The following is a 53,601-nucleotide window of genomic DNA, read 5'->3' as shown; positions in this document are numbered from 1 at the left end:
GCGACATATCGATCGTCGATGGCGCGGCCTTTGGTCCGCGGTAGAACGGTGTCCTGCCGGGATTCGGCCGCACGCCCGAGACGGCAAGCCAGCGATCGACCGTGTTCACGCTGACATCGAATTGATTGGCCAACTGAGCCCGGGTCATGCCGGCAGCCACGCTCGCAAAGTCGTCAGGCGCCGGCAGCCCAAGCGCGGTGCCGCGCAGCGGGAGCTTCGCAGTTATGATGCCCGTCTCGTTCGACCAGCTTCGCACGACCTGCTCGCGGCGGCCGTAATGGCGGGCGAAAGCGGTGAAGTTGAGCTTGGCGGCCATGACCGCGAGGTCAGCAGGGATGGCGTTGCGCGGCGCGCGCCGACGAGCGGGCTTGATTCCCTTCCGCCAGCGGACCTCGACCTCGCGCGAAATCCCATAGTGCGCGCGAATATCTTCACGGGTCAGCCGCGCCGCCATCTCGGCGAAGTCGGCCGGCGGATCCTTGCGCTTATTGCCCCAGAACTTCGGACGCAGGTCGTCCGCCGTGGAAGCGCATGCTCCCACGCCCGTCGTGTCGGTCATCTTCGTCATCCCTCTGCCGGGTCAGGGCCGGCGATGTTAAAACCTCAGTCGGTGCCGACCGCCTTTAGCGGAGCGGGCACGGTGCCGTCGTGCAGCGTGGCCAGGCGGCGCCGGAGCGCCATCAGGCCGCTGATGACCTCGTCGAGGATCGCGCCGCCGATGCCCTTGAGCTCGTCATCGTCGACGATCCCGTCGTCGAGCAGCGCGAGCGAGAGCAGGTGCGCGAGGTGCAGCAGCTTCGAGAGCCGCTCGTTGTCCGACATGTCCGCCGCGTCGAGCGGGCCGATCTGCTTGCCGATCATTGCCAGCACACGCGCGCCGAGGCGGCCGTTCCATTCGCGGAGGCCGAGCAGGAATGCCGAGACGGGCATCTCGCTGACTGCCTTGGAATAGTCGGCGGCACGGTCGTCGCTTTTGCCGAGCACCCGGCCGACGTCCTTCCAGCTCAGCTTGTCCTCTTCGCGGATGCGCGCGAGATCCTCGCCGATCGTTTCGAGGGCGTCAGAAACGGAGAACGACCGGCGCGTGCCGTGGATTTGCGGCGCGGTCATCGGGCATTGCTCCCGGCATGATGGTTCGGAACGAGATGACGAACGGGGCAGCCGACACGCTCGCAGGAGCGCGCGGCCGGATGCGTCATGTCGCAGGAGCAGCCCGGACAGCGGGCCAGGCGAGGGTGCACGCCGCGCATATGTCCAGTACCCGCGGCGCGCTGGAGCTTGGGCAAGGGGGCGTCGGCTGCTCCAATGGGGATGACCGGCAGGAAGGACGCGACGTTGCCGTCGGGGTCACGACCGAAGCCGGTGGGAATGGGGGAAACGGCAGAGGTCATCGGGCCTCCCGCGTCGATGCAACGCGTGCTATCTCAGCAACATGGCGGGCGAACTCGACGACATCCGGGCACGGGTGGACTGTCCCAAGTGCGGGACGGCCATCAACGTGGCGTACAAGCAGATCAGGCTGCACAAAGCAGCCGCGTGCAAGTGCGGAGCCCTCATCGTCCTTAAGGACGACACCCCGCTTGGGGCGGTCCAGCGGCTTATCAATGAAGCCAACCCGCCGCGCTCGGACAACGACGCTTAGCATCTATGCCGCCTCCTGCTGGGCGGGGAGCAGGAGGTCGGCTTCCGCAACGTCGCCGCGAGTCGCCGCGCTGATCTTCACGGCCAGCGCTAGAGATGGCTGGCGCTGGCCATATGCGATCTTGCGAATCGTGTTGGTGGCCTCGTCGATCTTGGCGGCGAAAGCCGCCACCGAGATTTGACGGGACTTGAGATGATCGAGAAGCGTCATGGAGCTTGATATGCCCCATGTGGGCACATCGGGCAATCGAAAATTGTGCCCTATACGTCCTCTATTCGGTTATGCCCGTGGCGGGCACAAGCGCGTTGTGGCAAGCGAGAATAACATTGCGGCGCTTCGCAAGGCGGCTGGGTTGTCGCAGACCCAACTCGCGGAGAAGATCGGCACCACTCTGAACATGCTCGGCAAGCTCGAGCGCGGCGGCCGCGATCTCAATTCGAAGTGGATCGGCAAAATCGCGGAAGCGCTCCACGTCGAGCAGCGTGATCTGCTCGCGGGGCCGACTAGCGACGCCCGGCCGCCCGCCAGCAAGGGGCCGGTAGTGGATGACGATTCCGAGATCGGAATGGTCGGCGTCCAGAACATCGATTTGCCGTGGGGCCTCGGCGCTACGTTCACCGATCAGGCCGTGCAGGTCGACGTGCTCCAGTTTCCCAAAGTGTGGATGGAGGCGATCTCGCCGACGCCGGCGGGGCTGCTCACCTGGGCGCGCGCTCGCGGCGATTCGATGGGGCCGACGATCGACGACGGAGACCTGATTCTGCTCGACCGCTCCAAGCGCCGCGTCGACGAGCAGGATGCGCTCTGGGCCTTCACCGTCGGCGACACCGCTTCGATTAAGCGGCTGAGGGTGAAGGGCGATCGGTTCGTGATCCTGTCGGACAACCCATCAGTGCCGGTCGACGAGGAGCCGATCGACTTCGTGAACATCGTCGGGCGGGTGGTGTTCGTGGGAAAAAGGAAGTGATCGCTGCCGGACGGTGCCATTAGCGTGCCGCATCGATACGGTGGAGCGTGGACCGAGTTAAAGCTCGATGTAGTCGAGGGCTATCTGCGATATTACACCGACGTTCTTAAGGCGGCTCCAAGCAAAGAGCGCCCATTTAAACTCTGGTACGTTGACGCCTTTGCCGGAAGCGGAAGCCGAACGACCGAGATAATCACCGGTGGGATTTTCGAGAACAGGCCTGCGAGCGTCGAAGAAGTGGAACTGGCCGGCTCGGCCCGCCGCGCGCTCAACGTCGAACCGCCCTTTCACAAGCTGGTGTTCATCGAGGGTGACGCCGGGCGCTTCGCCGACTTGGATCAACTAAGAATCGAGTATCCCGACCGCGACATCGAATGCCTGCATGGGGAAGCGAACAAGACCTTGAAGGCCATGTTTCAGGCGCCTCCATGGTCCAAGCAGCCGGGCGGCCGAGGGGGGCATAGAGCAGTCGTCTTCTTAGATCCGTACGGAATGAGCGTTCAATGGGATACGCTCGAGGAGTTGGCGAAAAGCGGGTCTGCAGACGTTTGGTATCTGTTCCCGGTCGAGGGAATCAACCGCCAACTATCGGATCGCCTGGAAAAGGTTGATAGGGCCAAGCAGCTAAAACTAGACGAGATTTTCGGCACGAAAGAATGGCGCGGAGACCTGTATAAGGAGGTGAGTTCCCCCGGCTTATTTGAAGAGGAAATTCGGTGGTCTGTTAAGACCATCACCAAATCGCAGGTCGAAACTTATGGTCTAAGGCAGTTCGGAAAGATATTCCGATACGTCGCACCGCCTACCCGGCTTTCCGCAAAGGGCCGAGGCCACGTCTTTTCGCTGATTTGCCTCAGCAACAGCGAAAGCAATGCTGCAATCGGTCTCATCAGCAAAGGGGTGGCATGGCTGCGAAAGAGCTTTGGCTAAGCCGCGGCAGGCGCAGGCATCTCATCGAATGTCCGCCCTCGAAACAATCGGCCCGCAGCCTTCTTATTGCGGCCGCCCCATTGCTTGAAGAAGAATGCTGTCCCGGTATCGCGACAGAGTTCTTCGATCTCCTCAACCCATTCTTCCGGCATGGCGCGAGATCGAGGCCCACTTTCGCCTCCAACAATCGCCCAATCTATTCCATCTAAATCTGCCTCAGCTACGCTGCCTATCAGAGGCTCGAACGAGATGAAGCGGACCGCCGCAGGCGTTGCCCGGAGATCGTCAATGCGATGGAGGACGGCGGCGTCTTCCACGCTAGTCCCGATCCAAACGTTTGGCAGCGGAGTGAATTCCGGCCCTGAGAGCACGACGCGCATCCGCTCCGGTCGTTTCGTTAGGATTTGGTAGGTGTGCTTCGGGGTGGCTCGCATCACGGCCCAGACCTTCGCGATGAAGGCAGTCGGCACCTCGTCATGAAACAGATCGGACATACTGTTGACGAATACGATGCGCGGAGCACGCCAGGCGAAAGGAGCGGCAAGCGCCTTCTCGTCTGTGATTACCTTGCCGGTCCAGACGTATCGATCGCCTGTCTTTCTTGTCAGTCCTTGGTACTTTGCCGTGCCCATCGCCTCAAGCCTAGCGGCCATCCGCATGGCATAGCAATTAGTGCAACCGGCGGTAGCGATCGTGCAACCCGCGACGGGGTTCCAAGTCACGTCGGTCCACTCGATTGACGTCTCGGCCATATTCAATAATATCCAGAACGAATCGGCAACGCCAGCCTTCAACCGTGTCTTGCTTAGCAAATGGGATGAACGGAGGGCGATGCCCATTGCCGCTCTATCGCTCGCCGTCGTGGGCGCAGCGCATTCGAACAAGAAGGGCGCGCCGACGCGCGCCTTCGCCATCCAGCTTTGTCGCCCCGGCGATACGGTCGAACTGGTGCCCGAGCCCAAGAACCCCGCCGACCCGCACGCCGTCATGGTCCTCAACCGAGAGGGTATGCAGATGGGCTATCTTACCGCTGAGCGTGCGCCATGGATCGGCGGCATGCTGGGGCAGGGGCGCGAGATCCGCGCGGTGTTTCAGGAGCCGACCAGCTACGGAGCCGTGATCCGCGTCGCGTTCGATGGCGAGGAGCCGGCGCTACCGGCGCCGCGCGAGCGAGAGACGGCGAATCGAGAGGTCGACTTCTACCCAGACGAGATATATCCCGACGAATGATGGTGCCCAATAGGGGCACATTTTGCGCTTGACGCAATATGCCCAGACAGGGCACATAAGCCCCATCAGCCGGTGAGCCGCAAGCGCAGACCCGGCCTCTTCGATGGGGTCTCGCCGTGGCATCTGCTGCCGACATCGCTGAACTTGACCGGCTAGGGCCGGTGCTCTGCCGCCTTGGTGGTCAGCGCGTGAGCCTGGAATACCAGCGGGGTCGCTCCGGCGATTTCTACTCGGTGAGCTGGAAGGACATCGACGGCCGCTACTTCTCGGGCACCGGTGATACGCCCGGCCAGGCTTATGCCGTTGCCCTGCGCTGGGACGCGGTACGCGCCGCCGGTGGGGTCCACGTCGATGCGTGAGACCCGGCTCATTCCCGCGACGCGCGTCATCCGGCTGCGCCCGATCGTCCTCTGGGCGCTTGTCCTCTGGCTTCCCCTGTTGGGGTTTTTCCTCGCGATCCTGTGGGTGACGCCGTGACCGACGCCATCTCGCTCCTGCTCGCGCGCGGTCGGCAGATCCCGATCGTCGCCCGCTCCTCCATTCCGCCTACCTCGGACGCGCCTTGCCCCTCCCGCGCGTCGGTCAACCGTGATCCCAGCTTCGAGGCTGCTGGGGTCACCAGGGCAGGGGAGGCGGCCGATGCTCGCCCGTAAGTCCACCCGCCCCCGCCGGCAGAACAGCCACCGCGCCGACGACATCAAGCGGTGCCCGCCGTTCCTGCAGTGGGTCCGGGGTCGCTCGTGCCTGCTGCTCGACAAGCGCGGCCACGAATGCCGCGGCAGGGTCCGCGCATGCCATGTGGATTATGCTGGGGATAAAGGCGTCGGCACGAAGGTCTCGGACCGCCACGCCGTCCCGATGTGCGACGGCGCGCACGCGGAGCAGACCGGCCAGCTGGGCTGGGGTCCGTTCGAAGCGAAGTGGGGAATCAACGCGCTCGAGAGCGCCGCCGATCTCTGGCGTTACTGGCTCGACGGCACCGTCATGGGTGCGAAGTGGAAGCGCGCGCGGGAAGGCGAGGGGGCATGAGCCGCCGCGCCATCACGCAAGCGGAGCTCAACGCCGCGCCACGGATCACGCCGACCGGGTACGCCGAGGAGGCGTATCAGGCGCGGCGCTCGCCGATGGCAGTCGGGCCGGCCGGCCTACCGATCCCCTCGGCGCGCGCGACCTATCGCACGACCGTCGATGGCCCGCTGCTCGTGCAGATCGCGCGCCGCGCCTATGCCGAGTGGCGCGCTGCGCAGCTGCCGCAGCTCTGGACCGATGCGGTGGCAGCGCGACTGCTGGCCGATCTGCGCGAGCGTTTCCCGGCGGCCGACATGGAAGTGCTGAAGCGCTACGGCCTCGCGGCGCCGCAGGATCGCGTCGTCGTCGACATGACCGAGGCCCTCTATGAGAAGCCGGTCTTCCTCACGCTGCCCGCGGTGATCGAGCTGCCCGCCGGCGCATTCCGGTATCGGTGGCGTGAGCAGGGGCAGGGCGCGCCGATCCCCGAGGCGGTCGAGCCCTATTTTGCCACCGGCGTCGCGGTCCGTCGCGCCGAGCAGCCCGACTTCATGAAGGTCGTCGGCTGGCCCAGCCAGTTCAAGCTGCAGAACAAGCGGTGGCCCACCTGGCGCGAGATCGAGGCGGCATGGCCGCGCATCGCCGAGTGGCTCGCCGAGCAGCGGGGGCGGTCATGCGCCCGCTGATGAGCATCACCTTGATCGGCGAGTCAGAGTTTGATCCGCGAGTGGACGAAATCGATGTCCGCCTTCTCGGCCGGTGTCTTTGGCGCGGGATTGTCTCTCTCCCACTCGTCGCAGAGCTCTCGCAGCTTTTTCGCCGCCCATTCCCCGTGAGGGAGGTGGTGCAGAAGTCCACCCTCCAGAAGGATCCCGAGAGCCCGAGCGCTGAAGACGGCCTCGGTCTTAAAGAAGCCGTCCCGTTTTCCATCTTGAAAGCCACTCATGCCTGACCGCCCCATCATCTTCTCGGCACCCATGGTGCGCGCGCTGCTCGACGGGCGCAAGACGCAGACGCGGAGGATATTGAACCCACAGCCAGAGCTGTTCCCGATCGATGAGAAGGGCACTCTCTGCACAGTATCCGCCATGCAAGTCGATGGCGACGATCATCACCGTGTGGCGCTCGGCAGCGAGAAAGCCGGCGTCCTTACGACGCAGCGCATCCGGTACGGGATCGGCGATCGGCTCTACGTGCGTGAGGCATGGTCGCATACCGGCGTCGGCGTTTGGTCGATCGGGCAGGCCCGCATGGCCGCGCACAGCAACGGCCATCCGATCTATCGCGCGACCGACAAGGCTGACGCGGGCACCAAGTTCTGGCCGTCGATCCACATGCCGCGCGAGTTTTCCCGCCTGACGCTGATCGTCGAGGGCGTGAAGGTCGAGCGGCTGCAGGGCATCAGCGAGGCGGACGCGCAGGCCGAGGGGGTCGCCAAGCTGTCGTGGGACGGCGAAGGCCATTGGTTCGAGGACGATGTGGCCGGCACCTTTCGCTGCGGCTTCGCCGGCATTTGGCAGCATCTTCACGGCCCCGACAGCTGGGACGCTAACCCCTTCGTCGTCGCGCTGACCTTCCGGGTCGTGCACGGCAATATCGATCGGATCCCAGCATGACCGACACCACCAGCCCGACCGCTGAGGCGCGGGAGTGCCAATACTGCGGCGGTGAATATGATGAATATCTGGGCTTCACTATGCACGCCAATGGGTGCGTCACCCTCTCCCGCCCGACCGCTGCGCCTGACGCAGAGACATGTGGGCACCATTGGAAGGTGGAACGGCGAGGAACTTCGTGCCTTAAGTGCGGCGCTAAGCTGATCGATGGGGACGCAGTGCCGACCGCTGCGCCTGACGGGGCGGAGGTGGAGCGCGTCGCAAAAATAATTCGGGGCTATTGCCGCGAGGGTGTCCAGCCTGAGCCGTTCGGGGGCTCGTTGGATACTGCCGACTTAGCCGCGATTGATATCCTCTCCACCCCGCCAGCCGTGTCGTGGGAAGCGTCAACCGCCGAAGGAGGTCGCCCATACCCGCAGTTGCTGACGAAGGACGAAACCAAGGATTTGCTCAAGCAAGCTGAGGAACTGTGGCGCGACCTGAAAGGTAACAATCTTGGCGGCTATTCAGGCATCAATCGGCCGTCTTGGATCGTTCATCAATTCCGGCAGGTAATTGAGCAGTTCGGCAATCGGGACACGGGGCTGCTTTGGTCCAAAAACCAACTCGACGCCGCTGCCCCGGCAGCCTCGCCTCCCATTGAGCGGGCGCGGGTTGAGCGGCTGATTAGCGCGGCTCGGCCGTTTGCTGAGTTGGCCAGCCCGATCAATGGAGAAGACGGGCGGCCGACATATCTTGAAGCGATCGAAGGCCGCGATGGCACCGGCGAGCTTTATCTCGGGTCTCACTTCGGAACTCAGAAACAGCACACGATGTGGACCGCCGATTTCATTGAGCTTGCCGCCGCCCTCCGAGCCCTCCCCGTGACGCGGGAGAGCGGAAAGTGAGCGGCTCGTTCCGTTGGGAAGCCGAATGCCTCGCCGATGATCCGTTCGCTGGTGATGACGGCGGCTCGGGCTACAGTGACCGCATCCTGTCCGACAAGATGGTCACCAACCGCAAGGGCGGCACCTGTCAGACCTGTGCTGGCGATTGTGAACCGGGCATCCGCAACCGCGTCCGTGCCGAGGTTTACGATGGTGACCTGATGCGCTTTCGCTGGTGCCAGCTTTGCTGTTTCGGAATGGCGATAGCAGGAATCGGACGCGACAGTCTGATAGAGAGGCAGATCGCTCTTGGGAACGAGCGGCGCGCCGCCCTCCCCGTGACGCCAGCGGGGGAGGAATAGATGGGCAGGCCCTATTCTGAGAAGGCGACCCCTGCCGCGTGGTGCCCGACGAGCGCCATGGTCGCGGCTACGATCAGCACCAGCAGCAGCACGAAGGCCGCCCCTCGCAGGTCTATTCGGTGCATCCGTGCCGTCTCATCCTTTCGCATAGGGGTGCAGGCCCCTGACCGTTGCCACGGCTCGCAAAAAGGCGGACCGATCAGCCGGCGATCCGCAAGCATCAATACGCCAATTGGTTTTTTGGCCAAGCTCCGGAACGGTTTGGACGGGGCCTACTATCGCGTGCCAGCCGTCATCGTTCGTGGTGCTTTCCAAGATCTCAACGATCAGCGCGCGCAGCTCGTCGGGGGAGGGGCGGTCGTCGGCGGCCATGGATCAATTCGGGTGTGGCGGCACGGTATCCGTCTGCCGTTCGTCGTCTTCGCGATCGGTGACATTGCCACGCGGCTTCGCTGCATCTTCGGGCTTCGCCGGCTTCATTTCGTCCGGCTTCTCTTGCTCATCGCTCATGGCCAGCTCCTGTTGCGGGTTGGAGGTTTAACGCGCGAGCGGGAAAGGAGGTGCCATGGGCGCGCTGGCTAAGCTCGATCACTCGCCTCGGGTCCGTTGGGGTCGGCTGCTGTCCGCTGACGATGCTGCCGAATATCTCGGCATCAGCCGAACGACGCTCGCGACCCTGACGATCCCGTCGAAGGGGATCGGCCGGCGCGTGCTGTATGACATTCGCGACCTCGACCGCTTCGTCGATCGTATGGGCGAGCAGGCGGAGGCCGCCGTGCCGGCCGAGCCGACGGATGCTGCAGCGATCGCAGCCGAGGAGCAGGCGTTCTTCGAGCGGAGGAAGAAGCGCAGTGGCCGGAACTGATCTGCGCTACACCTACATCGCCAAGGGCAAATATTGGCGGTTCCGGCACAAGCTGACCGGCGACGTCGCTCTGCCCCACGATCCGAAGCTGCATTCGAGCCTGCAGCCGCGGCAGCCGGCCTTTATCGCGCGCTATGCTGAGCTGGTCGCGGCCGTCGAGCGGCGCGGCCAGATCAAGGCGCCGAGCAACAAGAGCTTCGTGTGGCTCATCGGGCGCTACCAGAAGAGCGCGGAGTTCAAGGCGCTCGCCGACGACACGCAGCGCGACTACCAGCGCACGCTCATCCTGCTCGAGGAGGAACTGGGCGAGGTTCAGTTCGCGCTCGCGACGCGGGCCATCCTCAAGGCCGTGCGCGACGACCATTCCGCCACGATTCGGAAGGCGCACAAGATCAAGCAGATGATGTCGCGGCTCTACAGCTGGGCGGACGAGCAGGATCTGGTGCCGGCAGGCTTCAACCCGGCGAAGTCGATCAAGCGGCTGAAATCGAAGGGCGGCGCGCGCGAGATCGTCGTCGGTCCGACGCCGAGGTCGAGATGTTCCTGAGGGGCTGTGCTGCGCATCTGCGCACGCCCATCCTGATCGCGCTCTATACTGGCCAGCGCCGGAAGGACGTAGTCCACATGACGTGGAAGCAGTTTCAGGGGGATATCGTCCGCGTGCGCCAGTCGAAGACGAGCGCGCTGCTGGACATCGCCTGCCACACGGAGCTGCGGAAGCACCTCGACGGGCTGAAGCGGCGAGGCGTTGTGATCTGCACGACGGCGGCGGGGAAGGCGTTCACCGAGAACAGCCTGAGCCAGGCGTTGCGGACGGCGGTCGCGGCGACCGAGGGTATGCCGGCGAATCGCTCGATGCACGGGCTGCGCTATGCGGCAGGATCGCGGATGGAGGAGGCGGGCTGCACCGTCGCCGAGATCGAATCGGTGCTTGGACACCAGACCTTCAAGATGGCCTTGAAGTACGCGTCGCAGCGATTGCGCGCCAAGGCGGCCATGCAGAAGATGGAGGCGGTGGAGGCTTAGACGTCGCCGACATCAACAATCAGGGGGGACTCGAAAGCTCCATTCATCAGCCTCGCCTTATCGCAGGCGGCGATCCTGATCTCGGACGCAACCCGCTCGAAAGCGTCTGCGAGCGTGACCGACGGGGGGATCGCCCCATGCAGCTGCTCGATGGCCGCTCTGGTGGCACGGCCTTTGCCGTCTACGCGCCATGCCCAATCGGGAATGATAGTTGTATCGAACGATAGAACGAAATCGAAGTCGATGAAGCTCGCTTCAACGGCCACCTTGAGGACTCCCGCAGAGTTCGCACCCTGCCCCCTAACCCCCTGATATCTGGTGGCACGAACAGAGACCGAACCGAGCGAACCGCCGCAGTTTTCGGGTACAATGCGAGGATTTGCAGTCCTCTGCGTAACCACTCCGCCATCGGGCCAGCGGGGCCGGCGGCAATTGCGAGGCTTTGCGACCATTGTCAAACGATCGCTGCGATGATGTTCGTTTCCGGACGATCTAGCGGTGGCGCTGTTCGCTCGCGGACACGACCCACGGCCGGCCGGCTGTGGCGGCGGTGCCGCATCCGGCTGGCACGGATCATGCTGTTCACGTCATGCGACGATCCGCCTTGGCGCTGGGCGGGCCGCGCGATAGACGTTGCCAAGGCAGATGGTGTCTTGTATGTATAAGACACCGGGAAAGGGCGAGACGTGACCGAGCAGAATTTCGAGCAAATGCGCCGGGCGATGGTGGCGAGCCAGCTCCGGACCACCGCAGTGAACGATGTGCGCGTGGTGACCGCGATGGGCGCGGTCCCGCGTGAGGCGTTCGTCCCGGCCGCGCAGGCGCCGCTGGCCTATATCGATGCGAGCCTGCCGCTGGGGCATGGCCGCGCGCTGCCGACGCCGATGGTGCTCGGTCGGCTGCTGACCGAGGCGCGCGTGCGCCCGACCGACCGCGTGCTCGTGGTCGGCGCCGCCACCGGCTATGCCGCCGCGGTGCTGGCGCAGCTCGCCGCGGGCGTCGTCGCGCTGGAGGAAGAACCGGCGCTGATGGCATCCGCGCCGCTTCCCGCCACCGTCACGATCGCGCAGGGGCCGCTTGTCGCCGGCTGGCCGAACGCCGCGCCCTATGACGTGATCCTGTTCGACGGCGCGGTCGAGCATGTGCCCGACGCGATTGTCGCGCAGCTGGCCGAGGATGGCCGTATCGCCGCCGGCATCGTCGAGAACGGCGTCACCCGTCTCGCCATCGGCCGCAAGGCCGGGTCGTCGTTCGCGATGGCCTGCTTCGCCGATGCCGAGGTGCCGGTGCTGCCGGGCTTCGCGAGACCGCCCGGCTTCCGCTTCTAGCCATCGATCAAGGGGGAGGGGGGATGCGCTATCTTTTGACCGGAGCGGCGTTGATCGCCGCGCCGGCTGATGCGACGACGCTGCGCGACGCGTTCGTGCAGGCCTATGGCACCAATCCGACGCTCACCGCCGCGCGCGCGCAGCAGCAGGCGGTGGACGAATATGTGCCCATCGCCAAGGCGCAGTCGCGAGTGCAGGTGACGGGCACCGTCGGCGTGACGCAGAGCACCAACGGCATCACCACGCTCACCAATGGCGGCCGCGTCTTCACCGGCGGCGTCAACCTGTCCTATCCCCTGTTCCAGGGCGGTCGCGTCAAGAATGCGATCAATGCGGCCGAGGCGCGCGTCGTTTCCGGCCGGGCCGACCTGCAGACGGTCGAGGGCAACACCTTCACGCAGACCGTGCAGGCATACATGGACGTGATCCGCGACCAGTCGATCGTCCAGCTCAACGTCAAGCAGGTGCGCGTGCTGGAGACGAACCTGCAGGCGAGCCGCGACCGCTTCCAGGTGGGCGACCTCACCCGCACCGACGTGGCGCAAAGCGAGGCGCGGCTCAGCCTCGCGCGCAGCACGCTGGCGACGGCGCAGGGCAACCTCACCGCGAGCCGCGAGACCTATCGCCGCATCGTCGGCAGCTGGCCGGACAAGCTCGATCCGCCGCCGCCATTGCCCAAGCTGCCCGCATCGTCCGACGCCGCGGTCGAGATCGGCCTGCAGAAGAGCCCCTCGATCCAGTCGGCCGCCGCGCTGACCAAGGCGAGCGGCTATGACGTCCGCACGCAACGGGCGGCGCGCATGCCGATCTTCTCGGCGGTCGGTGGTACGTCGTACAACAATTATCTCGGCACGCGCGCGCAGGCGTCGGGCTTCAGCCCCTCGCAGAACAACCAGTTCGATCAGGTGGCGTCGGCCAATTCGGTCGGCGTGCAATTGTCGATCCCGCTTTATCAGGGCGGGCTGGTGGGCGCGCGCGTCCGCCAGGCGCAGGCCACGCAGAGCCAGGCGATCGAGCAGCAGGTCGATGTCGAGCGGCAGATGATCGCCAACGTCCGCGCCGCCTTCGCGGTGTTCAAGGCGGCAGGCGAATCGATCGTCGGCAACCAGCAGGCGGTGTCTGCCAACACGCTGGCGCTTGAGGGCGTCCGCGCGGAGAACAGCGTCGGCAACCGTACCGTGATCGAGGTGCTGAATGCCGAGCAGGAGCTGGTCAATGCGCAGGTCCAGCTCGTCATCGCGCAGCACGACCAATATGTCGCCGGCTTCGCATTGCTGAACGCGATGGGGGAGGCGCAGGCGCGCGACCTCGGGCTCGACGGCGGCACGCTCTACGATCCGGTGGTGAACTATCAGCAGGAGCGCAACCGCCTCAGCGAATGGAGCGAGCGGCCCGACTATTCCGCCAAGGCGACCTCGACGCGCGGGCCGACCCCGGACGACGCCGACGTCCAGCCGCTCGTGCCCGAGGCGACGACCGGCAGGATCCCCGTGACTCCGCCGCCGCGATAGGCAATATTCCCCGCTTATGAGCGACGGCACGCCCGATCAGTCGATGGAAGCGATCCTCGCCTCGATCAAGCGCGTCATCAATGCCGAGGTGCCCGCCGCCGGGCGACGGCCCGCCGCGATCGAGCCCACGCCCGACGAGGACGTGCTTGAACTGGGCGACGTGCCGGCATCCGAAGCAACAGCTGCCGAGCCGGGCGAAGACCTGCTGTCCGGCGCGAGCGTCGAGGCGAGCAAGGCGGCGCTGGCGCAACTCGCTGCGATCCGCGTCGATCCGCGCGCCGACGAGCATACGCTCGACGGGCTCGTGCGCGAGATGCTGCGGCCGATGCTCAAGGCGTGGCTCGACGCCAATCTGCCCGAACTGGTCGAGCGGATCGTCGCGCGCGAAGTGGCGCGCGTGGTCGGGCGCTAGCTTTCGCGAGCGATCTTGTAGCTTGCAGACAAAAGCAGACCGCCCGGATTACCCTGTTTTCTGCGGATTTCGGTGATAGGTAAGCCCGCATGAGCATCATCCTCTATGGCATCCCCAACTGCGATACCGTCAAAAAGTCACGCCTGTGGCTGGCGGATCGAGGCATCGAATATGCCTTCCACGACTACAAGAAGCAGGGCGCGGACGCCGCTCGGATAGCGGGTTGGGTAGAGCAGGCCGGATTGAGCCGAGTGCTGAACAAGGCAGGCACAACCTACAAGAAGCTGCCCGACGACGTTAAGGCTGCGCTGGAGGGGCAGAAGGCTGTCGAGCTGATGGCCGAGCAGCCAAGCACCATCAAGCGCCCAATTGTCGAATATGATGGCGGGCTACTCGTTGGGTTCAAACCTGAGGAGTGGGAGGCGGCGCTTGAAGCCTAGTGGGATGTGTGGACGCTGACGATGCTGCTTCAGAGCCAAGTTCAAGCAATGACCCTTTACCGAAAATCATGGTTGTTCATGGCTTGGACCATGCTTGTGTTCATAAGTTCACCGTTGTGGCTCTTCTGGCCGTTCATTCGTTGGGGGCTGTCCGGAGCGTTGCCGGGTATTATTTTCTGGCTCGCACATGGTGCTGCTTCATTATGGCTGTTTCGCTGTCCTGAATGCGGCACTTCTCCGTTTACGACGCGCTTGGGCTTTATCGGAATAAGTCACCCGTGGCCGCGAAGATGCTGCTCAAAATGCGGTCATGACCTAGCTTCGACTTAGGCTTTATCAGAGCCGCGTGAACGCGATCCTCTACGACGGGAAAATCTAGGGATTCGACTGGATGCGACCACTTCGTCATTCCCGCGGAGGCGGGAATCCGCTTGCGCCGCCGGCCCTCGTCCTGAGTGACCGCTCGGCGAATGGATCCCCGCCTGCGCGGGGATGACGGAGGGGAAGACATCATAGCGGGGCACCAGCCGCCGCGCCGATCGTTCTGCCCACGAATCCATCCGACAGGAGCGACCGATGAGCACCAACCCCGACACCACGACCACCGCCGCCACGCCGAACAGCAACGTGCCCGGCGTCGGCCCGCTGATCGATCAGGCCAAGGCGTTCGCCAAGGCGCGCCCGTGGGCGAGCGCCACTTTGGCCGGCGTGATCGGCATCGCGCTGATCAACACGCTGCGCGGCAAGTCCTGATCCTGTCGTAGAGGAGAGCGGCTGGCTTGCCACGGCGGGCCAGCTTGCTACTCCTCCGGCATGAAGAGCCTTCTGATCGCCGCGCTCGGTGCGACCTGCTGTTTCCCCGCCCTTGCCCGCCCGTTCACACCGCAGGACATGGTGTCGCTGTCGCGCGTCGGTGCGCCCGCCGTTTCGCCTGACGGGCGCTGGATGGTGTGGGACCAGCGCGAGACCGATCTCGCCGCCAACAAGGGTCGCCAGGATCTGTGGCGGCTCGATCTGCGCGCGAGCGGCGCCAAGCCCGAAAAGTTCGCATCGCTGGCCGAGGCGAACGAGAGCGATCCCGCTTTCGGCCCCGACGGCATGCTCTACTTCCTCTCCGACCGCCGCGGCGGCAAGTCGGCGGTGTGGCGCGTGGCGATGGGCGGCGGCGCGGCAGCGCAGGTGACGGGCGATTACGATCTGTCGGGCTTCAAGGTCTCGCCGACGGGCGGCGCGATCCTGGTCTGGGCCGATCGGCCGGTCGGCGCCAGGTCGCTCGACGACATGCCCGCCAAGCCGTCGCCCGAGCAGGGCAGCGCGCGCACCTTCGACCAATTGTTCGTGCGCCACTGGGACAAGTGGGCCGACGGCCAGCGCTCGCAATTGTTCGTGATCCCGCTGGCGAACGGCCGCGCGACGGGCGCGGGCCGCGCGATCGAGGGCGGGCTGGTCGGCGACACGCCGCAGCAGCCCGGCGCGGGCGGCGAGCAGATTGCGTGGAGCCGTGACGGCCGCATGGTCTATTTCGCGCTGCGCGAGGCGGGGCGGATCGAATCGACCTCGACCAACCTCGACATCTTCGCCGCGCCCGCCGACGGCACGACCCCGCCGATCAACCTCACGCCCGACAACAAGGCGACCGACACTTTGCCGACCGTGTCGCCCGACGGCCGCTGGCTCGCGTGGGTGGCGATGCAACGGCCGGGCTACGAGGCCGATCGTCAGATATTGATGCTGCGCGAGATCGCGACCGGCGCGGTGCGGATGCTCACCGGAAGCTGGGATCGCTCGGTCGAATCGATCGCGTGGGCGCCCGATTCGCGCGCTTTGTTCGTCACCGCCGAGGACACGCTCGACGTGCCGGTATTCCGCGTCGACGTCGCCGACGGCAAGGTCCACCGCATCACCGGCGCGGGCCATGCCGCCAATGTGGCGGCTTTGCCCAAGGGCGGCTTCGTCTACACGCTCGACAGCCTGACCGCGCCGGCCGACATCTGGCGGTGGGACGGTTCGGCCGCCGCGACGCGCCTGACATCGCAGAATGCCGCGCGGCTCGCCGGGGTCGAATGGGGGCAGGTCAGCCGCTTCTCGTTCAAGGGCGCGCAGGGCGATACGGTATGGGGCTTCGCCGTCCGCCCGGCGAGCCTGCCCGCCGGCGCCAAGGCGCCGATCGCCTTCCTCGTCCATGGCGGGCCGCAGGGCAGCTTCAACGACAGCTGGTCGTATCGCTGGAATCCGTCGGCATGGGCGGGGCATGGCTATGCGGTGGTCTCGGTCGATTTCCACGGATCGACCGGCTACGGCCAGGCCTTCACCGACGCGATCAACCGTGAATGGGGCGGGCGGCCGCTCACTGATCTCAAGGCCGGGCTGAAGGCCGCGACCGAGAAATTCGACTTCCTCGACGGCGCGAATGCCTGCGCGGCGGGCGGATCCTATGGCGGCTATATGATGAACTGGATCGAGGGCAATTGGCCCGACCGTTTCAAGTGCATCGTTCAGCATGACGGCGTGTTCGACGCCCGCGCCATGGCCTACGAAACCGAGGAATTGTGGTTCGACGAATGGGAGCATGGCGGCCATCCTTATTATGATGCGCCGGCCGAGTTCGAGCGATGGAACCCGGTCAACAAGGTCGCCGACTGGAAGACGCCGCAGCTCGTCATCACCAGCGAGAAGGATTTCCGCATCCCCTACACGCAGGGCATCGCCGCCTTCACCGCGCTCCAGCGGCGCGAAATCCCGTCGCGGCTGATCGTCTTTCCCGACGAGAATCACTGGGTGCTGAAGCCGAAGAACAGCCTGCAATGGTATGCCGAGGTGTTCGGCTGGATGGATCGCTGGACCGGCAACGCGCGGTAGGGTGTGCGCGGGGCAGCGCTCCGGCAGGCCTAGGAACGTCCGTTAGTGGTGGGAAGCGGCCATTGACATAGTTCTGTGGATTGAGATCATCACAGCATGGATGATCTAAGTGGATCGTTAATGATCTTCGGATCGGCGGTTCTCGCAGTCGGCGTTGTCGGCTGCAGCGCCTTGATATGGTGGCGCCACCGCTATCTGCCTTCAACATCAGCCTTATGGGCAAGCTGGACGGCGTTCCTATGGGGTTATTTTAAATTGCTGGGCTTGGCGACCACTCCCGCCAACCTGGTTCCACGTGCGGCGGTCAACGCCGTTTTGTTGGGTATTCCGATCGTCGCTGCGGCATGGTTCATCGCAAGATTGCGGTCTTCTCAGAGCTAACTACGATCGAGCATGACGGGCGGCCGAACGTCCGCAATTGGGGCGAAAACCGCCTTCCTCGCTGTCATCCCGGACTTGATCCGGGATCCAGCTTCTTCTTGCCTTATCGGTGAACGAAAGTGGAGCCCGGATCAGGTCCGGGGTGACGGTGGGTTATGGCTGCCCGCGGCTTCGTGACCCGACCCCGGCATGGGCCCGCCGCCGGAAGGTGACAAAGGTAACGCTACGTCGGGGGTGGATGCGCTTCCTCCCGCTTGCGGATCGCCGAGACGCGTCCGCCCGACGACGCACCGGCGCGAGGCTGCGCGGAGGCATGTGCGGATCGGCGACGTGGGTCATGGCGGGAACTCCTGATCGCAAGCGTGGAGTCGTGCCATCTGACCCACCAATTCCTACTTTGCAAGCAAAATGTTCATGATCTGTTCGCGCTGTCGGCGGGCCGATCTATGCGCCGTGCGGGCGGCGAAATGCGCTCAGTCTGCGTTAAGGCGCGGTGACCGATTTCACCGTCACCCGAGAGGGATTTTTTGAGGGTCTGAACGCCGATGACACGAGGAATGATGAAACAGGCGGCCCTGCTGGCGACGGGCCTGTCGGTGGCGATCTCGCCGGTCGCGCTGTCGGCGGCGTCCGCGCAGAATGCCGATCCGAATGCCTATCCGCAGGACCAGGGCTATCAGAACGGCCAGCCCTATCAGAATGCCCAGCCCTATCAGCAGCAGCCGAACGGCCAGCCGCCGGCCTATCAGCAAGGCTACCAGCAGGGGTATCAGCAAGGCTATCAGGCCCCGCCGCCGGGGTACAATCAGGGTTATCAGCCGCAGCAGGGCTATCCGAACGGTGCGCCCAATCAGGCCTATGGCAACCAGCAGGCCGCGCCGCCGCCTCCGCCCCCGCCGCCGGGCTATGACGGTTCGCAGCCGCCGCCGCCTCCGCCCGGTTACCAGCCGCAGCAGGGCTATGCGCCCGATACCGTGGCCGACCAGCGCTACGAGGCCTATGCCGAGGATTGGGCGCAGCGCTGGTGCGTCAAGAGCCATGGCGATACCGCCGCCGGCGCGGTGATCGGCGGCCTGCTCGGCGCGCTGGTGGGATCGGGCATCGGCGGGCGCGGCGGCCATACGCCGGGCGCGATCATCGGCGGCGTCGCCGGTGCCGGCGCGGGTGCGGCGATCGCCGACAATGGCAATCGCGCGACCAGCCCCGGCTGCCCGCCGGGCTTCGTCACGCGCGGCAATGCGCCGACCTTCTACTATGATGGGCCCGAATATATCTATGCCGCGCCCGATTGGTATCGGCCGTGGGCGTTTTACGGCGGTCGCTGGACTTATCGGCCCTATCCGTATCACGTCTATTACTATCGGAATTACTATTATCCGCGCTATTATGGACGGCCGGGTTATTACGGGCGGGGCTATTATCGCCCCGGTCCGCATCGCTGGTGATTTTGCGGCGAGGGGTGTGCGAACCCCTTCCGTTTCATGCGCGAAGTACGATATGAGGGCTTGCCCTAGCGATCCGGTTTCACCGGGCCCGCCGGGCGCATTTGCAACTTAGCGAAAGGAGGTGATCCGATGTCTCATGGTTCAGCTTGGGGGTCGGTTCAGTTCGTTCGGGGGATGCGCCACTGATCCTCATCCGAGGATCGGGCGCCGGGGTCTCCCGGGCCGAATAATCCGGCCGCTGACCCATGTAGGGAGGGTCGTCGGGGCGAGAGCCCTGGCGGCCCTTCTTCTGTTTTGGGGGGGCGTATATCGCCGTCATTCCCGCGAAGGCGGGAATCCATTCACGCAGCCGCCGCGATCATCGAGCGACCGCTCGGCCAATGGATCCCCGCCTGCGCGGGGATGACGATCAATAGCGACCCGCCTCAATCCCGCTCGAGCAATTCGTCGCGGATGGCGATCGCGCGGACCGCGATCCGTACTTCGTGGATGAACAGGGCCAGCCCGGCGATCAGCAGGCACAGCGACAGCGCGAACACGATCGACAGCGTCCGCGCGAAGCCGAACCCCGCCAGCCGCAGCAGGAACATCGCCGCGACGACGGTGCAGATGCACACCGCGCTCGCCGTCACGAGCATGATCGAATTGTTGACGATGCGCATACGCCGGTCGAGCAGGCGCATCTCGCGCACCTGATCGGCGCGGCGCGCCTCGCCGCGCGGCGCCAGATTCTCCTCGATCCAGCGCGCGCGATCGACGATCCGCGCCAGCCGGTTGGTGAGCGTGATGAGCAGCGAGCCGATGCCGGTCAGCAGGAACACCGGCGCCATCGCGAGCTGGATGTCCTTGGCGAGCCCCGGAAGGGTGGACACCTGGAACAATCCGGTCAGGTCCAACGGCTTGATCCTCTCTACTACGCGCGGGCGCAGGCGCACGCACCTACGCGCGGGGTGGCTTTTCGTGCCCGCAACGACTAGATAGGGGCGGTGCAGGCCGATCGGCCAGCCCATTCGCAACCAGCATCGGAACACCGCATTGGCCACGACAACGCCTGCCGTCCCCGGCAGCGACATCTCGCCCATCAACATCGTCGACGAGATGAAGTCGAGCTACCTCGATTACGCGATGAGCGTGATCGTTTCGCGCGCATTGCCCGACGTGCGCGACGGGCTGAAGCCGGTGCATCGCCGCATCCTGTACGCCAGCCAGGAGGGCGGGTTCGTCCCCGGCCGCCCGTATCGCAAATGCGCCAAGATCGTCGGCGACGTGATGGGCAATTACCACCCGCACGGCGATTCCGCGATCTACATGGCGCTGGCGCGGCTGGCGCAGGATTGGTCGATGCGGCTGCCGCTGATCGACGGCCAGGGCAATTTCGGATCGATGGACCCGGATATGCCGGCGTCGATGCGCTACACCGAGGCGCGGCTGGCCAAATCGGCGATGACCCTGCTCGAGGATATCGAGAAGGACACGGTCGATTTCGGCCCGAACTATGACGGCTCGCGCGACGAGCCGCTGGTGCTGCCGGCGCGCTTCCCCAATCTGCTGGTCAACGGCGCGGGCGGCATCGCCGTCGGCATGGCGACCAACATCCCGCCGCACAACCTCGGCGAGGTCATCGCCGCCTGCAAGGCGTATATCGCGCGGCAGGTGCGCGGCGGCGAGCTCATCACCAACGAGGAACTGATCGAGATCGTGCCGGGGCCGGACTTCCCGACCGGCGCGCTGATCCTCGGCCGCGGCGGGGCGCGCAACGCCTACACCGCCGGCCGCGGCTCGATCATCATGCGCTCGCGCCATGTGGTCGAGGAAGGACGCGGCGACCGTCGCTCGATCGTGCTGACCGAAATCCCCTATCAGGTCGGCAAGGCCGGGCTGGTCGAGGGCATCGCCGACGCCGCCAAGGACAAAAGGATCGAGGGCGTCAGCGACATTCGCGACGAATCGAACCGGTTCGGCGTGCGCATCGTCATCGACCTGAAGCGCGACGCGACGCCCGAGGTGGTGCTGAACCAATTGTGGCGCCACACGCAGGCGCAGACCAGCTTCCCCGCCAACATGCTCGCGCTGCGCGGCGGCCGCCCCGAAATCCTGTCGCTCAAGGATATCATCGAGGCGTTCGTCCAGTTCCGCGAGGAGGTCATCACCCGCCGCTCGAAATACGAGCTGCTGAAGGCGCGCGAACGGGCGCATATCTTGCTGGGCCTCGTCGTCGCGGTGACCAACCTCGACGAGGTGGTGCGCATCATCCGCCGCTCGGCCTCGCCGGCCGAGGCGCGTGGCGCGTTGCTGGCGCGCGAATGGCCGATCGCCGAGATCGCCAGCTACATCCGGCTGGTCGAGGCGGTCGAGGAAGAGGTGACGGGCGACGTGTATCGCCTGTCGGAGGCGCAGGTGCGCGCGATCCTCGATCTGCGGCTGCATCGCCTGACCGCGCTCGGCCGCGACGAGATCGGCGACGAGCTGAAGACGCTCGCCGGCTCGATCGGCGAGCTGCTGGAGATCCTCGGCAACCGCAGCCGCCTGTACGACGTGATGGAGGAGGAGCTCGACGCGATCCTCGCCGGCTTCGCCACCCCGCGCCGCACCGAGATCGCGCCCGCGGGCGACGATATCGACGACGAGGATCTGATCGAGCGCGAGGACATGGTCGTGACCGTGACGCTCGGCGGCTACATCAAGCGCACGCCGCTACAGTCGTTCCGCACGCAGGCGCGCGGCGGCAAGGGCCGCTCGGGCATGTCGACCAAGGACGAGGATGCGATCACCAAGCTGTTCGTCACCTCGACGCACACGCCGGTGCTGTTCTTCTCCACCGCGGGCAAGGTCTATCGCCTGAAGGTCTATCGCCTGCCCGAAGGCGCGCCGCAGGCGAAGGGCCGCTCGATGAACAACCTCCTGCCGCTGGCGCCGGGCGAGACGATCTCGACCGTGCTGCCGCTGCCGGAGAATGAGGATGAGTGGGGCAAGCTCCACATCATGTTCGCCACCGCCAAGGGGCTGGTGCGCCGCAACTCGATGGATGCCTTCACCAACATCCGCGCCGCCGGCAAGATCGCGATGCGCTTCGGCACCGACGACGAAAGCGAGGACCAGTCCGACCGGCTGATCGGCGTGTCGCTGCTGACCGAGGAGGACGACGTCCTGCTTGCCACGCGCAACGGCAAGGCGATCCGCTTCTCCGCCACCGACGTGCGCGAATTCCAGAGCCGCACCTCGGCGGGCGTGCGCGGCGCGCGGCTGCTGGGCGACGACGAGGTGATCTCGCTCTCGATCCTGCACGGCACGCCGTGGGATCAGGATACCGAGCGGCGCGAGGCCTATCTGCGGCAGGCGCCGTGGAAGGAAGGCGATCGCGAGGGCACGCTGTCGCAGGCCGACATCGACGAGATGGCGGCGAAGGAGGAGTTCATCCTCACCGTCTGCGCCAACGGCTATGGCAAGCGCTCGTCCGCCTACGCATATCGCCGCATCGGCCGCGGCGGGCAGGGCATCACCAACATCGACAATCTCAAGCGCAACGGCGCGGTCGTCGCGAGCTTCCCGGCGCATTCGGGCGAGCAACTGATGCTCGTCACCGATCAGGCGAAACTGATCCGCATGTCGGTCGGCGACACGCGCGTGATCGGGCGCGGCTCGGCCGGCGTGCGGCTGTTCCAGGTGGCCGACGGCGAGCATGTCGTCGCCGCCGCGCGGATCGAGGAGGCCGAGGAGGAGGCCGAAGCCGACGTCCGCGGCGAGATCGACGCGATCTCGCCCGAGATCGACCCGCAGGTCGACGGCGACACCGACGAGGATCTGAGCGACGGCGGCGAGGCCTGAACCGGGCTTCGCGGTGGGCGGCTCACCATCTGATCTTGAGGCGATCCACCCCCCGTTCGTGCTGAGGAGGCATTGAGCGCAGTCGAAATGCCGTCTCGAAGCACATGCCCTTCGAGACGAGGCTTCGGCTTCGCTCAGCCTCTCCTCAGGGCGAACGGCGTATTTTGCGACCGCTCGGCATATGGATCCCCGCCGGCGCGGGGATGACGATGTTGGAGGCATAACCGCCGCACGTGCCTGCGTCACGCGACAGGCGTAGACTCGCCCGAACGACTCGGGAGGGGAGCGCGACAATGTCCTGGCACGGCAATTTCTGCTGGTACGAGCTGATGGCGTCCGATCTCGACGCCGCGCAGGCCTTCTACACCGACGTGGTCGGCTGGACGATCGAGCCGTCGGGCATGCCCGACGGCGATTACCGGCTGTTCCTGGCGGATGGCGTGCGCAATGCCGGGCTGACGTCGGCCATGCCCGACGGCGCGCCGCAAAGCTGGGTCGGCTATGTCGCGATCGACGATTGCGATGCCATCGCCGATATCGCCATCTCGCTCGGCGGGACGATCCACCGCGAGCCTGCCGACATTCCCGGTATCGGCCGCTTCGCGGTGCTCGCCGATCCGCAAGGGGCGGTGTTCGCGATCATCGCGCCGATCGCGCCCGACGACGGCATCGAGACGCCCGATCCCACCACGCCGGGGCGGTGCGGCTGGCACGAACTGCACAGCAGCGACGCGGATGCGGCGTGGGGCTTCTATGAGGAATTGCTGGGCTGGGAGAAAGGCGAGGGGCTGGATATGGGCCCGGCGGGCACCTACCAGATGTTCCGTCCGGCCGAGGCGACGCGCGACATTGGCGGGATGATGACCAATGCCGACGCGCCGCACCCGTTCTGGATGTTCTATTTCTCGGTCGCGGCGCTGGGGCCGGCGGTCGAACGCGCGAACAAGGGTGGTGCCAAGCTGATGAACGGACCGATGGAAGTGCCGGGTGGCCAGTGGATCGCGAACTTCCTCGATCCGGCGGGTGCGCCCTTCTCGCTGGTGGCATCCGGCCAGTGAGCATGCCCGACAGCGTCGCCTACAAGATCCTCACCGCCGACCAGCTGGAAACGCTGGAGCGCGACGGCAGCTTCGCCGGCGCGCCCGTCGACCTGGCGGACGGCTATGTCCATTTGTCGACCGCGGCGCAGGTGGCGGAGACGCTCGACAAGCATTTCGCCGGCCAGCCCGGCCTCGCGCTGGCCGCGGTCGATCTCGACGCGCTGGGCGAGGCGGTGCGGTGGGAGCCGTCGCGCGGCGGCCAGCTGTTCCCGCATCTCTACGCGCCGATGACGCTGGAGACGGTGCTCGCCTACGGCCCGATCGAGCATCACGAGGACGGATCGATCAAGCTGCCCGTCGCGGGGTGACGGGATCGCGTTCGCCGGCGGCGAACAAAGTCGTGGTCTCGCAAACGGCAGCGCTTCGGTCTGTCCGCGAACGACTAGAAGTGGTGGGAAGCGGCCATTGACATAGTTCTGTGGATTGAGATCATCACAGCATGGATGATCTAAGTGGATCGTTAATGATCTTCGGATCGGCGGTTCTCGCAGTCGGCGTTGTCGGCTGCAGCGCCTTGATATGGTGGCGCCACCGCTATCTGCCTTCAACATCAGCCTTATGGGCAAGCTGGACGGCGTTCCTATGGGGTTATTTTAAATTGCTGGGCTTGGCGACCACTCCCGCCAACCTGGTTCCACGTGCGGCGGTCAACGCCGTTTTGTTGGGTATTCCGATCGTCGCTGCGGCATGGTTCATCGCAAGATTGCGGTCTTCTCAGAGCTAACTACGATCGAGCATGACGGGCGGCCGAACGTCCGCAATTGGGGCGAAAGCGGCCACTCTTCCGTCATCCCGGACCTGATCCGGGATCCAGCTTCTTCTTCATACGCGATGGTGAGCGGGAGCCCGGCTCAAGGCCGGGGTGACGAAGGAATGGCCCGCAGATGACACTTCGTCACCCCGGACTTGTTCCGGGGTCTACGGGGCGAGGAAGGATGACCGAGGAGGGGTTTCCAAGGATCCGGTGCTCGATCCCGCGCGGGTCGCTTGCCTCGCGGTGGACCCCGGAACAGGTCCGGGGTGACGGGAATGTTTGTCGGTAATCCTTCCGGTGAGGTGGCGGCAGCTTTTGCCAGCTAGGATTTGAGCCCGTTCACCCTGAGCGAAGTCGAAGGGGCGCCGCTTCCGGCCCGTGCTTCGATGTCGCTCGGCACGAGCGAAGCCGAAAGCCGCGGCAACGCCCCTTGCCTAAAGCGCGACGATGCGTCCATTCTCACGCTTTCAGGGGTGAAGGGGGGCGGCATGATCCGGAAACTGGGCGCGGCGTTGCTGGCGGCATCGATGCTGGCGGGGCAGATCGGGGCGGCATTGCCGGCCAACACCGTCTCTGTGCAGTTCCCAGCGGCGGTCAGCGCCAGGCCGCTCGACGGGCGGCTGATCCTGATCGTCACGCCCAAGCCGTCGCCCGAGCCGCGCAAGCAGGTCGCGCTCGAGGCGCCTTTGCGCTCGGCCTATATCTTCGGCAAGACGGTCGACGGCTGGGCGCCCGCCACGCCGACGACGATGGGGGCGGAGACCAAGGGCTGGCCGGTCGAGCTGGCCGATCTACCCGAGGGCGATTACAGCGTGCAGGCGGTGCTCAACCGCTACGAGACGTTCCATCGCGCTACCGGCCCGGCGGTGAAGCTGGCGCCGGACATGGGCGAGGGCCAGCATTGGGAGCGCAAGCCGGGCAACCTCTATTCGAAGCCGGTGCGCGTGCATCTCGGGCCGAATGCCGCGCCGCTGACGCTCTCGCTCGACGCGGTGATGCCGGCGGTGACGCCGCCCGCCGACACGCCGTTCGTCAAGCATATCCGCATCCAGAGCGCGCTGCTGACCAAATATTGGGGCCGGCCGACCTATCTCGGCGCCTATGTGCTGCTGCCGGCGGGCTTTGCCGAGCATCCGCAAGCGCACTTCCCGCTGATGGTCAATCACGGCCACTTCCCCGAAGGCATTGATGGCTGGCGCGAGAGCCCGCCCGACCCGACCCTGAAGCCCGATTATTCGGAGCGCTTCCACCTCGCCGGCTACAACCGCATCCAGCAGCAGGAGAGCTACGCCAATTACCAGAAGTGGATCGCGAAGGATTTCCCGCGCTTCCTCGTCGTGCAGATCGAGCATGCCAATCCGTTCTTCGACGACAGCTATGCGGTCAATTCGGCCAATCTCGGGCCCTATGGCGATGCGATCAACAAGGAGCTGATCCCCGAGATCGAGAAGCGCTTCCGTGGCATCGGCCAAGGCTGGGCGCGCTTCACCTATGGCGGCTCGACCGGCGGGTGGGAGGCGATGGCGACGCAGGTCTTCTACCCGGACATGTACAATGGCGCGTTCATCGCCTGCCCCGATCCGATCGACTTCCGCGCCTACACCACGATCGCCCTCTACAAGGACAAGAACGCCTTCTTCGAGCAGGGCGTGGCGGTGCGCAACGAGCGCATCGCGATGCGCGACTATCTCGGCCAGAACATCGCCACCCAGCGCGACGAGAATATCATGGAGCTGGTGATGGGCGACAAGACGCGCTCGGGCGGCCAGTATGACATCTGGCAGGCGGTGTTCGGGCCGATGGGCGCCGACGGCTATCCCCAGCCGATCTTCGACAAGGCGACCGGCGTGATCGATCCCGCCACCGCGGCCTATTGGCGCGAGCATTTCGACCTGACCCACATCGTCGAGCGCGACTGGAAGACGCTCGCGCCGAAATTGCAGGGCAAGCTGCATATCTATGTCGGCTCGGCCGACACTTATTTCCTGACCAACGCGGTCTATTTCGCGCAGGATACGCTGGAGAAACTGCAGCCGGCCTATGGCGGATCGGTCGATTATGGCGACCGCGCCGAGCATTGCTGGAACGGCGACCATCAGGCGAGCAACGCCTATTCGCGGCTGCATTATAACTGGATGTACCTGCCGATCATCATGAAGCGCATCCAGGAAACCGCGCCCAAGGGCGCCGACCTGACGAGCTGGCGCTACTGAGCAAGCGGGCGGGTCGCCATCGGATCAGTGGCGTTTGAAATATTGGACGTCGCGCTCGTGCTTCTCGGCACCGGCACGATCAGGGAAGGTGCCGAGGTTGCGGCGTTTGCCCGTCTTGGGATCGACCTTGCGCGAATAGAGCCGGTATTCGCCCGATTTCAATTTGCGGATCATCGCCGCCTCCTGTCCTGCCGGTGGAAAAACCGGCGGGGCAGGGCGCGGGTTCCGGATCTCGACGTTGCGTGGATTCGTCCGATCCGTTCGCCCTGAGGAGGCACTGAGCCTGCCGAAGTGCCGTCTCGAAGGGGCATGCGCCGCGTGGTTCGAGACGAGCCTGCGACAGGCTCAGCCTCTCCTCACCACAAACGGGTGTTGGACCGCGCGTGTTTTAGCGGCAATCCTCGATGACGCGCGCGGGCTCGGCCCAGGCGGGCAGGTACAGGGTCGGCGTGCCCGCCAACGCGATCGAGACGCGGCCGCGGCTGAACGCGATCTGGTCGAGGAACGGGTCGCGCGCGGCCAGCGTCGCCTCCGCCACGCCGCCCGTGCCGGCGCGCGTCGCGATCGTCCGCTCCGCATAGGATGTGCGGACCGTCATCGGCCCGGCCGTCGCTGTCGGGCGCGCAAGCACGATCTCGTGTGTCGCAGGCCGGCAGCGGATCGTGAACAGGGCGGCACCGGCCGCGCCATAGCCCGCCGACGATCCGTCGCTGCCCGGCATGTAGCGCCACGTGCCGGGCGTCAGCGGGATATCGCGCCAATCGGTCTGCGCGGGCGTCGGCGGCACGGGTGCGGGCGCCGCCTTCGGCGGAGGCGCGACGTGCTTCGGCGGCGGCTTGGCGGGCGGCACGCACGCGGCCACGACCAGCATGAGCGCGGGGGCGCCCCGTCGAACGATCCTCATACCGCGACCGGCGCCGCGATATGGGCCTGCGGGAAATAGTCGCTGATGGCGATATCCTCGATGCGATAGTCGAAGATGCTCGACGGGCGGCGCGTCAGCGCGAGCTTCGGCGCGCCGGCGGGGGTGCGCGCGAGTTGCTCCTCCACCAGATGCGCGTGGTTGAGGTAGAGGTGGACGTCGCCGCCGCTCCACACCAGCTCGCCCGGCTCCAGATCGCATTGCTGCGCCAGCATCGCGATCAGCAGGGCCGCCGAGAAGACGTTGAAGGCGAAGCCGAGGCCGAGGTCGCACGACCTTTGCCACAGCATGCCCGACAGGCGGTTGCCGCTGACGTGGAACTGGTAGGTCATGTGGCAGGGCGGCAGCGCCATCCGGTCGAGCTCGTCGACGTTCCAGCCGGTGAAGATGTGGCGACGCGACGCCGGGTTGGTGCGCAGCCCCTCGACCAGCGCCGCGATCTGGTTGTGTCCGGCGGCGCGGCGATACAAACCGGGCTCGTCCGCCGCCTCGTAGCGCGGCCAGTCGACCCACTGCTTGCCATAGACCGGGCCGAGATCGCCATACTGCTCGGCGAAGACATCGTCGGCGAGGATGCGCGCCTCGAATGCGTCGCGGTCGATCGCCTTGCCGGTCTCGCGGCGATAGCGGTCGAGCGGCCAGTCGGTCCAGATATGGACCTTCTCCGCGACCAGCGGGCGAATGTTGGTCGATCCGCTGAGGAACCACAGCATCTCGCGCGCCGCCACCTTCCACGCCACGCGCTTAGTGGTGAGCAACGGCACCGCGCCGTCGCGCAGATCGAACCGCATCGTCGCGCCGAACAGCGAGCGCGTGCCGATGCCGGTGCGGTCGAGCCGCTCGTCGCCATGCTCCCACACCTGGCGCAGCAGATCGAGATAGGGCTGTTCGTAATGCGGGGCGGTGGCTGGCATGCGGCCGCGCTTATGCCGCGTCCGACGCGACACGCCAAGCATCGGCTGTTTGCGCCGAAACGGATGGAAGGTCCGGCAGTATCGGATTCGTTCCGCTTTGATTCTTCTCGCCGCGCGCGGGACGATGCGGGCGGAGGTGATGCGTGGGCGACCGGCAGGGGGTGTGGGGCGAGACCGTGGCGAACGATGCGGCCGCGATCCGCATGCTCGCGCCGGGCTTCGCCGGCCAGGCGAGCGAGCGCTTCGGCGTCGTGTTCCTCGACGCGCGGCGCCGGATGGTGGCGCGGACCTATTTCGGCGGCCATTCCTGTTCGGAGGTGGAGGTGCCGATGCGCCAGCTGTTCCGCCAGGCGTTGGAGGTCGATGCGTGGGCGATCGTGATCGCGCACAATCACCCCGCCGGATCGACCGAGCCGAGCGCCGCCGACATCGCGGTTACCCGGCGGCTGGCGACCCTCGCTCGCTCGCTCGGCATTTCGCTGCTCGATCACCTGATCTTCGCCGCCGAGGGCACCACCAGCTTCCGCGCGCTGGGGCTGATGTAGCGCCGGCTGCGGGCTGCTCAGCCGACGGTGTCGCGTACATGTTCGTGGTGGCGGATCACCTCGTCGATGATGAAGCGCAGGAATTTCTCGGAAAAATCCGGGTCGAGCTTGGCCGATTGCGCGAGCTGGCGCAGCCGGGCGATCTGCGCCGCCTCGCGCGACGGATCGGCCGGCGGCAGAGCGTGCGTCGCCTTGTAGCGGCCGACCGCCTGCGTCACCTTGAACCGCTCGGCGAGCATGAAGATCAGCGCCGCGTCGATATTGTCGATGCTTTGCCGATATTCGTCGAGCTGCGCGTCAGCCATCGTCGTGCCTCTATCGTTTCGCCGCGCTTTGCGGGCTGGGTGGCCCCAACGCAAGCCGCGCGCGCTTGCCTTTGTGGCGCGCGCGCGACAAAGGCGCGGGATGGCTACGGTAACGCCCCTCCGCCGCACGACCGCGCCGTCGCTCGACCCGATCATGGCGCTGGTCGCGGCTGACCTGAACCAGGTCAACAGCGTCATCCTGGCGCGGATGCAGTCCGACGTGCCGCTGATCCCCGAACTGGCCGGCCACCTGATCGCCGGCGGCGGCAAGCGGATGCGGCCGATGCTGACGCTCGCCTGCGCGCGGCTGCTCGATTACCAGGGCACGCGCCACCACAAGCTGGCGGCCTGCGTCGAGTTCATCCACACCGCCACCCTGCTGCACGACGACGTCGTCGACGGTTCGGGCCTGCGCCGCGGCCGGCGCACCGCCAACATCATCTGGGGCAATCCCGCGAGCGTGCTGGTCGGCGATTTCCTGTTCAGCCGCTCGTTCGAGCTGATGGTCGAGGATGGCAGCCTGCGCGTCCTCAAGATCCTGTCGAACGCCAGCGCGGTGATCGCCGAGGGCGAGGTCAACCAGCTCACCGCGCAACGCCGGATCGAGACGAGCGAGGCGCGCTATCTCGACATCATCGGCGCCAAGACCGCGGCCCTGTTCGCCGCCGCCTGCCGCATCGCCGCAGTCGTCGCCGAGCGCGACGAGGCATGCGAGGAGGCGCTCGATGCCTATGGCCGCAATCTCGGCATCGCCTTCCAATTGGTCGACGACGCGATCGACTATGCGTCGGACGGGGCGACGATGGGCAAGGATGCCGGCGACGATTTCCGCGACGGCAAGGTCACCTTGCCGGTGATCCTCGCCCATGCCCGCGCCGACGAGACCGGGCGGCGTTTCTGGCGCGATGCGATCGAGGGGCGGCGGACGAGCGATGCCGATCTGGCCTACGCCAACGAATTGCTGGTGGCCTCCGGCGCGATCGCCGATACGCTGACGCGCGCGCGCCATTACGGCCAGCGCGCGATCGACGCGCTCGGCCCGATGCCCGCGAGCAAGGCCAAGGCGGCGTTGGTCGAGGCGGTCGAGTTTGCGGTGGCGCGCGCTTACTAGGCGGTAGGCTTCGGGGCTGCGGGTCGGCTTCGCCCCCACAAATCCGCGCCCATAATCTACCGTCACCCCGGACCTGATCCGGGGTCCCGCTTTTTTTTAACCCACAAAGGAGGAAGAAGCTGGATCCCGGATCAAGTCCGGGATGACGGAAGTGTGAGTGCAGCGCCCGCCCATGTCCGGCCGTTCGTTACCAAGCGGGTTATGAGTTCACGGCCTTGCCAGCGGCGCCGACGAGAGGCGGCATTTCAGTGAAAAGATGTTCCCCGGCGAAGGCCGGGGCCCAGGATTTCAGGCGACAACGTTCGCAGCCCTGGGCCCCGGCCTTCGCCGGGGAACGAGAATCACAGTGTCATCCGTATCGTTCGGCGTGACGTCGGGTTCGCGTCAGCGCGTGGCCAGCGCGATCTGCTGGACGGGCGGGCGGCCGAGCGCGGGCAGCTGGATGCGGCTGCTTGCTTCCATCTCGCGGAGGCAGCGGTCGCGGTCGGTGGCTTCGCGCAGCGCGGGGGTTTCGGCGCGGCACGCAATCGCCGCCACGCGGTGGACGCGCGCGATCAGCAGCGCGCGCGACGTGGGCGAGGACAGGTCGATGTCGGCCACCCGCACGCGCGCCGTCACGGGCATGCGATCCTGGGCGAAAGCGGGCATGGCAAAGGCGGCTGCGGCGAACGCCGCGCCGGCAAAGGCGATCTTGAACATGGCATCAGGGCTCCTGCTTGCCTGTCGCGCCCGGGCGTCGATCGCGCCCGGGTCGCCGGCAGCCACCCGCTAGGCCCGACGCCTTACCGTTCCAAGACGGTCGCGCGGCGCAATAATGACGCCGCAGCGAAGTGGTTGAAACTCAAGCCCAAAAACCAACATCGAAAAAGATCGATGATGAGAGGCCGCCGAGTCGAAGCAATCGATCCCGAGTCGACTTGATCGACTCGGAGGAAATCCTTGCGTCGAGGATCAATGAACCTCGACGCGATTTCCGGCCTTCTTCATGTGCGAAAGCTGATGTTCGACATTCAGGTTGAATACATCCTTCGCGCGCCGCTGATTGGCGAGGCTGATATCCTCGACCATCGGCTTCTGCGTGTCGACGCCGCGCAGCGCGACCAGCGCCGCCTTGATCGGGTGGCGCACGGTATCCATCACCGCGGTCGCCTCGAAGCCCGAATGGACCATGCAGTCCTGGCACTTCTCGTAATTGCCGACGCCGTAATCGTCCCACGCGGTCGATTCCATCAGCTCCTGATAGGTATCGACATAGCCTTCGCCGAGCAGGTAGCAGGGCTTCTGCCAGCCGAAGACGGTGCGCGTCGGGTTGCCCCACGGCGTGCAGGCATAGGCCTCGTTGCCCGCCAGGAAGTTGAGGAACTGGGTCGACTGGCTGAACGGCCACTTCTTGCCGCCATTGCCGCGCGCGAGGATGCCGCGGAACAGCTCCTTGGTGCGGGTGCGGTTGAGGAAGCTGTCCTGATCGGGCGCGCGCTCGTAGCTGTAGCCCGGCGACACGGTGATGCCGTCGAGGCCCAGCGCGGTCACGTCGTCGAAGAACTTCGCCGCCCGCTCCGGATCGGCGTCGTTGAACAAAGTGGTGTTGATCGAGACGCGGAAGCCCTTGGACTTGGCGAGCTTGATCGCCTCGACCGCGACCTCGTACACGCCGTCCTGGCTGACCGCCTTGTCGTGCATGCCCAGATCGCCGTCGAGGTGGATCGACCAGGTGAAGCCGGGGTTCGGCTTGTACTGATCGATCTTCTTCTTCAGCAGCAGCGCGTTGGTGCACAGGATCACGAACTTCTTGCGATCCAGATAGCCCTGCACGATCTTCGGCATGTCGCGGTGGAGCAGGGGCTCGCCGCCCGCGATCGACACCACCGGCGCGCCGCACTCGTCGATCGCCTGCATGCACTGTTCGTAGGACAGGCGCTGGTTGAGGATCGAATCGGGATAATCGATCTTGCCGCAGCCCTTGCAGGCGAGATTGCAGCGGAACAACGGCTCCAGCATCAGCACGAGCGGATAACGCTCGACGCCTTTCACATGCTTGCCGACGATATAGGCGCCGATCCGCGCCACCTGACTCATTGGAATACCCATAAGGGAGCGCTCCTAGGCCGCTTCGGTTCGCGGGGCCAGCCGGTTCAGCGCCGGTGGCAGGCGGAATTGTAGCTTCTCTTCAATGCCATCGAGCGTCTCGACCGTGATCGGGCGAAGCGCGGCGATGGCGGCGATGACGCTCTGCACCAATTCCTCGGGGGCAGAGGCGCCGGCGGTGAGGCCGACCGTCTCGACTCCCTCGAGCCAGATCGGGTCGATCGCCGAGCCGTCGGCGACCAGATAGGACGGCTTGCCCATCTCCACGCCGATCTCGCGCAGGCGGTTCGAATTGGAGCTGTTGGCGGAGCCGACGACGAGCAGCAGGTCCGCCGCCGCACACAGATCGCGCACCGCATTCTGGCGGTTCTGCGTCGCGTAGCAGATGTCGGCGGTGCCGGGGCCGACCAGATCGGTGAAGCGCGTCTTCAGCGCTTCGATGATGTCGCGCGTGTCGTCGACCGACAGCGTCGTCTGGGTTATGTAGGCGACCTGCGCATCGTCCGGCATGTCGAGCGCGGCGACATCCTCGACCGTCGCGACCAGATGGATCGGCCCGTCGATCTGGCCGAGCGTGCCCTCCACCTCGGGATGGCCGGCATGGCCGATCATCACCAAGGCACGACCGCTGGCGACGTAGCGCCGGCCCTGCGCGTGAACCTTGCTGACGAGCGGGCAGGTTGCGTCGAGCACGGGCAGGCCGCGCGCCTCGGCATTCTTCTGCACCTCGCGGCTGACGCCGTGCGCGGAGAAGACGGTGACGGCGCCGGTCGGCACCTCGTCCAGCTCCTCGACGAAGATGGCGCCCTTGGCCTTCAGCGTGTCGACCACGTGGCGGTTGTGGACGATCTCGTGGCGCACATAGACCGGCGCGCCGACGCGATCGAGCGCGCGGTCCACCGTGTCGATGGCACGGACGACGCCGGCGCAAAAGCCACGCGGCTGAGCGAGGATGAGTTTCACCGGATTTTCTCCCGCCGCGACGATCGTTCCGTGCATTAACTTCCTCTTCGCGATTGCGAAAGTCGCATTACGCCATTGTGACAGCTATTACGCCTGCCTGACGGCAGCCTTACACCGCGGGGGCAACCCCTTGGTACGGCAGGTGTTCAGCCCCCATTCGGACGCCGGCGTACAACCGGCGCTGAACCAAGTTAGGAAGGTCTATGCAGCATCCAAGCCTTTTGCCCATTTTCGCCGCCGCTGTTGCAATCGCGTCACCCGCTCATGCCGCCGACGAGGCCGCCCAGCGGATCGGCGCCTATGATGATGCGGTGATCGCGATCATGAAGCAGAAGCTTGCCGCGGGCGCACGCGCCGATCGCTTCGAAAGCGTCGTGCGCAGCTATTACGACATGCCGGGCATCGCCGCTCTGGTGATCGGCCCCGGCTGGTCGAGCGCATCGGCGGCAGATCGCAATGCGGCGATCGCGGCGCTGACGCGCCACTCGGCGGTCAGCCTCGCGCGCAACTTCAAGAGCTATGACGGCGAGAAGTTTGCCGTTGATCCGACGGTGGCGACGCGCGGCCCCAACCGCATCGTCAAGGCGACGATCAACGGCACTGTGCTGCTCTACCAGCTCCATCAGGCCGAAGGGACGTGGAAGATCGTTGACGTGGTGTCGGGCGGCGTCAGCCAGCTGGCGGTGCAGCGCTCCGATCTCGCCAGCACCGTCGCCAGCGGCGGCGCGGCCGGCCTCGCCAAGCGCCTCCAGCAGGTCGACGCGGCGGCAAAATGATCTGAGCTTGGTGTGCTCCTGCGAAAGCAGGAGTCCAGAGCGGAGGGCGTGGCGCCGGCGACCCTGGGCTCCTGCTTTCGCAGGAGCACGGTTTCGTGGCGCCTCAGCTTTGCTTGCGCTGGGGCGGGCCGAGCAGAGCCGGCTCGAACAGCAGGGCGCAGACGAGCGTCCAGACGAGCGAGATCATCAGGATCTTGCCCATGCTGGCCGTGCCCGGATGGCGCGACAGCCACAGGCTGCCGAACGCGCTGCCGGTGGCGAGCGCAGAGAAGAAGATCGCGCGGGCGAGACTCGACTGGAGCAGGTCGGTCGCGCCGCCGCGCCACGCCATCACGAAATAGATGTGGAAGGCGACGCCGACCCCGAACAGTAGCGGGAAGGCGATGATGTTGGCGAAGTTGATCGGCTGGCCGATCAGCACGCAGCTGCCGAGCGTCAGGAAGATCGACAGGATCACCGGCGCGAGCGTGAACGCGACCTCCTTCACGTTGCGCAGCACCGCCAGCAGCAGCAGGCTTACGACGACGAAGGCGAGGATGCCGGCGACGACGAAGGCTTGCGCGATCGTCGAGGCCGCGCCCTGCATCGATACCGCGGTGCCGGTCGCGTCGGGCGCGTCCTTCAGCACGGCGCGGGTGAATTGGGCGAGCGCGCGATTGTCGTTGGCGCCCGCGCGCGGCATCGCCTCGACCCGCATCGATCCGTCGGGCGCGATCCAGCGGTCGCGTATCTCGGCGGGCAGGGTGGCGAGGCTGACCGGCCCGGCGGTGAGGATCGCGCGCAGCTGATCGAGCGTGGTGGCGAGCGGGCGCACCAGCAGATCCTGCGCCTGCAAACGCGCGCCCGGCGAGGCGGCCGCAAGCGTATCGAACTCCGCCGCCAGCGCGCGCGCATGGGCAAGCGGCGCACCCTTGCCGGGGGCGGCGCGAAGCTGCGCCGCGGTGGTGCGCAGCGCGGCGATCGTGTCCGCATCGGTCGGCGGTGGCACGGGCGCGATCGGGTTCAGCGTCAGATCGAGCAGCAGGCGCGCATTGTCGATCACGGCGAGCTTGGCCGGCTGATCCTTCGGCACGAACGTCTCGGCGGTGATGACGCCGCCCACTTCGGGCAATTTCTCCAGCCGCGCCTGCAGCGTGTGCGCCGCCGCGGCATTCGGCACGAGGATGTCGACGACGTTCGGGTTGCGATCGGGATCGCGCATCAGGTCCGCCAGCGTCGCCATCGCCTCGCCGTCGGGATTGCGCAGGTGGAGCGGATTGAAATCGAAGCGGACGAGCGGCAGCACCGCGATGCTGAGCAGCATCGACAGGCCGAACAGCGCCAGCACCGCGCGGCGGCGGCGATGCAGCAGCGCGTCGAGCGGGGCCATCGCCGCCGAGCCGATCTCGGCGCGCGGCCGGCCGGGATCGAGCAGCATCAGCAGCGCGGGTAGCAAAGTGAGGCTCATCGCCAGCGCCACCGCCATGCCCATCGCCGCGATCAGCCCGAGCTCAGCCACGCCGACATAAGCGGTGGGCAGGAAGGCGAGGAAGCCGAGGCACACCGCGCCCGCCGCCAGCAGCAAGGACGGCCCGAGCGCCGCCGCCGCGGCGCGCATCGCCATGGCGGCGTCGGCGCCGAGCCGCTCATGCTGGAAGCGCACGCTGAGCTGGATACCGAAATCGACCCCGAGCCCGACGAACAAGGGGATGAACGCAACCGAGATCAGGTTGAAGCGGCCGACCACCGCCAGCCCCAGCGCGCTCGTCACGACCAGCCCGGCGATGGTGGTCATCAGGATCGCCGCGACGATCCGCCACGATCGCGTCGCGAGGCGGAGCGTCACCAGCATCGCCACGAGCATTGCCACGCCGATTTCCCAGGCGTGATCGGACAGGCTGGCAAATTCCTCGTCCGACAGCGGCACCGATCCGGTGATGCGGACGGTCACGCCATGCGTGGCATCAAGGCGGAGCGCAGCCGCCGCCGCGCGCGCCGCAGCACTCGCGCCTTCGCCCGGCATCAGCGAGCCATAGTCCAGCACCGGCGTCGTCAGGATCAGCCGTCGTTTGGGCGCGTCGCCACCAAACAATTCGGTCCATGAAAATGCCGCCGGCCGCCCCGCGCGTCGATCGGCGAGCGCCTTGCTCAGGCCCGCCAGCGGCGTGTCGATCATGGTGAGCGAGGCATCGCCGCGCGCGACCCCCTGCAGGATCGTGCCGAGCGCGTTGGCGATGCCGCGCAGCGACGGATCGGCGGCGAGCGGGCCGAGGAACGGCTGCGCGTCGATCGAGCGCTGGGTGGTGTCGGTGACGCTCTCGGTCGAGCCGAGCAGCAGGCCCTCACGCGCGAGATAATCGCCGCCATCGGGGCGCGAGACGTTGCGGAAGTGGGCGTGATCGGCCGCGAGCTTCGATGTCAGCGCCGCCGCTGCCTCCTCGGCGCGCTCGGGCGTGGCCCCGTCGATCACCACCAGCAACGTATCGCCATTGGCGGGGAAGGCGCGGTCCATCCGCTCTTCCGCCTGCCGCCACGCGACCTTGGGCGAGATCAACGTCGTCGCGTCGGTCGTCATCGCGATGTGGCCGACGGCGAACCATGCCGCGCCCAAGGTCAGCGCCAATGCCAGCCCCAGCACCCGCCACGGCCATGCACAGGCGAGGGCGACGAGGCGCGCGATCATGCGTTCAATCGAGGAAGTAGCGCAGCAGCACCGGAATGGTCTGCGTCTCGGTGCCGTGATCGAACGCCGCCACGGCGAAGGTCGGTTTCTTGAGCTTGTTCATGGCATCGTTGGAGAAACCGATGCCTTCCTTCGGGATGCCGAACATGCCGCGATCGAGATCGCCATTGGCGTTGGCATCCTGGAACGCCTGCACCGCATAGCGGCCGGCCGGAATGCCGTGCAACGTGACCGAGACGCTGCCGCGCTGTGCCGGCGCCGTCGCCGACCACGGGCAGGCGTGGAGGAAATTCGCCTGCGGGCAGACGTCGACATGGATCAGCCCGTCGGCGGAGCGGACGCCCGCGACGGTGACGGTGATCGAGCCGGTCGACGGCGCAGCGGCGACGCTCGACGTGGCCAGCAGCGCCATCACTGCCGGCAATGCGGACAGGATCACCCGGCGATGCCCAGCCCAACCGGGGAATTGCGCTGGAGCGCCGCGCGCACCGTCGCCACCATCGACTCCGCATCGAGACCGGCCTCCGCATATTGCAGCTCGGGCTTGTCATGATCCTGGAAGCGATCGGGCAGGCGCAGCGTGCGCAGCTTGAGGCCCGCGTCGATCAGCCCCTCGTCCGAGGCGAGCGTCAGCACATGCGCGCCGAAGCCGCCGACGGCGCCTTCCTCGACCGTGATCGCGACGTCGTGCGTCGTCAGCAGGCGGCGGATCAGCGCCTCGTCCAGCGGTTTGGCGAAGCGCAGGTCGGCGACCGAGGTCGACAGGCCCATCGCATCGAGCTGGTCGGCGGCCTTGAGCGCCTCCTCCAGCCGCGTACCGAGCGACAGGATCGCGACGGCCTTGCCCTCGCGCACCATCCGTCCCTTGCCGATCTCCAGCAGCTGCGGCGTTTCGGGAATGCCGATGCCGGTGCCGTTGCCGCGCGGATAGCGCACCGCGCTCGGGCCGTCGTCATAGGCGGTCATGGTGTGGACCATGTGGGTCAGCTCGGCCTCGTCCGCCGCCGCCATCACCACCATGTTGGGCAGGGTGGCGAGATAGGCGATGTCGAACGATCCGGCGTGAGTCGCGCCGTCCGCGCCGACCAGCCCGGCGCGATCCATCGCGAAGCGCACCGGCAGATTCTGGATGGCGACGTCGTGCACCACCTGATCGTAGGCGCGCTGCAGGAAGGTCGAGTAGATCGCGCAGAACGGCTTCATCCCCTGCGCGGCGAGGCCGGCGGCAAAGGTGACCGCGTGTTGCTCGGCGATGCCGACGTCGAAAGTGCGGTCGGGGAACGCCTTCTGGAACTTGTCGAGGCCGGTGCCCGACGGCATCGCCGCGGTGATCGCGACGACGCGATCGTCGGCCTCAGCCTCCTTGACGAGCTGCTGCGCGAACACGTTCTGATAGGCGGGCGGCCCCGGCGGCGCCTTGGCCTGCACGCCCGAGATCACGTCGAACTTCTGGACGCCATGATATTTGTCGGCGGCGGATTCGGCGGGTGCGTAGCCCTTGCCCTTCTTGGTGACGACGTGGATCAGGCACGGCCCCTCGGCCGCGTCGCGCACATTCTCCAGCACCGGGATCAGGTGATCGAGATTGTGGCCGTCGATCGGGCCGACATAATAGAAACCGAGCTGCTCGAACAACGTGCCGCCCATTGCCATGCCGCGCGCATATTCCTCGCCACGCTTGGCCGCCTCGTGCAGCGGGCGCGGCAGGTGGCGGGCGAGCCGCTTCACCACTTCGCGCAGGCTGAGGAACGGCTTGGACGAGACCAGCCACGCCAGATAGGCCGACAGGCCGCCCACCGGCGGCGCGATCGACATGTCGTTGTCGTTGAGGATGACGATCAGGCGCTCACCCGCCGCCTCGGCATTGTTCATCGCCTCATAGGCCATGCCGGCCGACATCGCGCCGTCGCCGATCACCGCGATCGCCTTGCCGGGCTTGCCCGCCAGCTTGTTCGCCATCGCGAAGCCGAGCGCCGCCGAGATCGACGTGGACGAATGCGCCGCGCCGAACGGGTCGAACTCGCTCTCGCCGCGCCGGGTAAAGCCCGACAGGCCCTTGCCCTGGCGCAGCGTGCGGATGCGGTCGCGGCGGCCGGTGAGAATCTTGTGGGGATAGGCCTGGTGGCCGACGTCCCAGATCAACACGTCCTCGGGCGTGTTGAACACATAATGCAGCGCCACCGTCAGCTCGACCACGCCGAGCCCGGCGCCGAGATGGCCGCCAGTGACCGAGACCGCTGAGATCATCTCGGCGCGCAGCTCGTCCGCCACCTGGCGGAGCTGCTCCGGCTTCACCTTGCGCAGCGCCTGCGGCGTCGGCACGGTATCGAGCAGCGGGGTAGAGGGACGTTCGGACATGATTGGTTACAAAACTCCAGTGCGTTCCATCTAGGCGCATGCCTTTACGACGGGAAGCCGTGGTGAACGGACGGTCATAGGTCGTGGTGCCACCTGTTGCCAATAGGCAGCAGTTTTGACGTATCCGGCCGAACTTGAACGGCTTATTGCGTGGTTGACGGTCGCGCGACGCAGGCGGCGCACCGCCCGCGCACCTCGATCACCGGCCGGATCGGCTGAAAACCCGCCGCGCGCGCGCTGGCGCGCACCCGCTCGGTCAGCGTGTCGTCGTCGACGTGGGTGGTCTGCCCGCATTCGTCGCAGACGAGGAAGATGCAATCGTGGCGGCAGGCCGGATGCGCGTTGACGACATAGGCGTTGGCGCTCTCGACCCGCTGCGCCAGGTTCGACGCCACGAACAGATCGAGGATGCGATAGATGCTGTTGGCCGCGACGCGGCGGCCCTCGGCGCGCGACAGCGACTCCGCAATGTCATAGGCCGAGGCGGGGCGATCGAACGACGACAACGCGCCGAACACCTGCGCCCGCATAGGGGTCCATTGCTCGCCGGCGCGCTCCAAAGTGGTGCGGGCCGCCGCCTCCAGCGCCTCGCCCTGGTGCATCTGGTGCATGTGGCTCATGCCCGGGATTTAATGGCCGGGCGGCCGGACGACAAGCCGCAGCCCTGTCGGCATTGAACCGGCGCGACCGCCGCCGCTATAGGGCCGCCATGCCGTTCTCCGTTTCCGCCGCCCCGTCCCGCGCCGCGCCGCGCGCGCTGGCGATCTGGCTGCTCGTCGTCGCGGCGATGGTGTTCGCGATCGTCGTCGTCGGCGGCATCACCCGCCTAACCGAATCGGGGCTGTCGATCGTCGAGTGGGATCCGATCCTCGGCACCGTCCCGCCGCTCACCCATGCGCAGTGGCAGGCGGCGTTCGACGGCTACAAGGCGATCCCGCAATATCATGCCTTCAACCAGGGCATGACGCTCGACGGCTTCAGGCACATCTTCTTCTGGGAATATCTCCACCGCCTGCTGGCGCGCATGATCGGCACCGTGCTGGGGCTGGTGCTGCTGGTGTTCTGGTGGCGGCGCCGAATCCCGGCGGGCTATGGCTGGCGCGTGCTGCTGATCCTCGCGCTGGGCGGGCTGCAGGGCGTGATCGGCTGGTGGATGGTCGCATCGGGCCTGCAATTCCGTACCGAGGTCAGCCATATCCGCCTCGCCGTCCACCTGAGCGCGGCGATGCTGATCTATGCCGTGCTGATCTGGACCGCGCTCGACCTGCTGGCGCTCGATCGCCGCGGCACGGATGCGCGGGCGCGGCTGCGCCCTTGGCCTGCGCTCGCCTTGCTGATGTTGGCGGGGCAGATCGTGCTGGGTGCCTTCACCGCCGGCCTGCGCGCGGGCTATGCCTTCGCGTCGTGGCCGCTGATGGGCGAGCGCCTGTTCCCCGACGGCGGCTGGCTCGATGGCAAAGGGCTCGTCGCGAATCTCGTCTCCAATCCGATCGTCGTGCAGTTCGTGCATCGCTGGTGGGCGTGGGCGGTGGCCGTCGCCGCGGTTTTGCTCGCGCTGGCGGCGCGGCGGGCGGGCGAACGGCGCGCGCCGGTGGTGCTGGTCGCGTTGGTCGCGCTCCAGATCCTGCTCGGCATCCTCACCTTGCTCAGTGGCGTGCGGATCGAGGTGGCGGTCGCGCATCAGGCGGTCGCGGCGCTTCTGCTGGGCGCGATGGTGTGGACCGCGCACGGGCTCGGGCGGTCGCGCGCTGTAAGGTAACATAATACCTCACGCGAAAACGCCCGTTTTGCTTGACTTTCGGGGTGCCTCGCTGCAATTGGCCGTCATTCGCGCCGCTCGGGCTCCGGGCGGCGCGGTTGTTTTTCGGGCGGGTCGCATGACCGCCCTCAATCAAGGGTCTGGTCCATGAGGACGCTTTCGAAGACCACCAAGGTCGCGACTCCCGCGACGGTGGAAAAAAAGTGGCATCTGATCGATGCCGACGGGCTGGTCGTCGGCCGCGTCGCCTCGATCATCGCCAACATCCTGCGCGGCAAGCACAAGCCGAGCTTCACCCCGTTCATCGATTGCGGCGACAACGTCATCGTCATCAATGCGGACAAGGTGCGCTTCACCGGCCGTAAGGCCGGGCAGAAGGTTTATTACAAGCACACCGGCTTCGCCGGCGGCATCAAGGGCGTCACCGCCGCCAAGGTGCTGGCGGGCAAGTTCCCCGAGCGCGTGATCGAGAAGGCCGTCGAGCGCATGATCCCGCGCGGGCCGCTCGGTCGCCAGCAGATGCGCAACCTGCGCGTCTTCAAGGGTGCGGAGCACGATCACGAAGCGCAGTCGCCGGAGCCGATGGATATCGCCGGCCTGAACCGCAAGAACAAGGTGGGCGCATAATGTCCGACAATCGCCAGTCCCTCTCCGACCTCGCGTCGCTGACCGGCCGCGAAGCCGTCGCGACCCAGGCCGCCGCCGCCTCCGAGGATCGCGCCGACGCCTACATGGCCGGCCAGATCGAAGAGCCGTCGACGCCCGCGCCGCTGCGCGAGCAGCAGATCGACAAGCAGGGCCGTGCCTATGCCACCGGTCGCCGCAAGGATGCGGTCGCCCGCGTGTGGATCAAGCCCGGCTCGGGCAAGATCACGGTCAACGGCCGCGATCAGGAAGTCTATTTCGCGCGTCCGACGTTGCGCCTCGTCATCAACCAGCCGTTCGGCGTCGCCGATCGCGAAGGCCAGTATGACGTGATCGCAACTGTGGCCGGCGGCGGCCTTTCGGGCCAGGCCGGTGCGGTCAAGCACGGCATCTCGCAGGCGCTGACCCGCTACGAGCCGGTGCTGCGTGCGCCGGTGAAGGCGGCGGGCTTCCTCACCCGCGACAGCCGCACGGTGGAGCGCAAGAAGTACGGCAAGGCGAAGGCCCGCCGGAGCTTCCAGTTCTCGAAGCGCTAAGCTTCAGCCAGTTCGACGTTCCGAAAGGGCGGTCCCGGGATACCGGGGCCGCCCTTTTCGCTTGTCGGGCGGACGGCGACGCTCAAGGATGGCGGTGAAGCTGCGGCCGGCCGATCGCGGCAATCGAAGGACCGAGGACGCCTCATGACATATCGCCTGATGCTCTGCACCGCCGCTGCGCTCGCGACGCCGGCCCTCGCGGCCTCGTCGGGGCCGGAGGTAAAGACGGGATCGGGCACGGTGCGCGGTCAATCGGCCGACGGCGTGACGTCCTTCCTCGGCATCCCCTTCGCCGCCGCGCCGGTCGGGGCACTGCGCTGGCAGCCGCCGCGGCCTGCGCCTCGCTGGCAGGGGGTGCGCGACGCGCAGGCCTATGCGGCGGACTGCATGCAGAAGCCGTTTCCGAGCGATGCCGCCCCGCTCGGCACCACCCCGGCCGAGGATTGCCTCTATCTCAACGTCTGGAAGCCGGCCTCGGCAGGGCGGGGGCCGTTGCCGGTGCTGGTGTGGATCTATGGCGGCGGCTTCGTCAACGGCGGCTCTTCCCCGCCCACCTATTCCGGTGCGGCGCTGGCGCGGCAAGGCATCGTGGTGGTGAGCTTCAACTATCGCGTCGGCCGTTTCGGCACCTTCCGCCACCCGGCGCTGACGGGCGAGGGCGCGTCGGGCAATTTCGGCTTCATGGATCAGGTGGCGGCGTTACGCTGGGTGCGCGCGAACGTCGCGGCGTTCGGCGGCGATCCCGCCAAGGTGACGATCGTCGGCGAGAGCGCAGGCGGCATGTCGGTGCACATGCTGCTCACCTCGCCGCAGGCGCAGGGGCTGTTCGCTAGCGCCGTGATCCAGTCGGGCGGCGACGGCCATGGCATGCCCACCGCCGACGCCGCGCATGCCGAGGCGGCGAGCATCGCCTTCGCCCGCGCGCACGGGGTCGACGGCAACGATGCCGCCGCCGCGGCGCGGCTGCGCGCGCTGCCCGCAGAGGAGGTGGTCGACGGGCTCAACCTCGCGACGATGCGCCCCGCCGGGCCGCCGACCTTCGCCAGCCCCTATGCCGACGGCATCGTCTCCGTCGACGCTGCCAATGCCTACGCCGCTGGCCGGTTTGCGCACGTGCCGGTGATGGTCGGCGCCACTAGCAACGATATCGGCGGGGCGACCGGCTGGATGGTGCAGGGGGCGCGCAGCGTCGCCGCCACGCTCGCGGGGGCGGGGGTGCCGGTCTATTATTATCGCTTCGGCTATGTCGCCAATGCGCGGCGCGCGGAGGACAATCAGGGCGCGCCACATGCGAGCGACATCCCCTATTTCTTCGACACCGCCGCGATCAAATATGGCGATGCCACCACCGCCGATGACCGGCGGACGAGCAGCACGGTCAGCAGCTATCTGGTCGCGTTCGTGAAGAACGGCGATCCGAGCAGCAACGGACTGCCGGCATGGCCGCGCTACAGCGCTGCGCAACCAGTGATGATGACCTTCGCGCCCGATGCTAGCGCGAAGGCCGGGGTGGAGACGCCACCCACCCCTTGACCAACAATGCCGTGCTCCTGCGCAGGCAGGAGCCCAGAGCTTCAGAGGACGACGCTTGCAGCCCTGGGCTCCTGCCTGCGCAGGAGCACGTGGCATCAACCCCAGAGCGTCTCGATCACGCCCGCATCGGGATAGGCGACCAGAATGTCGGCGCCCTCGTCCAGCGTCAGCGGCGTCTCGCCATCGACCAGCCACGCGGTGCCCGCCTCGAACGCCTCGCCGCCGATCGTGCCGGCGCCGGTCAGCGGGACCAGCCACAGCTTGCGCCCGTCGCTCTTGAGCGTGCCGTCGCCGCCCTTGCACCAGCGCTCGAGCACGAACTTCGGCCCGTCGGCGAGGATCGTGCGGCCCTCGGCGATGTCGTGCGCCTTGTAGGGCGCGACATAGGGTACGGGGTTGCTGGCGGCGACGCCGTCGTCGAGATGCAGTTCGCGCGCGCTGCCATAATCGTAGAGGCGATAGGTCAGGTCGACATTCTGCTGCACCTCGACGAGCGTCAGCCCGGGCCCGATCGCGTGGATCGTGCCGGCCGGCGTGTAGAAGCTGTCGTCCTTCTTCACCGGCTTCCAGTCGAGCAATTGCTCGATCGAGCCATCCTCGGCCGCCTTGCGCTCCTCGTCATGCGTCAGCACCTTGAGCGTGCCCAGCGCGATCGAGGCGCGCGGCTCGGCGTCGAGGATCACCCACGCCTCGTCCTTGCCGCGCGGAAAGCCCTTGGACTGCGCCTGGGCATCGGTCGGGTGGACCTGCACCGACAATTTGTCGCTGGTGAAGAGATATTTGATGAGCAGTTGCGGCCCGTTGGGGTCGCCGTCCTTCTGCCCCGGCACCTCGAACCAGATCTCGCCGACCGGATCGCCGCCCTCCGGCACGCTGTCGAATGCCGGCCACAGATCGCGCCGACCCCACGGCTTCTCGACGCGCTTGGTGGTCAGGCGGGTGGCGGTCATCGGTCGATCTCCATCGGTGGTGCCGGAACGCACCTTGCCGCCGAACGTCGGGAAAGGCGATGGCGTTCCTGCGGTTCCTCGCGTCGATCGCGCTGCTCGCGGCGGTGGGGATGCTTGCGATCACGGCGTTGCCGTTGTTGCGGACCGGCATGTCCGATCGGCTCGATCCGGGCGAGGCGATCGGCCCGCTGACGGGGACACGGATCCTGGCGTTGCGCGGCGATCGTGCGGCCTGCACCGCGGCGCTGAACCGCGCCGGCGTCGCCTATCGCGCGCTTGCCGAGCGCGTCGCCGGGGATTCGTGCGGCTTCGACGATGGCGTGACGTGGGCGGCGGGCGGCGCGCGTACGGCTCGTTACGCCCCGGCCGCGCCGCCGCTCGCCTGCCCGCTCGCGACCGCGCTGGCGATGTGGGAGTGGGACGTGGTGCAGCCCGCCGCCGCGCGGCTATTGGGCACGACCGTAAGCGGGGTCGACCATTATGGCAGCTACGCCTGCCGCCGCATCTATGGACGCGCGGCAGGATCGTGGAGCGAGCATGCGCGTGCCGAGGCGATCGATGTGGCCGGTTTCCGCTTGGCCGATGGGCGGCGCATCACCGTGGCGCGCGATTGGCGCGGCGACGATGCGGCGGCGGCATTTCTGCACGCGGTGCGCGATGGCGGCTGCCGGCTGTTCGCGACGACCCTGTCGCCCGATTACAACGCCGCGCACCGCAACCATCTGCATCTCGACGAGGCGGCACGCGGCGGCTGGCGCGCGTGCCGCTGACGCGATCAGTTGGGCAGGGTCGCTTCGATCTTGTCGACCCATTCGGGGTAGAAGCAGGGTTGGCGGTTCGACCAGCCGGGCGCGGTCGCCGCGGCTTCGCTGATCGACTGGAGCAAGGCGCGGCGCTTCTCCGGATGGAGATGCGGCAAGGCCGCGGCGGCGCAGAAGGCGCCGGGCAGCCATGGCCGCACGCCGCCGCCGATCAGCCGCTCGTAGAGAAAGCGATAGGCGGCGAAGCTGGTGATCCGGCCCTGGCCGAGATCGAAGGCGGAGATCGTGACCAGCGGCGCGAAGAACATCTCGACCTGATCGAGCCCGCTATCGTCGGGCAGATGATCGCGGATATGGTCGAGCCGGCAATAGATGCGTCCCTGCGCCTTGATGCTGGCGGCTTCGACCACGTCGCGCGACCAGCGGCCCATCGCGTCGTCGCGGCCCAGGCCGACGTCGAGCGAGCGGCGAAGATAACGCTGCGTCGCGGCAGGAAAGCCGGCAAATTCCTTCATTTCGGCGAGTGCCATCGCCCCGTCCGCCGGCCGCATCTGTACGCCCATACCGCCCTCCACCAAGAGGATCACGGTATGGCACCATCGTGGTTGCTGCGCCGTTAACCCCGCGATCCTTTTCGTATACGAAGGGACCATAAAGGGTGTTGCGGCGCAACATGGCATTTGTGCAACAGTGACGGTAATGTGAAATCGCGGCGACGGCGGCGCGAAATGCACGCCGCCGCCTGCGGGAATCAATGTTCGGAGGCGATCTTCGCTTCTTCCGCTTCATCGAAGCCGGACGAGGGCGCGGGATCCTTGCCCTTGCCCGGCTGGGTGTTCGACGGCGCGTCCGACGTCGGGAAGCTCTCGTCCAGCGCCACGTCCAGCTTGGCGTCCTCGTCGGACGGGTTGTTCTTCAGCTTGGCATGATCCGACGCATCGATCGCGGTGCGGATCTCGGGTGCCTCGGGCGTGGTCTCGTCCTGCTCGCTCATGGATCGTCTCCTTCGCGTAACAAAACGCTACAGCGCGCCGGCGGTTGCCGCGGGGATCGCGTTCCAGTTGGGCGCCGCCTGTCCGGCGAGGTTGGTGAGGAAGAAGTCGAACTCCTTGCGCTGGACATAATCGATCGGCCCGGTCGAGCGCCCGACCGAATGGCCCTCGCCCGGCACCATCAGGAAATCGAACACCTTGCCCGCCTTGATGAGCGCGTTCGCCACCTGCAGCGTCGAGGACGGATCGACATTCTCGTCGAGCTCGCCGACGATCATCAGCAGGCGCCCCTGCAGCCGCGCGGCATTCACCACGCCCGAATTGGCGGCGTAGCTTTCGTCCACCGGCCAGCCCATCCACTGCTCGTTCCAGCTGAGCTTATCCATGCGATTGTCGTAGCAGCCGGCGAAGGCGACCCCGACCTTGTAGAAATCGGGATGGAAGAGCAGCGCGTTGAGCGTGTCCTCGCCGCCGGTCGAGGCGCCGTAGATGCCGACGCGGCTCGTATCGTACCATGCGAAGCGCGCGGCCGCCGCCTTGTGCCACGCGATGCGATCGGGGAAGCCGGCGTCGGCGCGGTTCTTCCACGCATAATCGTGGAACGCCTTCGATCGGTTGAGCGTGCCCATGCCGTCGATCTGGACGACGACGAAGCCGAGATCGGCGACGCTCTGCATGCCGATCACCTTGTCGCCGCCGGCATGATAGCCGAACGGCCACCACGTCTTCGGCACGAAGCTGCCGTGCGGGCCGGAATAGATGTTCTCGATCACCGGATAATGTTTCGCCGGATCGAAATCGCGCGGCTTCACGATCAGGCCGTAAATATCGGTGGTGCCGTCGCGGCCCTTGGCGACGAACGGCTCGGGCGCGCGATAGCCGGCGGCGACGAGGCGCGAGATATCGCCCTTCGCGACGGTCGCGACGACGCTGCCATCCTCGGTGCGGCGCAGCTCCGAGACGGGCGGCATGTCGACGCGCGAGTAAGTATCGACGTAGAGGCTGCCGTCGGGCGACAGCGCGACGTCGTGATAGGCCGTCGCCGGCGTCAGCGGCACGAGATGCGTGCCGTCGAGATCGATCCGGTAGAAATGCTGAAAATAGGGGTCTTCGCCCGGCGTCATGCCGCTGGCGGTGAAGTAGATGCGCCCCTTCGCCTCGTCGACCTTCAGCACGTCGCGCACGATCCAATGCCCGCGCGTGATCTGGCGGCGCACCGCGCCGGTGCGGCCATCGAACAGATAGAGGTGGTTCCAGCCGTCGCGTTCGGACATCCAGATCACGCCGCGACCATTGTCGAGATCGTAGCGGAAGCGGCGGCCCTCGTTGATGAAGGTCCGCGCGGTCTCGGTCACCGCGGCGTGGGCCGCGCCGGTATCGGCATCGAGCGCGATCACGCGCGCGAGCTGGTGGCCGCGCTGCTCATATTCGAACGCGACGCTGCGGCTGTCCTTGCGCCAGTCGAGCGCGCTCATGTCGTAGGGATTGGCGAACAGATCGGTCGCGACCGGAATCTGCCGTCCGGCGGCGACATCGAACAATGCCGGCTGGTCGATGTCGACCGCGTCGCCGGGCTTGGGATAGAGCTGTTGCGTCACCTCCGGCTGCACCTGATCGGCCGGCGAGGAGCGGACCTTGGTGACGATGCGGCGATAGCCGGGGCGCACGCGATAGGCGGCGAGCTTGGTCGAATCGGGCGACCATGCGATCGATTCGGGATCGTAGAAATTGCCTTCGGAGCCGTCGCTGCCGATCCGTTTCCAGTCGCCGCCGACCGGCCGCACGGCGATGTTGTAATTCTCGACGTGCGCCTCCCACTTGCCGTCGGGCGATCGGCGCGGATGGTTGTCGGCCGCCACGGCGGTGTCGCGCACGACGCCGAAGGCGCGCGGCTGATGCGTGCGCACCTGCTTGGCGCACGCATAGTCGGTCAGCGTGCAGCGCCAGCGCGTCTCGTCCAGCGTGAAGCCGATCGCCTGCCCGCCGTCGGTGAAGGCGAAACGCTCGAACGGCAGGCGCGGCGGATCGTAATGTTCATGCGTGGCCGTGCCGAGCGCGGCGGCGAGGCGCGGCTGATCGAACGCCGCGGTCACGGCGTGGCTGGCGGCATCGAAGCGGCGAAAGGCGAACCCGCCCTCGACGGTGGTGCGATAGACGAACGCCTTGCCGTCCGCCGTCCAGCTCGCCGGATCGGCGACGTCGCGCGTCAGATACATCCAGTCCTGCCGCAGATGGACCGAGCGCTCGATCTCGGCGGGCGTGATGGCGGGGGCGGCACTCGCGATCGCCATCGCCGCCAGAACCATCATGCGCATCGTCTTCACCTTGCCTGTCAGAATCGTATACCATCTAGCGGGGTGGGGAGGGCGGGTCCAGCGCCGCGGGCTTGAGACGATGCAGCCGCCGTTCGTGCCGAGGAAGCATTGAGCGAAGTCGAAATGCCGTCTCGAAGCACCCTTCGAGGCGAGGCTTCGACCGGCTCAGCCTCTCCTCAGGCCGGACGGCGAGGGTCGGTGCCGGCCTGTGCCGCTGCCTCCCGACGCTCGAGAAGGGCCGCCCCCGCGTCATCCCGGACATGATCCGGGATCCAGCTTCTTCTTGAAGCTACAGGCAACGAGCGGGATCCCGGATCAAGTCCGGGATGACGAATTAAGCTGAAGCTCCGCTAATGGTGGAAAACGGTCGTTGCTACTGGTCTGGCTGGTCTCCGATATATCGGACTATGAGCGAACCGTCCGGCCTACCGTGGCCACCAAAGCGCCTGCGAGTTTGACCGTCGATCTTCGCAGTATGGATGGTGACAGATAGGTCATTCGGCGATGTCCATGTCACCTCGGGATTTGGCGTGGCGATTAGATCGGTCTTCAAATCTTCAATGAAAAACCAACCATCATCGCCGTGTGGAGCGGCGTCGACGCGCAACCGAAACGCGTTGCTCTCACCGTCATTGTAACTGTCCGTAAGCAGGGTCGCACCATAGGGCGAACGGCCCGGTGCTGGGACTGGCGTTTTTGTCTCAGTATGCTTGGAGCATCCCGGCAGTAGCAGGCAAACAAATAGAGCCAGACGCGTGATCGACATCATTGTCGTTTATCGTGAAACATGCTCGTCCGCTATCGGGGCGAAAGCAGACACCCATTGTCATCCCGGACTTGATCCGGGATCCAGCTTCTTGTTCCTCCCCCAGGGCAGGCTGGACCCCCGATCAAGTCCGGGGTGACGGGGGGAGGTAAGCGGAAGCTGCCCGTCCGCGTTCGACGCGCACCCCTCGCCCAAAAACGAAAGGGCCGCCCGGTTCGCACCGGACGGCCCTTCGTCACATTATCGCACGGTTCACTCGGCGGGCGTGGGATCGGTGTCGGTCTGGGCCGCCGCTTTCTTGCGCTTCTTGGGCGGGGCGCCGACGATCTCGAACGACAAAGCGCCGTCCTTCATCCGCACCTTCACCTCGCCGCCATGGACGAGCTTGCCGAACAGCAATTCCTCCGCCAGCGGCTGCTTGATCTTCTCCTGGATCAGGCGGCCCATCGGGCGCGCGCCGTACAGCTTGTCATAGCCCTTCTCGGTGAGCCACGCCTTGGCTTCCTCGTCGAGGCTGATGTGCACGTCGCGGTCGGCCAGCTGCAGTTCGAGCTGCAGGATGAACTTCTCGACCACCCGCGCCACCACCTGCGACGGCAGGTAGCCGAACGGCACGATCGCATCGAGCCGGTTGCGGAATTCCGGCGTGAACATCTTCTTGACCGCTTCCTCGTCCTCGCCCTCGCGGGTGAGCTGGCCGAAGCCGAGGCTCTCACGCGCCATGTCGGCGGCGCCGGCATTGGTCGTCATGATGAGGATGACGTTGCGGAAGTCGACGGTCTTGCCGTGGTGGTCGGTCAGCTTGCCGTTGTCCATCACCTGCAGCAGGATGTTGAACAGATCCGGATGCGCCTTCTCGATCTCGTCGAGCAGCAGCACGCAATGCGGCTGCTGGTCGATCGCGTCGGTCAGCAGGCCGCCCTGATCGTAGCCGACATAGCCGGGAGGCGCGCCGATCAGCCGGCTGACCGAGTGACGCTCCATATATTCGGACATGTCGAACCGCTGGAGCGGGATGCCCAGGATCGAGGCGAGCTGGCGCGCGACCTCGGTCTTGCCCACGCCGGTCGGGCCGGTGAACAGGTAGTTGCCGATCGGCTTGTCGGGATCGCGCAGGCCGGCACGGCTGAGCTTGATCGCCGACGACAGCAGCTCGATCGCCTTGTCCTGCCCGAACACGACGCGCTTCAGATCGGTGTCGAGCGAGGCGAGCGCCTTGGTGTCGTCGGTCGAGACCGACTTCGGTGGGATGCGCGCCATCGTCGCGATGACCTGCTCGATCTCCTTGGCGGTGATCGTCTTCTTGCGCTTGTTCGGCGTGACCAGCATCTGCATCGCGCCGACCTCGTCGATCACGTCGATCGCCTTGTCGGGCAGCTTGCGGTCGTTGATGTAGCGCGCGCTGAGTTCCACCGCCGACTTGATCGCGTCGGGGGTGTACTTGACCTTGTGATGCTCCTCGAACGCCGAGCGGAGGCCGGTCAGAATCTTGATCGTATCCTCGACCGTCGGCTCGTTGACGTCGATCTTCTGGAAGCGCCGCAGCAATGCGCGGTCCTTCTCGAAGTGGTTGCGGAATTCCTTGTAGGTGGTCGATCCGATGCAGCGGATCGTGCCGCCCGACAAAGCCGGCTTGAGCAGGTTCGACGCGTCCATCGCCCCGCCGCTGGTCGCGCCGGCGCCGATGACGGTGTGGATCTCGTCGATGAACAATACCGCGTCGGGCATCTTCTCGAGTTCGGTCACGACCTGCTTCAGCCGCTCCTCGAAATCGCCGCGATAGCGCGTTCCGGCGAGCAAAGCGCCCATGTCGAGCGAGTAGATGACCGCGGGCAGCAGCACCTCGGGCACGTTGCCCTCGATGATCTTGCGCGCCAGCCCCTCGGCGATGGCGGTCTTGCCGACGCCGGGATCGCCCACATAGAGCGGGTTGTTCTTCGAGCGGCGGCACAGGATTTGCACCGTGCGGTCGACCTCGGCGGTACGGCCGATCAGCGGATCGACGCGGCCTTCCTTGGCCTTCTCGTTCAGATTGACGCAGAATTGTTTCAGCGCGCTCTCGCCCTTCTTGGCGGTCTCGGCCTTCTGCCCTTTCTCTTCTTCCTGGCCCTTCACCTCGCGCGCCTCCGTCGGCTGGCCGGCCTTGCCGACCCCGTGACTGATGTAGCTCACCGCATCGAGCCGGCTCATGTCCTGCTGCTGCAGGAAATAGACGGCGTAGCTCTCGCGCTCGGAGAAGAGGGCGACGAGCACGTTGGCGCCGGTCACCTCCTCGCGGCCCGAGGATTGGACGTGAAGGATCGCGCGCTGGACGACGCGCTGGAAGCCGCTGGTGGGCGAGGGATCGTTGCCCGACTCGCTTTTCAGCGCGTCGAGTTCGGTATCGAGATAGGTGGTGACCGCGTCCTTCAGTTCGCCGAGGTCCACGCCGCACGCGATCATCACCTTCGACGCATGCTCGTCCGCAACGAGCGCCAGAAGGAGGTGCTCGAGCGTGGCATATTCGTGGTGACGGGTCGACGCGGCGGTCAGCGCGTTGTGGAGGGTCTGTTCGAGCTCGCGGGCGAAGGATGGCATCTAGACGTTACTCCCGCATCGGCGGCGTCAATGCCGTCATGCTAGCCTGTATGTCGGAACGGTTATGCCGCCGATCAAGCATCGTCCGGGGACGCAGCCTGATGACGGCGCCGTTCCTCACCGCCTGAATAACCCGTCTGCCTTTGCGCGATGGTTAACGGCGCGTTCGATTTTCTTACGACTACGGTCGATCTCGCCTTCCAGCGCGGCGATGCGCGTCTCCAGCTCGGCCACCGAGAGCGGATCGAGATCCTGGCGCACCAATGCGGCCAGCGGATCGCCGGGCGCCTTGGGCAGGATGTCGTCAAGGTCCATGGCGTGATGGTTGACCTCGGCCGCGCCCCTGTCAACAAGCCGCGCGATCAGTCGAGTTGGAAAGCGAACCGCCCCCATGTTGCCCTCTACGATGCGTGCGATCGACCCTGCCGAACCGGGCGGCCCGGAGGTGCTGGCGCCGGTCGAGCGGCCCTTGCCGCGCGTCGGCGAAGGCGAAGTGCTGATCCGAGTCGCGGCGGCGGGGGTCAATCGGCCGGATCTGATGCAGCGCGAGGGCAATTATCCGCCGCCGCCCGGCGCGCCGACCATATTGGGGCTGGAGGCGGCGGGCGAGATCGTCGCGGTGGGCGAGGGGACCGATCCGGCGTTCCTCGGCGCGCGCGCGTGCGCGCTGATCGCGGGCGGTGGCTATGCTGACTATGTCGCCGCACCGATCGGCCAGTGCCTGCCGGTGCCCGAGTCGCTGAGCATGGTCGAGGCGGCCGCGTTGCCGGAGACGATCTTCACCGTCTGGGGCAACGTCTTCCACCGTGGCCATGCGCGTGCGGGCGAAAGCCTGCTGGTCCATGGCGGCACCAGCGGCATCGGCACCACCGCGATCGCGCTCGGGCGGATGCTCGGCCTGCGCGTGATCGTCACCGCCGGCAGCGACGACAAATGCGCGCGAGCGGTGGCGCTGGGGGCGGCGCACGCGATCAACTATCGCACGCAGGATTTCGTGGCCGAGGTGAAGGCGCTGACCCACGGCCGCGGCGTCGACATGGTGCTCGACATGGTCGGCGGCGAGTATGTCGCGCGCAATCTCGCCTGCCTGGCCGAGGAGGGGCGCCACATCTCGATCGCGGCGCAGCGCGGCGGCGAGGCGGCGGTGCCGTTATGGCCGATCATGCGCAAGCGGCTGACGCTGACCGGCAGCACGCTGCGCGCGCGCGAGGCCGCGTACAAGGCGATGCTGCGCGACGAGATCGCCGAGACGGTCTGGCCGTTCGTGGCGGACGGCCGGCTGCGCCCGGTGATCGACCGGACCTTTCCGTTCGCCGACGCGGCCGCCGCCCACGCTCATCTCGAGG

Annotated in this window: 61 protein-coding genes (2 of these 61 cut by a window edge); 36 read left to right on the top strand and 25 right to left on the bottom strand. The window is 66.5% G+C overall.

Annotated elements, in window-relative coordinates; all coding sequences use genetic code 11:
* The 3 genes from K8P63_RS14935 to K8P63_RS14925 all read right to left on the bottom strand — a co-directional run.
* Positions 1-454: the 5' portion of a hypothetical protein gene (locus K8P63_RS14935; protein WP_223796812.1), read on the bottom strand. It extends 194 nt beyond the left edge of the window; the window shows 454 of its 648 coding nt (coding positions 1-454); the start codon lies at positions 452-454; its stop codon lies beyond the left edge, outside the window.
* Between the two features lie 149 nt (positions 455-603).
* Positions 604-1,110 carry a hypothetical protein gene (locus K8P63_RS14930; protein ID WP_223796811.1) on the bottom strand — a complete coding sequence of 169 codons (507 nt, stop codon included), beginning with the start codon at positions 1,108-1,110 and terminating at the stop codon, positions 604-606.
* 535 nt (positions 1,111-1,645) lie between these two features.
* Positions 1,646-1,852, bottom strand: coding sequence for a helix-turn-helix domain-containing protein (locus K8P63_RS14925; protein ID WP_223796810.1), 207 nt, complete (start codon positions 1,850-1,852; stop codon positions 1,646-1,648).
* On the opposite strand from K8P63_RS14925, the gene K8P63_RS14920 reads away from it, so the two are divergent.
* Both K8P63_RS14920 and tcmP read left to right on the top strand, forming a co-directional pair.
* The gene (locus K8P63_RS14920) at positions 1,851-2,609 is read left to right on the top strand and encodes an XRE family transcriptional regulator (protein WP_223796809.1); all 759 of its coding nucleotides are present in this window, start codon (positions 1,851-1,853) and stop codon (positions 2,607-2,609) included. The two genes, K8P63_RS14925 and K8P63_RS14920, sit on opposite strands and share 2 nt — an antisense overlap.
* Before the next feature lie 24 nt (positions 2,610-2,633).
* Positions 2,634-3,539: a three-Cys-motif partner protein TcmP gene (gene tcmP, locus K8P63_RS14915; RefSeq protein ID WP_223796808.1), complete on the top strand. Its 906-nt coding sequence runs from the start codon at positions 2,634-2,636 to the stop codon at positions 3,537-3,539.
* On the opposite strand, the gene K8P63_RS14910 is transcribed toward tcmP, so the two are convergent.
* Positions 3,536-4,378: a DUF5131 family protein gene (locus tag K8P63_RS14910; protein ID WP_223796807.1), complete on the bottom strand. Its 843-nt coding sequence runs from the start codon at positions 4,376-4,378 to the stop codon at positions 3,536-3,538. The genes tcmP and K8P63_RS14910 overlap by 4 nt on opposite strands.
* Between K8P63_RS14910 and K8P63_RS14905 the strand changes: the two genes are divergently transcribed.
* The 9 genes from K8P63_RS14905 to K8P63_RS14870 all read left to right on the top strand — a co-directional run bounded on the left by K8P63_RS14905 (position 4,371) and on the right by K8P63_RS14870 (position 8,621).
* A complete protein-coding gene (locus tag K8P63_RS14905) occupies positions 4,371-4,769 on the top strand; it encodes an HIRAN domain-containing protein (protein ID WP_223796806.1) in 399 nt (132 codons plus the stop codon). The genes K8P63_RS14910 and K8P63_RS14905 overlap by 8 nt on opposite strands.
* A gap of 188 nt (positions 4,770-4,957) precedes the next feature.
* A complete protein-coding gene (locus K8P63_RS14900) occupies positions 4,958-5,128 on the top strand; it encodes a hypothetical protein (RefSeq protein WP_223796805.1) in 171 nt (56 codons plus the stop codon).
* Positions 5,121-5,246, top strand: a complete 126-nt coding sequence (locus tag K8P63_RS20805) for a hypothetical protein (protein WP_263282642.1) — start codon at positions 5,121-5,123, stop codon at positions 5,244-5,246. Before K8P63_RS14900 ends, K8P63_RS20805 begins: the two co-directional genes overlap by 8 nt.
* Positions 5,247-5,408: 162 nt before the next feature.
* Positions 5,409-5,798, top strand: a complete 390-nt coding sequence (locus tag K8P63_RS14895; protein WP_223796804.1) for a hypothetical protein — start codon at positions 5,409-5,411, stop codon at positions 5,796-5,798.
* Positions 5,795-6,463, top strand: a complete 669-nt coding sequence (locus K8P63_RS14890) for a hypothetical protein (RefSeq protein ID WP_223796803.1) — start codon at positions 5,795-5,797, stop codon at positions 6,461-6,463. Before K8P63_RS14895 ends, K8P63_RS14890 begins: the two co-directional genes overlap by 4 nt.
* Positions 6,451-6,729 carry a hypothetical protein gene (locus K8P63_RS14885; protein WP_223796802.1) on the top strand — a complete coding sequence of 93 codons (279 nt, stop codon included), beginning with the start codon at positions 6,451-6,453 and terminating at the stop codon, positions 6,727-6,729. The genes K8P63_RS14890 and K8P63_RS14885 overlap by 13 nt, the downstream gene beginning before the upstream one ends.
* The gene (locus K8P63_RS14880) at positions 6,722-7,393 is read left to right on the top strand and encodes a hypothetical protein (protein WP_223796801.1); all 672 of its coding nucleotides are present in this window, start codon (positions 6,722-6,724) and stop codon (positions 7,391-7,393) included. Before K8P63_RS14885 ends, K8P63_RS14880 begins: the two co-directional genes overlap by 8 nt.
* Positions 7,390-8,280, top strand: coding sequence for a hypothetical protein (locus tag K8P63_RS14875; protein WP_223796800.1), 891 nt, complete (start codon positions 7,390-7,392; stop codon positions 8,278-8,280). Before K8P63_RS14880 ends, K8P63_RS14875 begins: the two co-directional genes overlap by 4 nt.
* Complete coding sequence (locus K8P63_RS14870) at positions 8,277-8,621, top strand: hypothetical protein (protein ID WP_223796799.1); 345 nt, start codon at positions 8,277-8,279, stop codon at positions 8,619-8,621. The genes K8P63_RS14875 and K8P63_RS14870 overlap by 4 nt, the downstream gene beginning before the upstream one ends.
* 135 nt (positions 8,622-8,756) lie before the next feature.
* Here K8P63_RS14870 and K8P63_RS14865 read toward each other — a convergent pair whose 3' ends face one another.
* Both K8P63_RS14865 and K8P63_RS20800 read right to left on the bottom strand, forming a co-directional pair.
* A complete protein-coding gene (locus K8P63_RS14865; RefSeq protein ID WP_223796798.1) occupies positions 8,757-8,993 on the bottom strand; it encodes a hypothetical protein in 237 nt (78 codons plus the stop codon).
* Positions 8,994-8,996: 3 nt separating this feature from the next.
* Positions 8,997-9,131 (bottom strand): hypothetical protein, encoded by a 135-nt coding sequence (locus K8P63_RS20800; RefSeq protein ID WP_263282641.1) that lies wholly within the window; start codon positions 9,129-9,131, stop codon positions 8,997-8,999.
* A 55-nt stretch (positions 9,132-9,186) separates the two neighbouring features.
* On the opposite strand from K8P63_RS20800, the gene K8P63_RS14860 reads away from it, so the two are divergent.
* From K8P63_RS14860 to K8P63_RS14850, 3 genes are read left to right on the top strand one after another with little or no spacing between them, the layout of a single operon-like run.
* Positions 9,187-9,486 carry a helix-turn-helix domain-containing protein gene (locus K8P63_RS14860; RefSeq protein WP_223796797.1) on the top strand — a complete coding sequence of 100 codons (300 nt, stop codon included), beginning with the start codon at positions 9,187-9,189 and terminating at the stop codon, positions 9,484-9,486.
* Positions 9,473-10,033, top strand: coding sequence for a hypothetical protein (locus K8P63_RS14855; protein ID WP_223796796.1), 561 nt, complete (start codon positions 9,473-9,475; stop codon positions 10,031-10,033). The genes K8P63_RS14860 and K8P63_RS14855 overlap by 14 nt, the downstream gene beginning before the upstream one ends.
* Positions 10,024-10,512 carry a tyrosine-type recombinase/integrase gene (locus K8P63_RS14850; RefSeq protein WP_223796795.1) on the top strand — a complete coding sequence of 163 codons (489 nt, stop codon included), beginning with the start codon at positions 10,024-10,026 and terminating at the stop codon, positions 10,510-10,512. Before K8P63_RS14855 ends, K8P63_RS14850 begins: the two co-directional genes overlap by 10 nt.
* On the opposite strand, the gene K8P63_RS14845 is transcribed toward K8P63_RS14850, so the two are convergent.
* Positions 10,509-10,778, bottom strand: a complete 270-nt coding sequence (locus tag K8P63_RS14845; protein ID WP_223796794.1) for a hypothetical protein — start codon at positions 10,776-10,778, stop codon at positions 10,509-10,511. The genes K8P63_RS14850 and K8P63_RS14845 overlap by 4 nt on opposite strands.
* A 444-nt stretch (positions 10,779-11,222) precedes the next feature.
* Between K8P63_RS14845 and K8P63_RS14840 the strand changes: the two genes are divergently transcribed.
* From K8P63_RS14840 to K8P63_RS14805, 8 genes are all read left to right on the top strand, one after another.
* The gene (locus tag K8P63_RS14840) at positions 11,223-11,840 is read left to right on the top strand and encodes a protein-L-isoaspartate O-methyltransferase family protein (protein ID WP_223799840.1); all 618 of its coding nucleotides are present in this window, start codon (positions 11,223-11,225) and stop codon (positions 11,838-11,840) included.
* Between the two features lie 23 nt (positions 11,841-11,863).
* Entirely contained in the window at positions 11,864-13,351 is a 1,488-nt protein-coding gene (locus K8P63_RS14835; RefSeq protein ID WP_223796793.1) for a TolC family outer membrane protein, read from the top strand.
* A gap of 16 nt (positions 13,352-13,367) precedes the next feature.
* Complete coding sequence (locus tag K8P63_RS14830; protein ID WP_223796792.1) at positions 13,368-13,763, top strand: DUF2497 domain-containing protein; 396 nt, start codon at positions 13,368-13,370, stop codon at positions 13,761-13,763.
* 89 nt (positions 13,764-13,852) lie between these two features.
* Positions 13,853-14,203 (top strand): arsenate reductase, encoded by a 351-nt coding sequence (locus tag K8P63_RS14825; protein WP_223796791.1) that lies wholly within the window; start codon positions 13,853-13,855, stop codon positions 14,201-14,203.
* A gap of 576 nt (positions 14,204-14,779) precedes the next feature.
* Positions 14,780-14,956: a hypothetical protein gene (locus K8P63_RS14820; protein WP_223796790.1), complete on the top strand. Its 177-nt coding sequence runs from the start codon at positions 14,780-14,782 to the stop codon at positions 14,954-14,956.
* 60 nt (positions 14,957-15,016) lie between these two features.
* Entirely contained in the window at positions 15,017-17,062 is a 2,046-nt protein-coding gene (locus K8P63_RS14815; RefSeq protein WP_223796789.1) for a S9 family peptidase, read from the top strand.
* Between the two features lie 120 nt (positions 17,063-17,182).
* Positions 17,183-17,443, top strand: a complete 261-nt coding sequence (locus tag K8P63_RS14810; protein WP_223796783.1) for a hypothetical protein — start codon at positions 17,183-17,185, stop codon at positions 17,441-17,443.
* A gap of 560 nt (positions 17,444-18,003) precedes the next feature.
* Positions 18,004-18,888 (top strand): hypothetical protein, encoded by an 885-nt coding sequence (locus tag K8P63_RS14805; RefSeq protein ID WP_223796788.1) that lies wholly within the window; start codon positions 18,004-18,006, stop codon positions 18,886-18,888.
* Positions 18,889-19,313: 425 nt separating this feature from the next.
* On the opposite strand, the gene K8P63_RS14800 is transcribed toward K8P63_RS14805, so the two are convergent.
* Positions 19,314-19,784 (bottom strand): DUF2721 domain-containing protein, encoded by a 471-nt coding sequence (locus K8P63_RS14800; protein ID WP_223796787.1) that lies wholly within the window; start codon positions 19,782-19,784, stop codon positions 19,314-19,316.
* Between the two features lie 139 nt (positions 19,785-19,923).
* On the opposite strand from K8P63_RS14800, the gene gyrA reads away from it, so the two are divergent.
* From gyrA to K8P63_RS14775, 5 genes are all read left to right on the top strand, one after another.
* The gene (gyrA, locus tag K8P63_RS14795; RefSeq protein WP_223796786.1) at positions 19,924-22,713 is read left to right on the top strand and encodes a DNA gyrase subunit A; all 2,790 of its coding nucleotides are present in this window, start codon (positions 19,924-19,926) and stop codon (positions 22,711-22,713) included.
* Positions 22,714-23,006: 293 nt separating this feature from the next.
* The gene (locus tag K8P63_RS14790; protein WP_223796785.1) at positions 23,007-23,771 is read left to right on the top strand and encodes a VOC family protein; all 765 of its coding nucleotides are present in this window, start codon (positions 23,007-23,009) and stop codon (positions 23,769-23,771) included.
* Positions 23,772-23,773: 2 nt separating this feature from the next.
* Positions 23,774-24,121 carry a DUF952 domain-containing protein gene (locus tag K8P63_RS14785; protein ID WP_223796784.1) on the top strand — a complete coding sequence of 116 codons (348 nt, stop codon included), beginning with the start codon at positions 23,774-23,776 and terminating at the stop codon, positions 24,119-24,121.
* Between the two features lie 155 nt (positions 24,122-24,276).
* The gene (locus K8P63_RS14780; RefSeq protein ID WP_223796783.1) at positions 24,277-24,537 is read left to right on the top strand and encodes a hypothetical protein; all 261 of its coding nucleotides are present in this window, start codon (positions 24,277-24,279) and stop codon (positions 24,535-24,537) included.
* 518 nt (positions 24,538-25,055) lie between these two features.
* Positions 25,056-26,780, top strand: coding sequence for a hypothetical protein (locus K8P63_RS14775; RefSeq protein ID WP_223796782.1), 1,725 nt, complete (start codon positions 25,056-25,058; stop codon positions 26,778-26,780).
* A gap of 24 nt (positions 26,781-26,804) precedes the next feature.
* On the opposite strand, the gene K8P63_RS14770 is transcribed toward K8P63_RS14775, so the two are convergent.
* The 3 genes from K8P63_RS14770 to thyA all read right to left on the bottom strand — a co-directional run bounded on the left by K8P63_RS14770 (position 26,805) and on the right by thyA (position 28,616).
* The gene (locus K8P63_RS14770) at positions 26,805-26,954 is read right to left on the bottom strand and encodes a hypothetical protein (RefSeq protein ID WP_223796781.1); all 150 of its coding nucleotides are present in this window, start codon (positions 26,952-26,954) and stop codon (positions 26,805-26,807) included.
* A gap of 214 nt (positions 26,955-27,168) precedes the next feature.
* Entirely contained in the window at positions 27,169-27,651 is a 483-nt protein-coding gene (locus tag K8P63_RS14765) for a hypothetical protein (RefSeq protein WP_223796780.1), read from the bottom strand.
* A 29-nt stretch (positions 27,652-27,680) separates the two neighbouring features.
* Positions 27,681-28,616, bottom strand: coding sequence for a thymidylate synthase (gene thyA, locus K8P63_RS14760; RefSeq protein ID WP_223796779.1), 936 nt, complete (start codon positions 28,614-28,616; stop codon positions 27,681-27,683).
* A 143-nt stretch (positions 28,617-28,759) separates the two neighbouring features.
* Here thyA and K8P63_RS14755 point away from each other — a divergent pair, with 143 nt between their 5' ends.
* Positions 28,760-29,161 (top strand): JAB domain-containing protein, encoded by a 402-nt coding sequence (locus tag K8P63_RS14755; RefSeq protein WP_223796778.1) that lies wholly within the window; start codon positions 28,760-28,762, stop codon positions 29,159-29,161.
* A 17-nt stretch (positions 29,162-29,178) separates the two neighbouring features.
* On the opposite strand, the gene K8P63_RS14750 is transcribed toward K8P63_RS14755, so the two are convergent.
* On the bottom strand, positions 29,179-29,466 hold the full coding sequence (locus K8P63_RS14750; protein WP_223796777.1) for a chorismate mutase: 288 nt from the start codon (positions 29,464-29,466) through the stop codon (positions 29,179-29,181).
* A 100-nt stretch (positions 29,467-29,566) separates the two neighbouring features.
* Here K8P63_RS14750 and K8P63_RS14745 point away from each other — a divergent pair, with 100 nt between their 5' ends.
* Complete coding sequence (locus K8P63_RS14745) at positions 29,567-30,577, top strand: polyprenyl synthetase family protein (RefSeq protein ID WP_223796776.1); 1,011 nt, start codon at positions 29,567-29,569, stop codon at positions 30,575-30,577.
* 384 nt (positions 30,578-30,961) lie between these two features.
* Here K8P63_RS14745 and K8P63_RS14740 read toward each other — a convergent pair whose 3' ends face one another.
* The 3 genes from K8P63_RS14740 to ispH form a co-directional block, all read right to left on the bottom strand.
* Entirely contained in the window at positions 30,962-31,276 is a 315-nt protein-coding gene (locus tag K8P63_RS14740; protein ID WP_223796775.1) for a UrcA family protein, read from the bottom strand.
* A 252-nt stretch (positions 31,277-31,528) separates the two neighbouring features.
* A complete protein-coding gene (gene hpnH / locus K8P63_RS14735; RefSeq protein WP_223796774.1) occupies positions 31,529-32,665 on the bottom strand; it encodes an adenosyl-hopene transferase HpnH in 1,137 nt (378 codons plus the stop codon).
* 12 nt (positions 32,666-32,677) lie between these two features.
* Positions 32,678-33,661 (bottom strand): 4-hydroxy-3-methylbut-2-enyl diphosphate reductase, encoded by a 984-nt coding sequence (gene ispH, locus K8P63_RS14730; protein ID WP_223796773.1) that lies wholly within the window; start codon positions 33,659-33,661, stop codon positions 32,678-32,680.
* Between the two features lie 167 nt (positions 33,662-33,828).
* On the opposite strand from ispH, the gene K8P63_RS14725 reads away from it, so the two are divergent.
* Positions 33,829-34,401 carry an ABC transporter substrate-binding protein gene (locus K8P63_RS14725; protein ID WP_223796772.1) on the top strand — a complete coding sequence of 191 codons (573 nt, stop codon included), beginning with the start codon at positions 33,829-33,831 and terminating at the stop codon, positions 34,399-34,401.
* Positions 34,402-34,504: 103 nt separating this feature from the next.
* Here the strand turns inward: K8P63_RS14725 and K8P63_RS14720 are convergent, their stop codons facing one another.
* The 4 genes from K8P63_RS14720 to K8P63_RS14705 form a co-directional block, all read right to left on the bottom strand.
* Complete coding sequence (locus K8P63_RS14720) at positions 34,505-37,063, bottom strand: MMPL family transporter (RefSeq protein WP_223796771.1); 2,559 nt, start codon at positions 37,061-37,063, stop codon at positions 34,505-34,507.
* Between the two features lie 4 nt (positions 37,064-37,067).
* Positions 37,068-37,502 (bottom strand): DUF2141 domain-containing protein, encoded by a 435-nt coding sequence (locus K8P63_RS14715; protein WP_223796770.1) that lies wholly within the window; start codon positions 37,500-37,502, stop codon positions 37,068-37,070.
* Positions 37,499-39,421, bottom strand: a complete 1,923-nt coding sequence (gene dxs / locus K8P63_RS14710; protein WP_223796769.1) for a 1-deoxy-D-xylulose-5-phosphate synthase — start codon at positions 39,419-39,421, stop codon at positions 37,499-37,501. Before dxs ends, K8P63_RS14715 begins: the two co-directional genes overlap by 4 nt.
* Positions 39,422-39,564: 143 nt before the next feature.
* Positions 39,565-40,041: a Fur family transcriptional regulator gene (locus K8P63_RS14705; RefSeq protein WP_223796768.1), complete on the bottom strand. Its 477-nt coding sequence runs from the start codon at positions 40,039-40,041 to the stop codon at positions 39,565-39,567.
* A gap of 89 nt (positions 40,042-40,130) precedes the next feature.
* Here K8P63_RS14705 and K8P63_RS14700 point away from each other — a divergent pair, with 89 nt between their 5' ends.
* From K8P63_RS14700 to K8P63_RS14685, 4 genes are all read left to right on the top strand, one after another.
* Complete coding sequence (locus K8P63_RS14700; protein ID WP_223796767.1) at positions 40,131-41,180, top strand: COX15/CtaA family protein; 1,050 nt, start codon at positions 40,131-40,133, stop codon at positions 41,178-41,180.
* Between the two features lie 147 nt (positions 41,181-41,327).
* Complete coding sequence (gene rplM, locus K8P63_RS14695) at positions 41,328-41,807, top strand: 50S ribosomal protein L13 (RefSeq protein ID WP_223796766.1); 480 nt, start codon at positions 41,328-41,330, stop codon at positions 41,805-41,807.
* Positions 41,807-42,361, top strand: a complete 555-nt coding sequence (gene rpsI / locus K8P63_RS14690; RefSeq protein WP_223796765.1) for a 30S ribosomal protein S9 — start codon at positions 41,807-41,809, stop codon at positions 42,359-42,361. Before rplM ends, rpsI begins: the two co-directional genes overlap by 1 nt.
* Positions 42,362-42,505: 144 nt before the next feature.
* The gene (locus K8P63_RS14685) at positions 42,506-43,894 is read left to right on the top strand and encodes a carboxylesterase/lipase family protein (protein WP_223796764.1); all 1,389 of its coding nucleotides are present in this window, start codon (positions 42,506-42,508) and stop codon (positions 43,892-43,894) included.
* Between the two features lie 95 nt (positions 43,895-43,989).
* Here K8P63_RS14685 and K8P63_RS14680 read toward each other — a convergent pair whose 3' ends face one another.
* The gene (locus tag K8P63_RS14680; RefSeq protein ID WP_223796763.1) at positions 43,990-44,844 is read right to left on the bottom strand and encodes a class I mannose-6-phosphate isomerase; all 855 of its coding nucleotides are present in this window, start codon (positions 44,842-44,844) and stop codon (positions 43,990-43,992) included.
* A gap of 59 nt (positions 44,845-44,903) precedes the next feature.
* On the opposite strand from K8P63_RS14680, the gene K8P63_RS14675 reads away from it, so the two are divergent.
* Positions 44,904-45,614 (top strand): extensin family protein, encoded by a 711-nt coding sequence (locus tag K8P63_RS14675; protein WP_223796762.1) that lies wholly within the window; start codon positions 44,904-44,906, stop codon positions 45,612-45,614.
* A 5-nt stretch (positions 45,615-45,619) separates the two neighbouring features.
* Here K8P63_RS14675 and K8P63_RS14670 read toward each other — a convergent pair whose 3' ends face one another.
* The 5 genes from K8P63_RS14670 to K8P63_RS14650 form a co-directional block, all read right to left on the bottom strand.
* Positions 45,620-46,168, bottom strand: a complete 549-nt coding sequence (locus tag K8P63_RS14670) for a hypothetical protein (RefSeq protein WP_223799839.1) — start codon at positions 46,166-46,168, stop codon at positions 45,620-45,622.
* 188 nt (positions 46,169-46,356) lie between these two features.
* Positions 46,357-46,599 (bottom strand): hypothetical protein, encoded by a 243-nt coding sequence (locus tag K8P63_RS14665; protein WP_223796761.1) that lies wholly within the window; start codon positions 46,597-46,599, stop codon positions 46,357-46,359.
* A 27-nt stretch (positions 46,600-46,626) separates the two neighbouring features.
* Positions 46,627-48,912: a S9 family peptidase gene (locus K8P63_RS14660; protein ID WP_223796760.1), complete on the bottom strand. Its 2,286-nt coding sequence runs from the start codon at positions 48,910-48,912 to the stop codon at positions 46,627-46,629.
* Between the two features lie 1,018 nt (positions 48,913-49,930).
* Positions 49,931-52,255 (bottom strand): ATP-dependent Clp protease ATP-binding subunit ClpA, encoded by a 2,325-nt coding sequence (gene clpA, locus K8P63_RS14655; protein WP_223796759.1) that lies wholly within the window; start codon positions 52,253-52,255, stop codon positions 49,931-49,933.
* 117 nt (positions 52,256-52,372) lie between these two features.
* Positions 52,373-52,648, bottom strand: coding sequence for a DUF1192 domain-containing protein (locus K8P63_RS14650; RefSeq protein WP_449618969.1), 276 nt, complete (start codon positions 52,646-52,648; stop codon positions 52,373-52,375).
* Between the two features lie 13 nt (positions 52,649-52,661).
* On the opposite strand from K8P63_RS14650, the gene K8P63_RS14645 reads away from it, so the two are divergent.
* Positions 52,662-53,601 carry the 5' portion of an NAD(P)H-quinone oxidoreductase gene (locus K8P63_RS14645; RefSeq protein WP_223796758.1) on the top strand. Its footprint extends 41 nt past the window's final position, so 940 of the gene's 981 nt are visible here — the first part of the coding sequence; its start codon is at positions 52,662-52,664; its stop codon lies off the right edge, out of view.

The organism is Sphingomonas nostoxanthinifaciens (genome assembly GCF_019930585.1).
Lineage (GTDB): Bacteria > Pseudomonadota > Alphaproteobacteria > Sphingomonadales > Sphingomonadaceae > Sphingomonas_I > Sphingomonas_I nostoxanthinifaciens.
This window is presented reverse-complemented; position numbering and strand designations above follow the sequence as displayed.

What these genes read in the sequence shown, in the direction of transcription:
- K8P63_RS14895 (WP_223796804.1), top strand. Translation starts at nt 5,409, where the DNA reads ATGCTCGCCCGTAAGTCCACCCGCCCCCGCCGGCAGAACAGCCACCGC.
- rplM (WP_223796766.1), top strand. Translation starts at nt 41,328, where the DNA reads ATGAGGACGCTTTCGAAGACCACCAAGGTCGCGACTCCCGCGACGGTG.
- K8P63_RS20800 (WP_263282641.1), bottom strand. Translation starts at nt 9,131, where the DNA reads ATGAGCGATGAGCAAGAGAAGCCGGACGAAATGAAGCCGGCGAAGCCC.
- K8P63_RS14885 (WP_223796802.1), top strand. Translation starts at nt 6,451, where the DNA reads ATGCGCCCGCTGATGAGCATCACCTTGATCGGCGAGTCAGAGTTTGAT.
- K8P63_RS14675 (WP_223796762.1), top strand. Translation starts at nt 44,904, where the DNA reads ATGGCGTTCCTGCGGTTCCTCGCGTCGATCGCGCTGCTCGCGGCGGTG.
- K8P63_RS14920 (WP_223796809.1), top strand. Translation starts at nt 1,851, where the DNA reads ATGGAGCTTGATATGCCCCATGTGGGCACATCGGGCAATCGAAAATTG.
- ispH (WP_223796773.1), bottom strand. Translation starts at nt 33,661, where the DNA reads ATGCACGGAACGATCGTCGCGGCGGGAGAAAATCCGGTGAAACTCATC.
- K8P63_RS14670 (WP_223799839.1), bottom strand. Translation starts at nt 46,168, where the DNA reads ATGGGCGTACAGATGCGGCCGGCGGACGGGGCGATGGCACTCGCCGAA.
- K8P63_RS14825 (WP_223796791.1), top strand. Translation starts at nt 13,853, where the DNA reads ATGAGCATCATCCTCTATGGCATCCCCAACTGCGATACCGTCAAAAAG.
- clpA (WP_223796759.1), bottom strand. Translation starts at nt 52,255, where the DNA reads ATGCCATCCTTCGCCCGCGAGCTCGAACAGACCCTCCACAACGCGCTG.
- K8P63_RS14890 (WP_223796803.1), top strand. Translation starts at nt 5,795, where the DNA reads ATGAGCCGCCGCGCCATCACGCAAGCGGAGCTCAACGCCGCGCCACGG.
- K8P63_RS14650 (WP_449618969.1), bottom strand. Translation starts at nt 52,648, where the DNA reads ATGGGGGCGGTTCGCTTTCCAACTCGACTGATCGCGCGGCTTGTTGAC.
- K8P63_RS14700 (WP_223796767.1), top strand. Translation starts at nt 40,131, where the DNA reads ATGCCGTTCTCCGTTTCCGCCGCCCCGTCCCGCGCCGCGCCGCGCGCG.
- K8P63_RS14725 (WP_223796772.1), top strand. Translation starts at nt 33,829, where the DNA reads ATGCAGCATCCAAGCCTTTTGCCCATTTTCGCCGCCGCTGTTGCAATC.
- K8P63_RS14840 (WP_223799840.1), top strand. Translation starts at nt 11,223, where the DNA reads ATGCGCCGGGCGATGGTGGCGAGCCAGCTCCGGACCACCGCAGTGAAC.
- K8P63_RS20805 (WP_263282642.1), top strand. Translation starts at nt 5,121, where the DNA reads ATGCGTGAGACCCGGCTCATTCCCGCGACGCGCGTCATCCGGCTGCGC.
- K8P63_RS14820 (WP_223796790.1), top strand. Translation starts at nt 14,780, where the DNA reads ATGAGCACCAACCCCGACACCACGACCACCGCCGCCACGCCGAACAGC.
- K8P63_RS14880 (WP_223796801.1), top strand. Translation starts at nt 6,722, where the DNA reads ATGCCTGACCGCCCCATCATCTTCTCGGCACCCATGGTGCGCGCGCTG.
- K8P63_RS14790 (WP_223796785.1), top strand. Translation starts at nt 23,007, where the DNA reads ATGTCCTGGCACGGCAATTTCTGCTGGTACGAGCTGATGGCGTCCGAT.
- K8P63_RS14930 (WP_223796811.1), bottom strand. Translation starts at nt 1,110, where the DNA reads ATGACCGCGCCGCAAATCCACGGCACGCGCCGGTCGTTCTCCGTTTCT.
- dxs (WP_223796769.1), bottom strand. Translation starts at nt 39,421, where the DNA reads ATGTCCGAACGTCCCTCTACCCCGCTGCTCGATACCGTGCCGACGCCG.
- K8P63_RS14680 (WP_223796763.1), bottom strand. Translation starts at nt 44,844, where the DNA reads ATGACCGCCACCCGCCTGACCACCAAGCGCGTCGAGAAGCCGTGGGGT.
- K8P63_RS14810 (WP_223796783.1), top strand. Translation starts at nt 17,183, where the DNA reads ATGATCTTCGGATCGGCGGTTCTCGCAGTCGGCGTTGTCGGCTGCAGC.
- K8P63_RS14910 (WP_223796807.1), bottom strand. Translation starts at nt 4,378, where the DNA reads ATGGGCATCGCCCTCCGTTCATCCCATTTGCTAAGCAAGACACGGTTG.
- K8P63_RS14835 (WP_223796793.1), top strand. Translation starts at nt 11,864, where the DNA reads ATGCGCTATCTTTTGACCGGAGCGGCGTTGATCGCCGCGCCGGCTGAT.
- K8P63_RS14860 (WP_223796797.1), top strand. Translation starts at nt 9,187, where the DNA reads ATGGGCGCGCTGGCTAAGCTCGATCACTCGCCTCGGGTCCGTTGGGGT.
- K8P63_RS14865 (WP_223796798.1), bottom strand. Translation starts at nt 8,993, where the DNA reads ATGGCCGCCGACGACCGCCCCTCCCCCGACGAGCTGCGCGCGCTGATC.
- K8P63_RS14925 (WP_223796810.1), bottom strand. Translation starts at nt 1,852, where the DNA reads ATGACGCTTCTCGATCATCTCAAGTCCCGTCAAATCTCGGTGGCGGCT.
- K8P63_RS14875 (WP_223796800.1), top strand. Translation starts at nt 7,390, where the DNA reads ATGACCGACACCACCAGCCCGACCGCTGAGGCGCGGGAGTGCCAATAC.
- K8P63_RS14850 (WP_223796795.1), top strand. Translation starts at nt 10,024, where the DNA reads ATGTTCCTGAGGGGCTGTGCTGCGCATCTGCGCACGCCCATCCTGATC.
- K8P63_RS14720 (WP_223796771.1), bottom strand. Translation starts at nt 37,063, where the DNA reads ATGATCGCGCGCCTCGTCGCCCTCGCCTGTGCATGGCCGTGGCGGGTG.
- K8P63_RS14785 (WP_223796784.1), top strand. Translation starts at nt 23,774, where the DNA reads ATGCCCGACAGCGTCGCCTACAAGATCCTCACCGCCGACCAGCTGGAA.
- K8P63_RS14685 (WP_223796764.1), top strand. Translation starts at nt 42,506, where the DNA reads ATGACATATCGCCTGATGCTCTGCACCGCCGCTGCGCTCGCGACGCCG.
- K8P63_RS14740 (WP_223796775.1), bottom strand. Translation starts at nt 31,276, where the DNA reads ATGTTCAAGATCGCCTTTGCCGGCGCGGCGTTCGCCGCAGCCGCCTTT.
- K8P63_RS14805 (WP_223796788.1), top strand. Translation starts at nt 18,004, where the DNA reads ATGAAACAGGCGGCCCTGCTGGCGACGGGCCTGTCGGTGGCGATCTCG.
- K8P63_RS14815 (WP_223796789.1), top strand. Translation starts at nt 15,017, where the DNA reads ATGAAGAGCCTTCTGATCGCCGCGCTCGGTGCGACCTGCTGTTTCCCC.
- K8P63_RS14750 (WP_223796777.1), bottom strand. Translation starts at nt 29,466, where the DNA reads ATGGCTGACGCGCAGCTCGACGAATATCGGCAAAGCATCGACAATATC.
- K8P63_RS14765 (WP_223796780.1), bottom strand. Translation starts at nt 27,651, where the DNA reads ATGCTGGTCGTGGCCGCGTGCGTGCCGCCCGCCAAGCCGCCGCCGAAG.
- K8P63_RS14775 (WP_223796782.1), top strand. Translation starts at nt 25,056, where the DNA reads ATGATCCGGAAACTGGGCGCGGCGTTGCTGGCGGCATCGATGCTGGCG.
- K8P63_RS14830 (WP_223796792.1), top strand. Translation starts at nt 13,368, where the DNA reads ATGAGCGACGGCACGCCCGATCAGTCGATGGAAGCGATCCTCGCCTCG.
- hpnH (WP_223796774.1), bottom strand. Translation starts at nt 32,665, where the DNA reads ATGGGTATTCCAATGAGTCAGGTGGCGCGGATCGGCGCCTATATCGTC.
- K8P63_RS14780 (WP_223796783.1), top strand. Translation starts at nt 24,277, where the DNA reads ATGATCTTCGGATCGGCGGTTCTCGCAGTCGGCGTTGTCGGCTGCAGC.
- K8P63_RS14905 (WP_223796806.1), top strand. Translation starts at nt 4,371, where the DNA reads ATGCCCATTGCCGCTCTATCGCTCGCCGTCGTGGGCGCAGCGCATTCG.
- thyA (WP_223796779.1), bottom strand. Translation starts at nt 28,616, where the DNA reads ATGCCAGCCACCGCCCCGCATTACGAACAGCCCTATCTCGATCTGCTG.
- K8P63_RS14705 (WP_223796768.1), bottom strand. Translation starts at nt 40,041, where the DNA reads ATGAGCCACATGCACCAGATGCACCAGGGCGAGGCGCTGGAGGCGGCG.
- K8P63_RS14660 (WP_223796760.1), bottom strand. Translation starts at nt 48,912, where the DNA reads ATGCGCATGATGGTTCTGGCGGCGATGGCGATCGCGAGTGCCGCCCCC.
- rpsI (WP_223796765.1), top strand. Translation starts at nt 41,807, where the DNA reads ATGTCCGACAATCGCCAGTCCCTCTCCGACCTCGCGTCGCTGACCGGC.
- K8P63_RS14745 (WP_223796776.1), top strand. Translation starts at nt 29,567, where the DNA reads ATGGCTACGGTAACGCCCCTCCGCCGCACGACCGCGCCGTCGCTCGAC.
- K8P63_RS14770 (WP_223796781.1), bottom strand. Translation starts at nt 26,954, where the DNA reads ATGATCCGCAAATTGAAATCGGGCGAATACCGGCTCTATTCGCGCAAG.
- K8P63_RS14665 (WP_223796761.1), bottom strand. Translation starts at nt 46,599, where the DNA reads ATGAGCGAGCAGGACGAGACCACGCCCGAGGCACCCGAGATCCGCACC.